Annotated in this window: 49 protein-coding genes and 1 pseudogene (1 of these 50 running past the window's edge); 34 read left to right on the top strand and 16 right to left on the bottom strand. The window is 34.7% G+C overall.

The window, feature by feature from the left end; all coding sequences use genetic code 11:
- The 13 genes from SD960_RS00245 to SD960_RS00190 all read left to right on the top strand — a co-directional run.
- Positions 1-505: the 3' portion of an AAA family ATPase gene (locus tag SD960_RS00245; protein ID WP_318800164.1), read on the top strand. 50 nt of this gene lie to the left of the window's left edge; only the last 505 of its 555 coding nucleotides appear in the window; the start codon falls outside the window, past its left edge; it ends in the stop codon at positions 503-505.
- A 112-nt stretch (positions 506-617) separates the two neighbouring features.
- Positions 618-989 (top strand): hypothetical protein, encoded by a 372-nt coding sequence (locus SD960_RS00240; RefSeq protein ID WP_318800163.1) that lies wholly within the window; start codon positions 618-620, stop codon positions 987-989.
- 18 nt (positions 990-1,007) lie between these two features.
- The gene (locus SD960_RS00235) at positions 1,008-1,364 is read left to right on the top strand and encodes a nuclear transport factor 2 family protein (RefSeq protein ID WP_318800162.1); all 357 of its coding nucleotides are present in this window, start codon (positions 1,008-1,010) and stop codon (positions 1,362-1,364) included.
- 190 nt (positions 1,365-1,554) lie between these two features.
- Entirely contained in the window at positions 1,555-2,151 is a 597-nt protein-coding gene (locus SD960_RS00230) for a hypothetical protein (RefSeq protein WP_318800161.1), read from the top strand.
- A 427-nt stretch (positions 2,152-2,578) separates the two neighbouring features.
- Positions 2,579-4,048: a glycoside hydrolase family 130 protein gene (locus SD960_RS00225; RefSeq protein WP_318800160.1), complete on the top strand. Its 1,470-nt coding sequence runs from the start codon at positions 2,579-2,581 to the stop codon at positions 4,046-4,048.
- 234 nt (positions 4,049-4,282) lie between these two features.
- A complete protein-coding gene (locus SD960_RS00220; protein WP_318800159.1) occupies positions 4,283-5,863 on the top strand; it encodes an FAD-dependent oxidoreductase in 1,581 nt (526 codons plus the stop codon).
- A 7-nt stretch (positions 5,864-5,870) separates the two neighbouring features.
- On the top strand, positions 5,871-6,449 hold the full coding sequence (locus SD960_RS00215) for a flavodoxin family protein (RefSeq protein WP_318800157.1): 579 nt from the start codon (positions 5,871-5,873) through the stop codon (positions 6,447-6,449).
- A 75-nt stretch (positions 6,450-6,524) separates the two neighbouring features.
- Positions 6,525-6,905, top strand: a complete 381-nt coding sequence (locus tag SD960_RS23665; protein ID WP_413230370.1) for a YidH family protein — start codon at positions 6,525-6,527, stop codon at positions 6,903-6,905.
- Between the two features lie 112 nt (positions 6,906-7,017).
- Positions 7,018-7,512, top strand: coding sequence for a hypothetical protein (locus SD960_RS00210; RefSeq protein WP_318800156.1), 495 nt, complete (start codon positions 7,018-7,020; stop codon positions 7,510-7,512).
- A gap of 91 nt (positions 7,513-7,603) precedes the next feature.
- A complete protein-coding gene (locus tag SD960_RS00205; RefSeq protein WP_318800154.1) occupies positions 7,604-7,741 on the top strand; it encodes a hypothetical protein in 138 nt (45 codons plus the stop codon).
- 121 nt (positions 7,742-7,862) lie between these two features.
- Positions 7,863-8,750, top strand: coding sequence for an SDR family oxidoreductase (locus tag SD960_RS00200; RefSeq protein ID WP_318800152.1), 888 nt, complete (start codon positions 7,863-7,865; stop codon positions 8,748-8,750).
- 173 nt (positions 8,751-8,923) lie between these two features.
- Positions 8,924-9,373: a hypothetical protein gene (locus SD960_RS00195; RefSeq protein ID WP_318800150.1), complete on the top strand. Its 450-nt coding sequence runs from the start codon at positions 8,924-8,926 to the stop codon at positions 9,371-9,373.
- A gap of 42 nt (positions 9,374-9,415) precedes the next feature.
- On the top strand, positions 9,416-10,090 hold the full coding sequence (locus tag SD960_RS00190) for an SRPBCC family protein (protein ID WP_318800148.1): 675 nt from the start codon (positions 9,416-9,418) through the stop codon (positions 10,088-10,090).
- Between the two features lie 103 nt (positions 10,091-10,193).
- Here the strand turns inward: SD960_RS00190 and SD960_RS00185 are convergent, their stop codons facing one another.
- On the bottom strand, positions 10,194-10,487 hold the full coding sequence (locus tag SD960_RS00185; protein WP_318800146.1) for a hypothetical protein: 294 nt from the start codon (positions 10,485-10,487) through the stop codon (positions 10,194-10,196).
- 225 nt (positions 10,488-10,712) lie between these two features.
- Here SD960_RS00185 and SD960_RS00180 point away from each other — a divergent pair, with 225 nt between their 5' ends.
- From SD960_RS00180 to SD960_RS00170, 3 genes are read left to right on the top strand one after another with little or no spacing between them, the layout of a single operon-like run.
- Positions 10,713-10,844 (top strand): hypothetical protein, encoded by a 132-nt coding sequence (locus SD960_RS00180; protein ID WP_318800145.1) that lies wholly within the window; start codon positions 10,713-10,715, stop codon positions 10,842-10,844.
- A 21-nt stretch (positions 10,845-10,865) separates the two neighbouring features.
- Entirely contained in the window at positions 10,866-11,171 is a 306-nt protein-coding gene (locus tag SD960_RS00175; protein WP_318800143.1) for a hypothetical protein, read from the top strand.
- 38 nt (positions 11,172-11,209) lie between these two features.
- A complete protein-coding gene (locus SD960_RS00170) occupies positions 11,210-11,461 on the top strand; it encodes a Rho termination factor (protein ID WP_318800142.1) in 252 nt (83 codons plus the stop codon).
- Between the two features lie 184 nt (positions 11,462-11,645).
- On the opposite strand, the gene SD960_RS00165 is transcribed toward SD960_RS00170, so the two are convergent.
- The 7 genes from SD960_RS00165 to SD960_RS00135 form a co-directional block, all read right to left on the bottom strand.
- On the bottom strand, positions 11,646-11,894 hold the full coding sequence (locus SD960_RS00165; RefSeq protein WP_042563437.1) for a hypothetical protein: 249 nt from the start codon (positions 11,892-11,894) through the stop codon (positions 11,646-11,648).
- Positions 11,895-12,219: 325 nt separating this feature from the next.
- A complete protein-coding gene (locus SD960_RS00160) occupies positions 12,220-13,917 on the bottom strand; it encodes a ribonucleoside-diphosphate reductase subunit alpha (protein WP_318800140.1) in 1,698 nt (565 codons plus the stop codon).
- Positions 13,918-13,928: 11 nt separating this feature from the next.
- Positions 13,929-14,903, bottom strand: coding sequence for a ribonucleotide-diphosphate reductase subunit beta (locus SD960_RS00155; RefSeq protein WP_042563435.1), 975 nt, complete (start codon positions 14,901-14,903; stop codon positions 13,929-13,931).
- A 580-nt stretch (positions 14,904-15,483) separates the two neighbouring features.
- Entirely contained in the window at positions 15,484-16,251 is a 768-nt protein-coding gene (locus tag SD960_RS00150; protein WP_318800136.1) for a methyltransferase domain-containing protein, read from the bottom strand.
- A 710-nt stretch (positions 16,252-16,961) separates the two neighbouring features.
- Entirely contained in the window at positions 16,962-18,116 is a 1,155-nt protein-coding gene (locus SD960_RS00145) for an alpha/beta hydrolase-fold protein (protein WP_318800135.1), read from the bottom strand.
- A 210-nt stretch (positions 18,117-18,326) separates the two neighbouring features.
- Positions 18,327-19,535 (bottom strand): MFS transporter, encoded by a 1,209-nt coding sequence (locus SD960_RS00140; RefSeq protein WP_318800134.1) that lies wholly within the window; start codon positions 19,533-19,535, stop codon positions 18,327-18,329.
- Between the two features lie 157 nt (positions 19,536-19,692).
- On the bottom strand, positions 19,693-20,274 hold the full coding sequence (locus SD960_RS00135; protein ID WP_318800133.1) for a TetR/AcrR family transcriptional regulator: 582 nt from the start codon (positions 20,272-20,274) through the stop codon (positions 19,693-19,695).
- A 390-nt stretch (positions 20,275-20,664) separates the two neighbouring features.
- Between SD960_RS00135 and SD960_RS00130 the strand changes: the two genes are divergently transcribed.
- From SD960_RS00130 to SD960_RS00110, 5 genes are all read left to right on the top strand, one after another.
- Positions 20,665-21,099, top strand: coding sequence for a DUF1810 domain-containing protein (locus SD960_RS00130; RefSeq protein WP_318800131.1), 435 nt, complete (start codon positions 20,665-20,667; stop codon positions 21,097-21,099).
- 343 nt (positions 21,100-21,442) lie between these two features.
- Positions 21,443-22,921 (top strand): ankyrin repeat domain-containing protein, encoded by a 1,479-nt coding sequence (locus SD960_RS00125; RefSeq protein WP_318800130.1) that lies wholly within the window; start codon positions 21,443-21,445, stop codon positions 22,919-22,921.
- A 10-nt stretch (positions 22,922-22,931) separates the two neighbouring features.
- Positions 22,932-23,411 carry a DUF2271 domain-containing protein gene (locus tag SD960_RS00120; protein WP_318800129.1) on the top strand — a complete coding sequence of 160 codons (480 nt, stop codon included), beginning with the start codon at positions 22,932-22,934 and terminating at the stop codon, positions 23,409-23,411.
- A gap of 6 nt (positions 23,412-23,417) precedes the next feature.
- On the top strand, positions 23,418-25,619 hold the full coding sequence (locus SD960_RS00115) for a PepSY domain-containing protein (RefSeq protein ID WP_318800127.1): 2,202 nt from the start codon (positions 23,418-23,420) through the stop codon (positions 25,617-25,619).
- A gap of 294 nt (positions 25,620-25,913) precedes the next feature.
- Positions 25,914-26,924, top strand: a complete 1,011-nt coding sequence (locus SD960_RS00110; RefSeq protein ID WP_318800126.1) for an FAD:protein FMN transferase — start codon at positions 25,914-25,916, stop codon at positions 26,922-26,924.
- A 527-nt stretch (positions 26,925-27,451) separates the two neighbouring features.
- On the opposite strand, the gene SD960_RS00105 is transcribed toward SD960_RS00110, so the two are convergent.
- The 8 genes and pseudogenes from SD960_RS00105 to SD960_RS00070 all read right to left on the bottom strand — a co-directional run bounded on the left by SD960_RS00105 (position 27,452) and on the right by SD960_RS00070 (position 40,512).
- Positions 27,452-28,684, bottom strand: coding sequence for a response regulator (locus SD960_RS00105; protein ID WP_318800125.1), 1,233 nt, complete (start codon positions 28,682-28,684; stop codon positions 27,452-27,454).
- 8 nt (positions 28,685-28,692) lie between these two features.
- Positions 28,693-34,977 carry a HAMP domain-containing protein gene (locus SD960_RS00100; RefSeq protein ID WP_318800124.1) on the bottom strand — a complete coding sequence of 2,095 codons (6,285 nt, stop codon included), beginning with the start codon at positions 34,975-34,977 and terminating at the stop codon, positions 28,693-28,695.
- 128 nt (positions 34,978-35,105) lie between these two features.
- A complete protein-coding gene (locus tag SD960_RS00095; protein WP_318800122.1) occupies positions 35,106-35,534 on the bottom strand; it encodes a response regulator in 429 nt (142 codons plus the stop codon).
- 4 nt (positions 35,535-35,538) lie between these two features.
- A complete protein-coding gene (locus tag SD960_RS00090) occupies positions 35,539-36,981 on the bottom strand; it encodes an ATP-binding protein (RefSeq protein ID WP_318800121.1) in 1,443 nt (480 codons plus the stop codon).
- 139 nt (positions 36,982-37,120) lie between these two features.
- Complete coding sequence (locus tag SD960_RS00085; protein ID WP_318800120.1) at positions 37,121-37,513, bottom strand: response regulator; 393 nt, start codon at positions 37,511-37,513, stop codon at positions 37,121-37,123.
- Positions 37,514-37,795: 282 nt separating this feature from the next.
- Positions 37,796-38,251, bottom strand: a pseudogene (locus SD960_RS00080) (transposase); the annotation flags it as partial.
- 186 nt (positions 38,252-38,437) lie between these two features.
- The gene (locus tag SD960_RS00075; RefSeq protein WP_318800118.1) at positions 38,438-38,815 is read right to left on the bottom strand and encodes a hypothetical protein; all 378 of its coding nucleotides are present in this window, start codon (positions 38,813-38,815) and stop codon (positions 38,438-38,440) included.
- A gap of 239 nt (positions 38,816-39,054) precedes the next feature.
- Positions 39,055-40,512 (bottom strand): glycosyltransferase, encoded by a 1,458-nt coding sequence (locus SD960_RS00070; protein ID WP_318800116.1) that lies wholly within the window; start codon positions 40,510-40,512, stop codon positions 39,055-39,057.
- A 643-nt stretch (positions 40,513-41,155) separates the two neighbouring features.
- Between SD960_RS00070 and SD960_RS00065 the strand changes: the two genes are divergently transcribed.
- The 13 genes from SD960_RS00065 to SD960_RS00005 all read left to right on the top strand — a co-directional run bounded on the left by SD960_RS00065 (position 41,156) and on the right by SD960_RS00005 (position 57,507).
- Positions 41,156-41,608: a carboxymuconolactone decarboxylase family protein gene (locus tag SD960_RS00065; protein WP_318800114.1), complete on the top strand. Its 453-nt coding sequence runs from the start codon at positions 41,156-41,158 to the stop codon at positions 41,606-41,608.
- Positions 41,609-41,949: 341 nt separating this feature from the next.
- Positions 41,950-42,297 carry a YciI family protein gene (locus SD960_RS00060; protein ID WP_318800113.1) on the top strand — a complete coding sequence of 116 codons (348 nt, stop codon included), beginning with the start codon at positions 41,950-41,952 and terminating at the stop codon, positions 42,295-42,297.
- 236 nt (positions 42,298-42,533) lie between these two features.
- Positions 42,534-43,769 carry an RNA polymerase sigma factor gene (locus SD960_RS00055; RefSeq protein WP_318800112.1) on the top strand — a complete coding sequence of 412 codons (1,236 nt, stop codon included), beginning with the start codon at positions 42,534-42,536 and terminating at the stop codon, positions 43,767-43,769.
- A gap of 188 nt (positions 43,770-43,957) precedes the next feature.
- A complete protein-coding gene (gene kaiC, locus SD960_RS00050; protein WP_318800111.1) occupies positions 43,958-45,631 on the top strand; it encodes a circadian clock protein KaiC in 1,674 nt (557 codons plus the stop codon).
- Between the two features lie 7 nt (positions 45,632-45,638).
- Positions 45,639-45,938: a circadian clock KaiB family protein gene (locus tag SD960_RS00045; RefSeq protein WP_318800110.1), complete on the top strand. Its 300-nt coding sequence runs from the start codon at positions 45,639-45,641 to the stop codon at positions 45,936-45,938.
- On the top strand, positions 45,938-46,243 hold the full coding sequence (locus SD960_RS00040; protein WP_318800109.1) for a circadian clock KaiB family protein: 306 nt from the start codon (positions 45,938-45,940) through the stop codon (positions 46,241-46,243). The genes SD960_RS00045 and SD960_RS00040 overlap by 1 nt, the downstream gene beginning before the upstream one ends.
- On the top strand, positions 46,240-47,481 hold the full coding sequence (locus tag SD960_RS00035) for a sensor histidine kinase (protein WP_318800108.1): 1,242 nt from the start codon (positions 46,240-46,242) through the stop codon (positions 47,479-47,481). Before SD960_RS00040 ends, SD960_RS00035 begins: the two co-directional genes overlap by 4 nt.
- Before the next feature lies 1 nt (position 47,482).
- Positions 47,483-47,890, top strand: coding sequence for a response regulator (locus tag SD960_RS00030; RefSeq protein ID WP_318800107.1), 408 nt, complete (start codon positions 47,483-47,485; stop codon positions 47,888-47,890).
- Between the two features lie 361 nt (positions 47,891-48,251).
- Positions 48,252-50,186: a tetratricopeptide repeat protein gene (locus SD960_RS00025; protein WP_318800105.1), complete on the top strand. Its 1,935-nt coding sequence runs from the start codon at positions 48,252-48,254 to the stop codon at positions 50,184-50,186.
- Between the two features lie 57 nt (positions 50,187-50,243).
- Complete coding sequence (locus SD960_RS00020; protein ID WP_042563725.1) at positions 50,244-51,005, top strand: LytR/AlgR family response regulator transcription factor; 762 nt, start codon at positions 50,244-50,246, stop codon at positions 51,003-51,005.
- A gap of 49 nt (positions 51,006-51,054) precedes the next feature.
- Positions 51,055-54,990: a leucine-rich repeat domain-containing protein gene (locus SD960_RS00015; RefSeq protein WP_318800102.1), complete on the top strand. Its 3,936-nt coding sequence runs from the start codon at positions 51,055-51,057 to the stop codon at positions 54,988-54,990.
- 357 nt (positions 54,991-55,347) lie between these two features.
- Positions 55,348-56,250: a LytR/AlgR family response regulator transcription factor gene (locus SD960_RS00010; protein ID WP_318800101.1), complete on the top strand. Its 903-nt coding sequence runs from the start codon at positions 55,348-55,350 to the stop codon at positions 56,248-56,250.
- A gap of 102 nt (positions 56,251-56,352) precedes the next feature.
- The gene (locus SD960_RS00005; RefSeq protein ID WP_318800099.1) at positions 56,353-57,507 is read left to right on the top strand and encodes an acyltransferase; all 1,155 of its coding nucleotides are present in this window, start codon (positions 56,353-56,355) and stop codon (positions 57,505-57,507) included.
- Positions 57,508-57,671: the final 164 nt, after the last annotated feature.

Below are 57,671 nucleotides of genomic sequence, written 5' to 3'. Positions count from 1 at the left end.
AAAAATATTGTCCGAAAAATTAAATCTGACTTATTTTGATAGTGATAATTATTTTTGGGAAACTACCGAACCGCCTTTTACAGTAAAACGAAATCCTGATGAAAGAAATGCAACCATAAAAACAGACCTGAATAATTTAAAAGGCTGGATTTTAGGCGGATCAATTTTTGAATGGGGAGAAAATGCATTTCCTGATTTTGACCTGATAGTTTTTCTTTGGATTCCTCCTACTATCAGAATTGAAAGATTAAAGAAAAGAGAATTTGAACGATACGGAAATATTATTTATACCGATCCGGCCAGAATTAAACAATTTGAAAACTTTATAGAATGGGCAACCGATTATGATAATCATACCGGTATTGCAGGCCGGAATTTTAATGCTCACGAAAAGTGGCTCAAAACCATTCCGTTTCCGATTTTAAAAATTTTCGGTGACTTAACTGTAGAAGAAAGAATTGCACTTATCCTTGAAAAGATAAAAAGCATAAACAATAAACAATGATAATTAAATAAATTTTTCTGTTAATGCTATAAGACAATTTGTTGCCTTTGAAGTTAATTTTGATTGAATGCTGAAATTCAGCAATAATAAATCAACTTTAAAAACCATTATTATGACAACAGATAGCAACAAATATTACGATCAAAACGATAATAATACAGAAGAAAACCAAAGTTATGTTGATCAATACCAACAACAACATATGGGTGACGAAAATACTTTTGAGCAGGAAATGCTTCTAAACGAAGATCAGAGTTATTTAGACAGTGAATTTTCGAATGCGCTTGAAAGAGACGATCAGGAAGATCTTGAACAAAATTATGACGACAGCGAATTAAATGAAGATGAGTTTGAAGAAGATGATCTGGAGGAAGACGAAGATGACTTAGACGCAGACGATCTCGATGATGATTTAGTGGAAGATTACGACGAAAACGATCGTGAACCGGAAACTTTTGCTGACGACGGTTATAAAATTGACTAATTCTGATTTTAGAATCGTATGAGCGCAATTGATAACAAAGAAATTCTAAAAAAGGCTAACAGAGCCATTACTCAGGGCGACAATGAAGGCTTTCTGGCCTTTTGCACCGATGATACCGAATGGACATTTACCGGCGAGCAAACTTTAAAAGGAAAAGAAGCCGTTAGAACGTGGATGAAAACAGCCTACAAAGAGCCGCCAAATTTTGAAGTTGCAAATTTAGTGGCCGAAGATGACTTTGTTATCGCAATTGGCAAAATCAAAATGAAAGATGAAAACGGAAGTATAAAAACTTACAATTACTGCGACGTCTGGAAATTTAGGGATGCAAAAATGGCTCAATTAAACGCTTTTGTTATTGAACCTAAATCCTGAAACTTATATTTAAATTGAAAGTCGTAATGGATCTAAAATTTCATGCTTTTAATTAAGGTTTAATGTTACGTAAATCTGGTAAAGTTTTTTAAAACCATCTTTTCCTTAATTATTAAAAAACCAATTCTCTTAAAGGCAATAAATGCCAGAATTAAATGTTTATATAAAGAGATTAAAATATTTAAAAAGTATGAAAAAAATATTGTTTTTGATTATCATCATTAGTGTTTCAATGCATGGATATGCACAGGACGAACTCAACAATAAAAATAAACCAATCCAATCTAAAAATTTAGACAATAAAGAAGCTGTTCCGCCAACGGAAGATGCACCAAAAGCAGACGATCCTACAATTCCAAAAGAACCGGTTACTTTAAAAATTAATCCGGATGAACTTTTTAATAATAATGTTTTATATAAAAGAGAAGCCAATGTACCGGGAATTTATTATCGTCGAAATGAATATTTAGGAGGATTTGTAACAAAATCGATTACATCGACAATACGTTACAGAGATGCCGCTTTTGTAGATGGTGATAAAATTAAAGTATATCTTAATGATAAAGTTATTGAACCGGAAGTTTCTCTTGATGGAGAATTTAAGGGTTTCAAAATAACTTTGGTAAAAGGTATCAACAAAATTGATTTTGAAGCTTTAAACGAAGGATCTGCTTCGCCAAATACAGCTGAATTTCAGGTCTATGATGATCAGGGAGTAGCTATTGAATCGAGCCAATGGAATGTTGGTACAGGCTACAAAGCGGTTATTATTTTGTATAAAGAATAAAGTTTAGAGTTATAGATTATTAATTCAATTAATTAACGGGAAAAAAAGAAAAACTTCTTTTATCCCGTTTTTTCTTTTTACACGTTTAGAATTAGTAGAAATAAAAAATATTTTACTGAAAATCAAACAATTATAAATATTTTATTTATTCTTTTTTGTAAATTTGATATTCCCTCTTTACATAAATTCAGGCTTTACAAATTGATTTTCCCTGAAAATATTTTGACAAGTAAGCATCGATATAAAGTTTTAATAAAAAATTAAGTTTTTTTTCGTTAACAAAATTACTAACTTAGAAATAGTAATAGAAAAATACTGTTCCTGTTTTATACGACTGTATTTCTATATTCATCTAAACGAAATAGGTAATCCTGAAAGCATTACTTAAAAAAAATATACTTATTTACTGTAATTAAAAAACAAAACTATGCGAGTACCAATCATTCGAAAAAATATAAAATTTACCCCAGATTCTAAAAGAGTTGTTGCACGATATTTTATGAATGGTGAAGAACGGACCCAACAAATGGTAAGCCGCATAATGTTGCTTGATGAAAAACAGGTTCTGCAAACCCTGGAGCAAACTCTTCGTGAATTTGCCAGGCGTCATCGAAATATCTCGAATATATTTTTCAAACATTGCGAAAAAATCAGACACATTATTGAGGGAATGCAAATAAACTATGATGCACTTTCTGTAGATAGAAAGATGCTTATAGGTTCTTTCTGTACAATGGAATACGCTATTGAATCGGCAGCGATTTTCAATCCGTCTATTATCGAAGATTTTGATCAGTCTGGTCTGGAAGCAGGGGCAAAACGCGTTATTATTTCCTTTCGTGCCACGGGCGAAGGTCATATTTCTTCTATTGTTTTTAGACGCGGAATTCTCGATAAGGACAATAATCTGCAGATAATGAAAAATGGTAATAACATTGATAAAGCAGAGATTGAACACAAAAGCTTATACAATAAAGAAAGATTTTTATTAAAGCTTTCAGAAATGCACACGCAGGACAAATACATTACCCAAATCATGCAGGATTTGCCGGATGAATTTGAGTATGCTGTCTTAAAAAGTATGGTAAAAGATGCTTTGCAGGATCCATCTATCCGTCAGGAAAGACGAACGGCACTTGAAGAAATCATCTGGCTGGCAAACTCCTTTTATGATTTACAATTTAAACACGATTCTGATATAACAGAACGTGTAATATTTCCAATCTCCGATTCTGAAAGCCGTGGTATCGAAGATGCCCGTTTTGTACGTTTCACCGATGATGACGGTTCTACCCGCGTTATGGCAACTTATACGGCGTATAATGGTCATGCAATTCTTCCAAAACTTATTTCGACCGAAGATTTTTATAATTTCAGGGTAATGCCTCTGCACGGGGTTGGTGCTCAAAACAAAAACCTGGCTTTATTTCCAAGAAAAATAAAAGGAAAATTTGCAATGCTCGCCAGAATCGATGGTGTTAATAATTACATCATGTATTCTGAAAGACAAACACAATGGAACAATCCTATTCTTTTGCAGGAACCAAGATATACCTGGGAACTCACCCAAATAGGAAATTGTGGATCGCCGCTTTGGACAGAAGAAGGCTGGCTTGTTATTACCCACGGTGTGGGTGCCATGAGATGTTATTGCATTGGGGCTTCTTTATTTGATCTTGATGATCCGTCTAAAGAAATTGGACGACTTAAAGAACCTTTACTTTCGCCTCTGGAAGATGAGCGAGAAGGTTACGTACCCAATGTTGTGTATTCCTGCGGGGCGATTATTCACAACGACAGTCTTATATTACCTTATGCAGTCTCTGATTATTCGTCGACTTATGCTGTGGTAAATATGGTAGAATTACTGGATGCTTTAAAAAACAGTAATAAATAAAATATTTTACAAACTATAAATAAGGCTGTCAATTGACAGCCTTATTTGTTTTTAGGCATTTGAGTAAGAGCTCTTGTTATCAAAAAACATAACTGAAAATCTTATAAAACTTCTCTTTAAAATTGTAAACGTTTTGCTTTTATAGCTAGTAGCTTTGATATCAACCTCTTAAAAAATGAATTTATACAGATTTTAAATTTCTCCTGTAAATTCTAAATTCTAAAAAATTACATTATGGATGAATCAAACAATACCTTAAAAAGTTCCAGCATCACTTCGGGTGAAAATGTTTCATTTTGGATTGACTCTGCTCCTATTATTTCCTTTGAAAAACCGGATCAGGATATTCAAACGGAAGTATTAATTATTGGTGGCGGAATTGCAGGACTAACAACTGCTTATAAATTATTAAAAGCAGGTAAAAAAGTAGTACTGGTTGAAGATGGTTTTATTGGCAGCGGCGAAACCGGACGCACAACGGCACATTTGACCTGCGCGCTCGATGATCGCTATTTTTTTCTTGAAGAGACCTTTGGCGAAGAAAAAGCAAAGCTCGCTGCCGAAAGTCATGCAGCCGCTATAGACGAAATTGAAAATATTGTTACGTCCTTAAATATCGATTGCGCTTTTAAAAGAGTCAACGGTTACTTATTTCTGCATCCTACAGACAAGGAAGAAAATCTGGATAAAGAATTTCAGGCAACGCAAAAAGCGGGATTGCAGACTTCTGTTTTAGAAGAAATTCCTGCTTTGGTCAATGCCGAAAAACAAAGATGTATCGTCTTTAACAATCAGGCACAATTTCATATACTGCAATATCTTCAGGGACTAGCCGATGCCATTGTTTCGCTTGGCGGAATTATTTATACCGAAGCTCATGCGGAAGATATTAACAAAAAAGGCGCGAAAGTAAATGGTTATACTTTTTCTGCAGATTATATCGTGGTGGCAACCAATACGCCTGTAAATGATGTTTTAACTATGCACACTAAACAACACGCCTACAGAACTTATGTTATTGGGGCCAAAATTCCGAAAGGACAGCTTCCCTACTCGCTTTGGTGGGACACAGGCGATCAGGAATCAAAATGGGTTTCTCAGCCGTATCATTATGTTCGTTTGGAAAATTATGATGATGAATACGATTTACTAATTTCCGGAGGTGAAGATCACAAAACAGGTCAGGCCGATGAAGAAGGGATTTCTGAATTTGAAAGATATGCCAGACTTGAGGCCTGGACAAGAAATTATTTCCCAATGCCGGATGACATTTCGTATCGTTGGTCTGGTCAGGTGATGGAACCTGTAGATTCTTTAGGTTTTATGGGGAAAAATCCCGGCGATGACAATATTTATATCATTACCGGAGATTCCGGAAACGGAATGACACACACTACAATTGGTGCCATGATTATTTGTGACAGCATTATGGGCATTAAAAACAAATGGGAAGATTTGTATAGTCCGTCGAGAATTACCTTAAAAACGACCGGCGATTTTATTAAAGAAGCAAGCAACATGGCTTCACAATATCTGGACTGGATAAAAGGCTCTGATTTAAAAAACACAGCCGATTTACCAGCCGGAGAAGGTGCTGTACTTTCTTCAGGCTTAAATAAAATTGCAGTTTATCGCGATTACGACAATGCCTTAAAAGCATTTTCTGCCGTTTGTCCGCATTTAGGCTGTATCGTACAATGGAATAATGATGAAAAATCTTTTGATTGTCCTTGTCACGGTTCACGATTTGACGCAGAAGGTATCGTAATCAATGGTCCTGCAGAAACTGATTTATCTAAAATCAATATCAAATAAAAAACATATGAAAGCGATTATACTACTTGCAACCTTAAAAAATAAAGGCAGATCTAACACCGAAATTCTTGTCGAGTTTTTTGCTAAATATCTGACACAGCAAAAAATTGAATTCGAAATAATAAAACTTGTTGATCACAATATTATTCCGGGAACTTATACGCAAATGGACATAAAAGATGACTGGCCGGATATTTACAATAAAATTCTGCAAGCCGAAATTTTACTATTTGCAACACCTATTTGGTGGAACAATCACTCCTCTGAACTGCAAAGATGTATTGAACGGCTTGACGAGGTTTACGACATTATTTTGAGTGGAAAAGATTCTCCGCTTGACGGAAAAATCGGCGGTGTAATTGTAACAGGCGATTCAGATGGTGTAGAACATATTACGGGAAATATTGCCAATTTCTTTTGTAGTATTGGTGTCACCGTTCCGCCTTATACTTCGCTTGGCGTTATTTGGGAAGGCCATGCCAAAGATGCAAAAAAGACCAAAGCCGAGCTTCTGGCTTATTACAAAAGCACCTACGAAAAAGATGCCCAGGCAATGGCAGAATCTTTAAAAAAAGCAGCAGAATAAGGCTGATAATACTTTAAATAAAAGCAAATATTAAAATTAATAAATGAGAATATCGTGGATAACAAAAATAAAAATATGATTAATGAGCACATGTCAAACGAACGAACGTTTTTGTCGTGGATTCGTACTGGCATCGGAATTATGGTATTTGGTTTCGTGATTGTAAAGTTTTCATTATTTGTCAATCAATTACCGTCCACGTTTTTTAAAGATTCCACTATTCCAAAAAATGGACTAACTATATTTATTGGCATTTCATTAGTGCTTACAGGCGCTATTACCATCTTGTTATCCTATTGGAAATACAGACAAGTACACAGACTTTTACAGCGTGGCGAATATTTATATTCTACAATGCTTTTAACAATCCTTACCGTCGTTATTTTTCTCATGAGTATTATTATCATTACCTATTTGATAGTGGCTGCCTATCCCTTTACATTTCTTGAAATCTAACAAAACAAACTGATATACTGTAAATTATGTAATTACCAGCTATCTGTTTTGTAAATTTTTGATTTTCTGTACCTGTACATTTACATTATACAAAAACTTAAAATTGACTATTATGAACTTAACCGAAAAAGAAAATTACGGTCAGCCTGACACGGATTTTCAAGACAATACAAATCCATCTAAAGATAATGATAAGATCCCTTTTGATAATTCGGTTACCAATGATGTAGAGCAGAATTTAAACCGGGGTTTTAGTAGTCAACAGGATCGCGATGATGAGCTCGACGATGAAAATGACAATGATTTACAAACAAATCCTTATGAGGATTATGACAATGATTTGAATGAGGATTATTTGAGTGAGGATGAAAAACTACAAAATGAAAGAGATGCCAGAAATGATGATGGTTTTGGAAAAAGTGATACTGAAGATAATGATGAATCTGTAGAAAACGAAGATGAAAGTGATGAAGATGACGAAAATCCCGATACTGAAAAAAGACAGGATTATGTTTCCGGAGATGCTTCGTTGACCGAAGATATTGATCAGGATCTTGAAGAAATTGATCCGGTAAATCATCCGCGTCAATTCTCGAAAAAGTACTGATAATTATATAACTGGAAATTTTAATTCTATAAAAACAAACTACCTCATGATGGATAAATTTGATTCTACTAAACTATCAAATACTCTTATTATGAACACAAAAAATTCAAATTCATCTGCCAAAAAAAATGATGACAGTGATAAAAAAGCAGCCAACTCTAAAAGTACTGAAAACAAATCTGGTGATAATGGAAAAACAGCGATTAAAAAAAGTCCTGCCAAAAAATAATTTTTATTCTGCTGAATTTTATTTCACAGAGTTTGGTTTTTCAGTTTACTAGAAATTCTATAAAGCCTCAAAAAGGGGTTTTATAGAATTTTATATAATTGATTTTTAATAATGACGGACCATGAAAAAGAAAAACGTATTAATTACAGGCGCAACAAGTGGCATAGGATATGAATTTGCAAAACTGTTTGCAGAGAAAAAATACAATCTTGTTCTAATTGCCCGAAATCGTGAAAACTTACGAAAAACGGCAGACGAAATGAAACAAATTGCAAAAGATCCGCTGGTGAAAATAACAGAAATTGCAATTGATTTATTTGAAAGAGAAGCTGCACGCGAAGTATACAAGATTACCCAAAAGAAAAAAATATTTATCGATATATTAATCAACAATGCCGGTCAGGGCGAATGGGGAAAATTTAATGAAACAGACCTTGAGCGGGAATTAAGTCTTATTGATCTTAATATTAATTCGGTATTAGGATTAACAAAATACTATTTAAAAGATATGCTGAAAAAAGATAAAGGAAAGATTCTCTTTCTGGCCTCTTCCGTATCAAAAGCGCCATCGCCATATATGGCCGTTTATGCTGCAACAAAAGCGTTTATCCTTTCATTTGCAGAAGCTATTTCAAATGAAACAAAAGATACTAATATAACGATTACCGCTCTTCAACCCGATGCTACCGACACCGATTTTTTTCATAAAGCAAAAGCAGAAAACTCAATCACCTATAAAGAGAAAAAACTAGCCAGTCCCGAAAAAATTGCCAAAGATGGTATGGAAGCTCTGGAAAAAGGAAAAAATGTTGTCTTGCCCGGCTTTCAGAACAAATTTCAAAGTGTAATGAATAATATTATCTCAGATGATATTATTGCAAAAAATATGGAAAAACAAATGAAGCCAAGCGACAAAGAAAATGGCCGCACAATGCCGCTTCATATGGCATCGTTACGGGAAAGAAAAGCGATAAATTCATATAAAAACACCAGCAATGGAGATTATTAAAAGCTATAATTCAAAATTATTACCTGATTATAAATATCAAAAAAATAATAAAACCTAATAAAGATATTGTACTTCCTTGTCTCAACGTTGTTTTTTTCATGCTGATACTTTAATAAGGTTGATGACCTGGAAGTACATTTTTTTTAAGTAACCTAATTCCAAAAAGTACTACTATGAACTTTGATATATTTTTACAAATCCTCATTTCTTCCATCGCAGCAACAAGCGTAATGACACTTTTTAGTTATGTTGTTTCTGCAAGCGTAAGAGAATTATACAAAGAACCGGTTCTGCTTACATACATCCTGACAAGATTTCACATCGAAGTATCTCTCCCAACAAAAAGGGTTTTAGCGTGGCTTTTACATTATATTATCGGAGCTTTTTTTGTTATCATATATCACTATTTGTGGCACTATAATGTGGCAGAATTTTCGTGGCGAATTGCATTACTTTTTGGTGCAATAAGCGGTATTGTGGGTATTTTGGGTTGGATGGTTTTATTTAAAATTATTCCGCAAAAACCCAATATCGATTTTAAGGGATATTATACACAGCTATTTGTAGCGCATGTTATTTTTGGTTTGGTTGCTTTTTTGGTTTACAAAACTTTCTTAGAATAAATACTATTACTAAATAAATAATAAAATTAAAAATCAGAAATTATGGAAACAAATACATCAGCCTCAACTTTGACACAAAAAAAATCAAAACTTAAAACAAATGTATCTACTCTCGAAAGAGTTTTAATGGTTACAAGCGGAGCCTATCTTTTATACTCCGGTTTATCTAAAGAAAATAAAAATGCCGGCAAAATTGGTGTTGGCGGGTCAATGCTTTTACGAGGAATTTCCGGATATTGCCCTGTTTACGATGCCGTGGATCATTTAAAAAACGAAAAAGCATCAAACGTAAACATCCGAGTTAATAGCGTGATCAAAAAACCTATTAGCGAAGTTTATGCTTTTTGGCGTGATTTCGAAAATTTACCAAAATTCATGAATCACCTTGAATCGGTAAAACCTATAAACTACACGACCTCTGAATGGACGGCCAAAGGACCAATGGGAATTGGAAAAATAAAGTGGAAAGCAGAAATCGTAAAAGATGAAAAAGAAAAATTTATCAGCTGGAATTCCCTACCCGATTCTACAATTAAAAATGTTGGAAAAGTTACTTTTAAACCAAAAGGAAACGCTACAGAAATTGATGTGACTATTTCATATCACGCACCATTGGGCGTTGCAGGAGAAAGTGCCGCAAAACTTCTTAATCCTTATTTTGAAAAACTTGTAAAAGATGATATTTTAAATTTTAAAGCTTATTTGGAGTCTGTGTAATATATAATTTTCTCAAGTAAAAGCCTGTAATTGATTATTACAGGCTTTTTAAATAAATCAAGTTGAGGAAATTTGAATTAGTAATCAATAAAAAAGTAATAACTTATTTACCTTTTGCAGTCCCTGTAGAATCTGTACTCATCGAACTATTTCCTTTTTGTGTAGTTCCTGCAGATCCTGAGCCGGTCGATCCTTCACCGGTTGCACCGGTTGTACCATTTGTGGCAGAATTAATAGTTGTACTGTCTGATGCAGAACTTACTGTATCAATTGTTTCTGTAGCAATTGTATCATTTGCGTAATCATTTGTATTGTTTCCATCGGCCTTTTTACAAGAAACTAAAAGTCCTCCAAAAAGTAAAAACAAGACAATTTTTGATTTAAATAAAGTCTTCATAGTATTAAAATTTTTCTGTTTGTATGATTCCAAATATAAAATTCAGCAAAAGCAAATTTTTATACAATTACTCCTAAATTTTATAGAATTATCAAATGTAATTTCACTAATACCCAGATTTACAACCACTTATTCAGTAAATAATATAAACATTTACCAGAATAGTATACGTATTTGATATTCACGGTTTTTAGATTTGTAATGTAAACTTTAAACTTCTTTATCATGAATACTTCAAAAAACAGTTATGCTGAAAGTTCCAGAACTTCAGATAAAAAACACGAGTCAAAAACGACTTCGTCGAGAAGTAATGAAAAACCTCATACCGACTATAAAAAATCGACCTTAAAAAAATAATTAACTCTAAAAATTTAAATTATGATACAAGAACCAAACGAAAATTTTGATCTGGAAGGTCACACTTTTCAATTAGCAGGCGATGAAATTAATTCTGAAACTATGGAAAACCAGGATCCTGCAATCAATCAGCACGAAATAGACAATTCTGATTCTGTTTATGAAGAATCAGATTTGGATACCGAAACCAGAAATGACTACGATCCCTATCAGGATGATCTGGACGATGAAGATATGAATCAGAACATCGATGAAGATCTGGATGACGACGGTGATGGTGACGGTTTTGAAGAGGATTTTGACGAAAATGACCGATCTGATTACTAGATAGAAAAACTATTATTATAACTTTAAAATTTACTATTATGCCAGGAAGAGATCCGGGTCCGTCAATTAAAGATAAGGACCAATACGAAGCACTGCGCGATAAAGGTTACAGCAAACAAAAATCTGCGCGTATATCAAATAGTCAGGGAGCCGAAAAACGAGGCGGAAAAAGTGGAGACTATGAAGAAAGAAGCAAACAGGACTTATATGCCGAAGCTAAAAAAGCGGACATAAAAGGAAGATCGAAAATGTCAAAAAAAGAATTAATGCACGCATTACGCAATAATTAATTCTCGATCCAAAATGTCTTACAGCACAATTAAAAGCAATTAAAAAGCCTTCATGATTTGAAGGCTTTTGATTTTTTCTATTGATTTAGATTTGATTTGGTTACTTTGTCATTTTGTGAACGATAAAGGTTTGAATATAATTCTTTTGGTTTATTAATGGCTTTTGGTTTTAAATAGCGATCTGTTATCTGAAAACAGTTATAGTGTCTGCTAAATTTTCTCTGTTAATGAAAGCCGCAATAAATTCCTGAACTTCGGTAGTACTTTCTTTTGGGGTTTCGAAAGAATTAATATGAAATTCATCGTCTTGATCAAGAATATGAATGATCTCCGTATAGCCCTTAGAAATTAAACTACCTTTTAATTTAATTATATTCAACTGCTGTTGGCTGTCCAGCTCTTTGCGAACTTTTAGTTTTATAGCTCTTTCCATAGTTAATATTTTAAATTATTAGACGTATAATTATATTCAAATATAGCTATTAATTGTTTTGGCTCATCACTAAAAATTATTTATAAGTCATTATTTATCAACATATTAATAAACAATATGTTAAAATCCGAAGTTATTTTTATTTTAACAGATTATAAGTTATTTCTTCAAATTGAGACATAAAAAATCCCACTTCATTGCGAAATGGGATTGTTTTTATTTAAAGTTTAAACAAAGTTATAAACTTTTATTGTCCGAAATTGACATTATCTTTCAACAAATGTTTTTGCAAAGACAAAAATTTGTCATGTTTGGCTTTCTATTTTTACGATTCACAGCTGCTGCACGAAACAAGACTTGTAACAAGTTCTTTAGAAACACTTTGGCTTCGTTGGTAATACAAACTTTTAATTCCAAGCTGCCACGCTTCAATAATCAAACGATTCACCTCTTTAATAGCTAATTCTGCCGGAATGTTCAGGTTGATACTTTGCCCCTGATCTACAAATTTTTGTCGGATAGCAGCTTGCTGTACAATCTCTAACTGACTAATTTCTTTGAAGGTTTTAAACACGTCTTTTTCCGTTTGTGTAAGCTGTTCCATATGCTGAACGCTTCCGCCGTTTAACATAATTCCTCTCCAAACCTCTTCATTATCAAGACCTTTTTCTTCAAGCAATTTGGTTAGGTATTTATTTTTTCTCATAAAATTACCCTTGCTTAAACCTGCTTTGTAATAATTACTGCTAAAAGGCTCAATTCCCGGAGAAGTTTGTCCTAATATTGCAGATGATGAGGTAGTTGGTGCAATCGCCATTGTCGTAGTATTGCGTCTTCCATAGCCTTTTAAGAGTTCCGGTTCACCATAAATACGAGCTAATTCCTGAGAGGCTTTATCGGCTTTCTCGCTAATATGTTTGAAGATTTCTGTGGTTTTCATTTTAGCTTCCAAACCTTCAAACGGAATCATATTTTTTTGCAGAAAAGAATGCCATCCCAAAACTCCAAGTCCAAGTGCGCGGTGTCTTTTTGCAAAACGATTTGCTGCAGAAAGATAATAGTTTCCTTCGGTTTTTTCTATAAATTCCTGCAATACAGCATCAAGAAAAAAGATGGCCAGTTTTACAGCTTCGGTATCTTTCCATTCATCGTAAAGCTCGAGATTCATAGACGAAAGACAGCAAATAAACGATTCGTCGTTTCCAGACGGAAGCATAATTTCACTGCATAAATTACTGGCATTAATAGGCAAGTTTTTATCTTTATAAACCTGTGGCTTGTTTTTATTTACATTATCAGTAAAAAAGATATAAGGCAATCCTTTTTGCTGACGGCTTTCTAATACTTTTGCCCAAACCTGACGTTTTTCGATATCACCATCAATCATTTCCTGCATCCAGTAATCTGGCACACAAATTCCTGTAAACAAGTTCTGAATCGGGTTTCCGATGCTTTTTATCTTTAAAAATTCTTCGATATCCGGGTGATCTACATCAAGATAAGCAGCAAATGCACCTCGGCGAACGCCACCTTGCGAAATCGTATCCATCGTAGTATCAAAAAGTTTCATAAAGCTCACCGCTCCACTACTTTTTCCATTATCCGTTACAGCGCTTCCGCGTCCGCGTAATTCCCCAAAATAACCGGATGTTCCACCACCAATTTTGGTCTGCATGATCACTTCGCCCAATTTATGGGTAATTCCTTCAATTTTATCCGGAACGTGAACATTAAAACACGAAATTGGCAAACCGCGTTCAGTTCCCATATTCGCCCAAACCGGCGAACTAATACTCATCCATCCGCGCTCGATCATTTCTACAAAAGAATCTTTCAATTCGGGTTTGTAAAGTCTTTTTGCTGCAGCAGTACAAATTCTGTCAATCGCACCTTCTACGGTTTCCCCTTTTAAAAGATAACCACGATTTAATATTTGTTCACTTTCAGAGTTTTTCCACCACATTTTGTTATCGGCATAACTTAATGGCGGAATATTTGTTTCGGTTGTATGTAATGTACTCATAATATATTCCGTTAAAAAAGATCGTTTGCAGTAATACTTTTATCGTGTTTGGTATATTCTACCGGTCTTTTTGCAAAAAAATCATCCAGACTGTTTGCAAATACTTCTTCTTCAAACCAAGCCATGTTTTTATAGTCTTCTGCAGGAACGTTAAATATGGTTGGAATCCCTATTTGTCCTAAACTTTCATCAATTCTAAATTTCATGAAGTTCACCAAATCTGCCTTTTTGATGGTTTCAATTTCACCTTCCTCAAATATCCAGTCTAGAATATCAGACTCTACGCCTATCGAATGTTTTACTGTTTCTCTGATCATTTCTAAAGTATCGGCATCAAAATAATCGGGGAATTCTTCCCGTATTTTATTGATGATATAAATTCCGCCATTGGCATGAATTTGCTCGTCGATAGAAGTCCAGGCAATAATGTTGCTTACATTTTTCATGTAACCTTTAAATCTTGTAAACGATAAAAGAATCGCAAACTGACTAAAAAGTGACACATTTTCGATTAAAATACTGAATAATATCAGCGATACCATATATTTTCGGTTGTCTTGCGAACGTGTATCTTTAAGAACATCCGAAAGATAATCTACACGTTTACGAACTACCTCAATGTCCATTAATTTTTCGAATTCATCATTATATCCCAAAACTTCCAAAAGACGTGAATAAGCCTCAGAATGCCTGAACTCACATTCGGCAAAAGTGCTTCCTAAACCATTAAATTCAGGTTTTGGAAAATGCTCGTAAATGTTGCCCCAAAAACTTTTTACCGCCACCTCAATTTGTGCAATTGCCAGTAAACTATTTTTGATTGCCGTTTTTTCGGCTACATTTAAATGAGAGTGAAAATCCTGTGTGTCAGCAGTAAAATCGACTTCGGTATGCACCCAATATGCTTTGTTGATGGCTTCTGTAAATTGTAGTACCTCTGGATATTCAAAGGGTTTATAGTTGATTCTCTTATCGAAAATAGACATAATATATAGTATTTAATGGTGACTAAGCGAGAATAAAAAAGCGGTTACGAAGTGGGAATAACAGCATTTCTATACTTACAAAATTAAGCCACTGTTGCTTTTTTGTTATCCTTTTGATGTTAAAAAACCAGCCAATTATCAACAGCTATAATCCTATTGAAACAGACCCAAAAATTAGTTTTTATGAACAGGAAGATGAGTCTGGCTAACGCCCAAATTATCAGTTATTTATAAAGGATCTAAATAAAGTTATCAACAGGAAAATGGACATCAAATTGGACTTTTTTAAAAACACTTATCAACAGCAATTTTCAAAAAACTGACTTTTTCTTGCCAAAATCCTTTCTTTCAAAAGAAAAAAAAGAGCAGGATTTTGTTTTTAAATCAACTGAAAAATTAAATCCTTTCAATCTAAATCATTTTAGAAAAACAAATATAAATATCTTATTTACAGCTATTTAAAACTAAAGTTTAACCACAAAGGCCGCAAAGATTTTACGCAAAGTTCGCAAAGCAGAATCGATACAAAGCTTTGCGAACTTTGCGTAAAATCTTTGCGGCCTTTGCGGTTTAAAAATAATTATGCTTTTTTACCGTAAAGCAAAATCCTTTTAAAAGAATATATAGCAGGAAGTTTAGGAAATTCAGCCGCTATTCTCTCTTTGTAAGTTTTAATAAAAAGCGCGCTCTCATCTCCGTCAAGTCTTTCTATATAAGGAATTAATGCCGATCCCGAAATAAAATTATAAAGCGTGTCGTGATCGTTGGCAATAATTGGATACACTTTTTGCATGATCTGAATATCTTCGAGTCCGCCATCAAAAAGGAGTTGCGCATAATCATCAATACTCAAAACAGGAGAATCTCTTTTAAAACCGTTTAGATAGGATTTAAACGGTTCTTCGTCAACCAATTCAGAAAGGATTTTATTGAGTTTATTTTCAGGCTGCACTGGCATTTGCACCGCAAATTGTCCTTTCGGATTAACTAATTCTATCAGTTTAGGAAACAATATTTCGTGATCGTTTGACCATTGCAAAGCGGCATTACTAAAAATCAAATCCCATTTTTCTCCCGATTCAATTGTTTCTTCTGTAGTTGCTTTTTTAAAATGTACATTATCTGTTTCTAATGATTTGGATTTTTCCAGCATTTCATCAGAAGAATCAACGCCCAGGAAATTGGCATTTGGAAATTTATCAGCCAGAATCGCCGTTTGTTCACCTGTTCCGCACCCCAAATCAATGGCTTTCATAGCTTCCGTCGGTTTAATAAAATCGATTAAATCATAAAACGGCTGATAACGAATGTTTTTGAATTTATTGTAGATTTCCGGATTCCAAGGCATTTTGTAGTGGTTTAAATGTGATGTTTGTTAAAGATACAAAATTATTCACTCTTTAATTTCTTAATCATTTTCTGTTTTCAATTTGTGAATTTAATGCAACAGTTTTGATATTGATGCAAATGTGTAGTCCCTAAGGGACAATCTTGTGGTGAAAATATTTTTTTTTCTACCAATATGTAACCTCTCCGAGGTATTATTTTAATAGTGCTTTGGGAGTCATGTATTGGTAGAAATATTTTTTACCAACATGTAACCTCGCCGAGGTATTATTTTAATAGTGCTTTAGGAGTTATATATTGGTGGATTTTTTTTTACCAACATGTAACTCTCCGAAGTGTTATTTTTATATTCCTTTAGGAATCATATATTGGTGGATTTTTTTTACCAACATGTAACCTCGCCGAGATATTATTTTAATAGTGCTTTAGGAGTCATATATTGGTAGAAATATTTTTTACCAACATGTAACCTCGCCGAGGTGTTATTTTTATACTCCTTTAGGAATCATATATTGGTAGAAATATTTTTACCAATATGTAACCTCGCCGAGGTATTATTTTTAATACTCCTTTAGGAGTTATATATTGGTAGAAATATTAATTTCCGTTTTTAAAATTGTCCCGTAGGGACTACATATAATTACCCATCTCTCCAAATTCTTACGACTTCCCACAACGTCATGCAAATGATTTTTTCGCTTAAAAGCAAAATCATTCACTCTTTAATTTCTTAATCATTTCCTTCCCATTTTCATTCTGCGGGTTGATTGCAATTGATTTTTCATAATTTTCAATGGCCAAAGATTTCTGTCCGTTTATCATATACGCTTCCCCCATACTATCATAAACATTAAATGAGTTTGGATGCAATTTGATATTCTGCTTAAAAAATTCGATGGCTTCATCAATATGTTTAAAGCGAAGTTGTTGATAACCAAGTTGATTTATAAAATCCTCCGTTGGATTAATGTTATAGCCAAATTCACTGGATAATTTTTTAAAATGCTCTTCCATATCTTTAAACAAAATTTTATTTGAGTTCAAAAAAGCTTCTGTATGCCAATTTTTATAAATAAACCGAAGTCCGTCATACATACTTTTATAAGGTACAGAAAAATGATTTTCTTCCTTGTATTCTTTATAATTCCACTGAAAAGATTTTGAAGCAAACATTTGTAATTGTTTCGTTAGTAAGTCAACCGCCTGTTTATCTTCATTGGCAATCGATACAAAAATCTTTCTCGAAAGCTGCTTGTTTTTCTTAAGATACAAAGCGTACTCTCCCATTACTTTATCTCTGTTTTGATCACCTGTCAAAGCCGGACTAATAAAAATCGATGCCTGAAATAATTCCGGCGCTTTTTCATTGGTATAAATTCCAAAGAGTCCACCAAGTGAGTGTGCTTCTAGAATTCGATAAGGCTGTGTTCTGTAGTTTTTGTCTATGTACGGAACAAGTTCATCTTTTATAAAACTTAGAAAATTATCTGCTCCATTTTCTTTTGAATCAAATCGTGGTGTAAAATCCCTTCCGCGTTCTGTATTGGGAATTGCCACAATAATCATCTTTGAAATAAAATTAGTCTCAAAATCAGAAAGAAAATCGACCATTTCGGAAACGTACTTAAAATGACTTCCGCCGTCAAGCAAATACAAAACCGGATAAGAATCTGTTGAAGAATTGTATTCCGGAGGAGTATGAATCCAGATTGTCCTGTCCTCGTTAATTGTTTTAGAATGAATTAAAAATTGCTGGTGATTAACCGGAGGAATGGAATCTATTGCTTGTGCCACGGCATTTTTCGAAGAGAAAATTAAAAAAAGTCCGCAAATGCAAACACTAAATCTTTGAATTTGAGTTTTCATACTTTATATGTTTGTTACACTGAATTTATCTTGTTTTGAATAACTTCAACAACAATAGTTTTCTTAAACATAAAGACTTAGGATATTACAGATTGTTACACCTGATTTATCTGATGTAAAAACGCTAGTAAACCTGACAGGTTTTAAAAACCTGTCAGGTTTGTTGCTCAATACTTAGGAAATATTTACATTGAATCTTTTATTTGAAATTTAACTTTTAACAGTCGCAAGATGCACCGCTCTATATTTATTAAAAACAATGAAAATAATTCCGATAATAAAAATCAAAGAAATATTGGTTAACCCCAATAAAAACTGACTTTTAACGGCATATAAATTAACAAATCCGTAGCTAAATATCGAACTTACCATATACGTTGCACCGCCTGTAAGTCCGCTGGCAACTCCGGCATTTTTAGAGAAACGGCTTAAACAATAGCCATAGATAATATTAAAGATAAAGCCGCCACACATATTAATTCCCATTGTAAAAGCGATTAAAGTATAAATATTACTTGCAATTGAAGAGGTAAAAATCATAAGTAAAACCAAAGTAAGCTGTATGGAAACCGCAATAGTTATTTTTTTAGCCAAAGGTTTATGAATAAGAGATTTAGCCGTGATTCCGCCCATCATAACAGCCAAACCTGATAATAAAGAACTGTAACCCGTAGTAACGGCAGAATACCCAAACACGCGTTCTACAATAAACGGACTCGATAAGCTGTAAACTACAACAAGACCAAAACAAATACCAAGAATTATAATTCCCAAGGTAAAATCGGGTGATTTCAAGATGTTTGTGTACGTTTGTGCGATAGATTTTAGCTTAAATTCATGATAGTATTTTAGAGATTCTCCACTATACAAAAGTTCCAGAATTAAGAACAATAAAGACAATCCGCCAAGAAAATAAAAGTTAGATTTCCATCCAAAAATATTCTCCAAATATCCTCCTAAAAATGGCGCCATAATGGGCGCGCAAGCCCAAATAATGGAAAATAAACTAATGTAGCTTTTTAGTTTTTCGCCAGAATAAAGATCGACAAAATAGGCACGTTTTGCTATTACAATAAAAGCAATTGCGATACCCTGAATAATTCGCATGGCATAAATAACATAGATATCCGGCACCAATGCAATTACAAAACTGGTAATTGAAAAAACGGCAAGCGAGGCAATGCTAATTTTAAAACGCCCAAAACTATCGAGTATGCTTCCTATAAAAACCTGGCTAATTCCGAGGCTAAACATAAAAAAAACCAGCGAAAGCTGAATGGCTCCTGCCGAAACGTGTAAATCTTTTGCCATAGCCGGCAGCGATGGTAAATAAATATCTGTTGCAAATCCGGATAACGGAATTAAAGCAAATGCTAATTTGGTGCTAAAACCCTGATGGTTTTCTGGTAAATTTCTCATTTTATTAAATTAATTGGTAATATAATTAGACCGATCGGTCTTTTACTGGATAAAAATAAACACGAATTTCACTAATTTGCACGAATCTAAATGGTTAACTTAGTTTGTGTAATTAATTTGCAAAAACTAATTCGTGTAAATTAGTGAAATCCGTGTTTTATAATACATACTTTTCAAATTCGTTTTTTAGGCTGTCTAAAACAATCTTCATCTGATCATTATTTCCTAATACTTTTCGACATAAAATACCGCCTTCAATCATGGCAAAAGCTTTAATACTAAAATGTTCGGGGTTTATTTCTGCTGATAATTCTTTATTATTAATTCCGTTTTCAACAATGTTATAGAATCTTTTCTGGGCCGCCAGAATCGCTTTTTTTACCTGCTCTTTTATAACAGGATTTGTATCATCGGCTTCGATCCCGAAATTTAATATCGGGCAGCCTTCTGTCATGTTTTTATCATTTTCATATACAGCTAATAAATTGAAGAATTTGGCTTTCGCCGATGTGCCCTGAGCGACAGCTGTATCCAATTTACCGGCCAATTGCGATCTTAGATATAAAAATGATTCTCTGCAAATTTCATCCTTACTTTCAAAATTGCCATAGATTCCGCCTTTTGCAAGCTTGGTAACTTCCATAATATCGGTTAGCGAAGTTCCCGCCATTCCTTTTTTATTGATCAAAGGAGCCGATGTTTCGATAATAAATTGTCTGGTTCGCTCTGCTTTACTCATAATTTCTAAATTTTACATTGCAAACATAGACCGATCGGTCTTAAATACAAAACATTTTAACTTTTTATTTTAGAAGACAGAAACTTATTGATATGAATAATAAACATGTCGGGTAAATCTTTGTCAAAGTTTAAAATTTTGACAAAGATTATATGCAACTTATTTTTCGATAATAATTCACCATCATGACATTGAATTTTTATGATATAGACTAAAAATCAGGTGTTAAATTTTAAAAACGCTAAACATTAATCGCAACCCATAAGATTTTTTTTACAGCCCAGCAATTCCGCGGAAAAAAAGCAAATTATAAAGATTTGGTAATGTGAATCAAGACATATTTTGATTAGATTTACCACCAAATTGACCCCAATAATATTCAAATACAGAATGGCTTACAACAAAAATGATCTGATGCGCTTTTTAGACGCTCAAAATAAATTGTACTTAGTTGCACTTGCAGAAATTAAAAAAGGGAAAAAAGAATCTCCCTGGATGTGGTTTATTTTTCCGCAGATAAAAGGTTTAGGTTCAAGTGACACTTCAAAATTCTACGAGATTAAAAATGCCGACGAGGCAATGGCTTATCTGGAGCACCCTATTCTTGGAAAACATCTTCTTGAAATTACCAAAGAACTGATCAATACAAACGAAAAAAGCGCCCTGGAAATTCTTGGAGATAGTGATGCCGAAAAATTAAAATCGAGTATGACATTATTTGCTAATATTCAAAATACAGAACCAGTATTTGAACAGGTTATTAATAAATACTTTGGCGGATCGTATGATTTTCATACTATTCAATTATTATATAGTAATTTATAAAATTTAACCGCATCCCGAAACCTAGGAACGCAAAGGTTTTTAATTAAGCTTTTCGTATTTCAAATATAGCCCAAGGTTTCAACCTTGGGAGACTGATTGTAATAATGCATTGCGCTCCAATGGTTGAAACCATTGGCTATGATTTTGATAAAGCTTTGCGAAATTTGCGTATCCCGATAGCTATCGGGATTGCTAACTTTACGGTTAAAACCTTCACCGTATAAAATTAATTATATCTTACTCTTTATTATTTGGAGATATTCTAAATAAGCAATAACTTTCGCCCTCGAAATCCCGAAGTGGAAATTTCATTACATAAATACCATTTGCTTATATCTTCAATATGAAAAAAACAATCTTTGCAGTCCTATTATTTGCGTCGCTTTTTGTTAATGCACAGCAAAACAAGCTTCTGGATGCTAATTTCTGGAAAACTTCTCCAGATTTAGCCACTTTAAAATCTACAATTGAAAAAGGAAATAACCCAACAGAATTAAATCAATTTGCATTTGATCCAACTGTTTTGGCCATTAATAATGGTGCTTCAAACGAAGTTGCGAAGTATTTAATCGATCTTCCGGGTAATGGAGTAAGCAAACTTACACACGACGGACGTATCTATTTACATTGGGCGGCCTATAAAGGAAATGCAGAATTGGTCGAATATCTTATCAAAAAAGGTTCTGATATTAATCTTGAAGACAGCCACGCCACTACACCAATTGTCTTTGCTTCTGGTACCGGAGTGGTAAATCCTGCTACTTATGATGCTTTTTTTAAAGCAGGAATTGATCCTAAAAAGAAATACGACGGAGCAAGTTTATTATTATTGGCTATCCCGAACGATAAGGATCTTGCCACAACAAATTACCTGGTATCACAAGGTTTATCGCTAAAAGACGTTGATAAAAACGGTTACACGGCTTTTGATTATGCAGCAAGAGCAGGAAACATTGCACAGCTAAAAGCCCTTGTAGAAAAAGGAGTAAAATATACAGACTATGCCTTAATTACAGCCGCTCAGGGAATGCGTCGCAACGCAAATCCTATTGAGGTTTATAAATATCTGGTAGATGATTTAAAATTAAAACCAACTGTTACGGCCGCAAACGGGCAAACGGTGCTTCATATTTTGGCCCGCAAAGAAAAACAGTCTGAAATTGTAAAGTACTTTATTGACAAAGGTGTTGATGTAAACAAAACCGATAAGGACGGAAATACTCCTTTTATAGTAGCATCAGAAGGAAAAGATCTTGAATTACTGCAAACCTTACTGCCAAAAATTAAAAATATTAATGCCGTAAATACTAAAGGAGAATCTGCGTTAACGCAAGCTGTAAAAGGCAGTTCGGCAGAAATTGTTTCGTTTCTTTTGAGTAAAGGAGCCGATATTAATGTGAAAGATACCAAAGGAAATGATCTGGCTTTTTATCTTGTAGATTCTTTTAGAAGTTCTGGTGAAGCATCGCAAAAAGATGATTTTGGTGATAAACTGGCTGTTTTAAAAAGCAAAGGAATAAATTTTGCAACACCGCAAAAAGACGGAAACACCATACTTCATACAGCGGTAATCAAGAACAATATTAACCTGCTAAAAAAACTGGAAGGACTTAATATTGATCTCAATGCCAAAAATAAAGAAGGCTTAACTGCCTTACATAAAGCGGCTATGGTAGCAAAAGACGATGTTATTTTAAAATATTTGGTAGCATTGGGCGCAAAAAAAGAAATCAAAACCGAGTTTGACGAAACTGCCTACGATTTGGCAAAAGAGAATGAAATTTTGAAGAAAAATAATATATCGGTTGAGTTTTTAAAGTAAATAATTATACATGAAATCATTATCTAAAATCTGCCTTTTGGTAGTATTCGCGTGCCTTTTCTCCTTTAAGGCAGCTGCACAAACTGACAAATATAAATGCCTTTTGCAAATGTCTAATTATGTAGGCGAAGGAGCTTATATCGTAGTATCGCTTATTGATGCTAAAGGCGAATACGAAAAAACATTGTACGTAATGGGCGATGACAAAAAATGGTACAAAAGCATCAAGGAATGGTATAAATTTTATGCTAAAAAACCAGATATCAGTGCAAAAACAGGCGCTTCTGTAACGGGAGGAGACCGCAGTGTAACCACATTTGAAATCGAAGCTTCAAAATTTAATAAAGGCTATAAAATTCGTTTTGAAACTGCTGTAGAAGATCAAAAATATCATGTAACCGATGCAGAAATTCCGTTTACAACAGAAGGAATTGCTGAAAAAACAGAAGGAAAAGGATACATCAGATATGTAAAATTAAATAAGATATAAGGCATAATGACATTATCCGTTTGGAGATACGCGCATTTAACTCTCGCTGTATTTTCTTCTCTATTTCTAATTCTGGCATCAGTTACAGGAACTGTACTTGCCGTAGACGCTGCACAGGAGAAAATACAGCCTTATGGCGTGACAAATTTTGATGATTTGACTCTTGCTCAAACGCTTCCAACATTGCGTAAAAACTATATGGAAGTAACTGAAATCAGTATCGATCACAATAAATTTACAACACTAAAAGGCCTTGATGATGATGGTAATGATATTGATGCCTGCATAAATCCTCAAACGGGAAAAATTATTGGCAAAACCCAAAAGAAAAGTGAGTTCATTCAATGGGTGACGTCACTTCATCGTTCGCTTTTTTTGCATGAAACCGGGCGTTTTTTCATTGGTGTCAATTCTTTTTTGCTTTTTCTTATTGCCATTTCCGGTATTGCATTAGTTGTACAAAGACAAAAAGGCTTTCGCCGATTTTTTTCTAAAATAGTCAAAGATAATTTCAGCCAGTATTATCACGTGGTTTTAGGAAGGTTAATGTTGGTTCCTATTTTTATTATTGCACTTTCAGGAACGTATCTTTCATTGTTACGATTTAAGGTTTTCACCGAAAAACCAATCCAGCCGAAAGAAATTAAAGTTGCTGCAAAAATTTCTGAACAAAAGAATATTGCCGATTTTGATATTTTCAAAAAAACAAAACTTTCTCAGGTTCAAAAAATAGAATTTCCTTTTGATACCGAAGATCCTGAAGAAGTTTTTATTCTAAAACTCAACGATCGCGAACTAAAAGTGAACCAGTTTACAGGTCAAATTGTAAGCGATACGCCCTACCCGACTACCGTTTTACTTGAAAATTTAAGTCTTGATCTCCACACAGGCCGGGCGAATATAGTTTGGGCAATTGTTCTGGCTTTGGCTTCATTAAATATTCTGTTCTTTATATATTCCGGGTTTTCGATGACCTTAAAACGCAGGGAAACCAAAATTAAAAACAAACATAAAGCCAAAGACAGCCGTTTTATTTTGCTTGCAGGATCAGAAAACGGAAGTACTTTTCGCTTTGCCAATGCCATTCATACACAATTGATTGCCAACGGATATTCTTCTTATTTAGGAGGATTAAACCAATATACGGCATTTCCTGAAGCAGAACATATTATCATTTTTTCTTCGACACATGGTTTGGGCGATGCACCTTCAAACGGAGGGAAATTTTTGACGTTGCTAAATCAACATCCGCAGAAAAAAAAGATCAATGTTTCTGTTGTTGGATTTGGTTCTAAATCATACGCAGATTTTTGTGGCTTTGCCAAAGAAATAGACAATTGTCTAAGCAAACAAAATTGGGCAAACAGAATTTTAGACTTGCATACTATCGACGACAAATCGCCCGCACAATTTACAGATTGGGTAAAAAACTGGAATGCACAAACAGGAATAAACCTCGCGACAGCTCCCGCTACTTATGCCCAAAAACCAACCGGGTTGCAAAAAATGATGGTGGTAGAAAAAACAGCATTATCTGAAACGGATCATATTCTTAGGCTGACGTTGAAACCGAGAAAAAAAATCAAATTTACATCGGGAGATTTGCTTGCTATTTATCCTGACGGAGACGGCAGGGACCGTTTTTATTCGATTAGCAAAAGCAACGGCAATATACAATTGGTTGTAAAATTGCATCAACATGGTTTTGGTTCGGGATATTTGTATAATCTTGAAGCTGATTTTGTTATAAAAGCCAGAATTGTGCATAACGAAGGATTTCATTTTCCTAAAAAGGCTCAAAAAGTTGCCTTGATTGCCAACGGAACGGGAATTGCCCCATTTCTGGGAATGATTGAAGGCAACAAGAACAAAACAGAAACGCATTTATACTGTGGTTTTAGAAATGAAACTGAGAATGTGGCCAAATACAAACAGTTTGCAGAAAGTCAAATTCAAAGCCAAAACCTGAAAAGTTTTCACATTGCTTTTTCGCGTGAGCAAAACCAATGTTATGTTATGGATTTGATTCGGAAAGATGCTGATTTCTTTGCCGATTTATTGAAAACCGGTGGAAAAATCATGATTTGTGGTTCGCTTGCGATGCAACAGGATGTCGAAAAAGTTTTGGAAACCATTTGCATGGATAAAAACAAAACCGATCTTGCGCATTATAAAGCTTATAAACAGATTCTTTCTGATTGTTATTAAATTTTAGCCACAGATTAAAGGATTAAAAGGATTTTTTTCACGCAGATTTTGCAGATTGAGCAGATTTTATTCTCATTTTATGTCATTGCGAGGAACGAAGCAACCTCACTAAAACTAAACAAAGATTGGATTCTCATTGCGGAGTTACTTACGAAGATTTCTCCTCCGTCGAAATGACAAAAAATCGGAATAAAATCTGCTTAAATCTTTTTTAAATCTGCGTGAAAAAATATTTTGCCACAGATTAAAATAAATCTGCTCAATCTGCAAAACCTGCGTGAAAAATAAATAATTATGAAAACTATATCATACCTAAAATATTTCGCAACTCTTTTATTAGTGCTTTGTAGTTTTACATCAAATGCACAAATCCTGCGTAAAAGAACGACACTGCTTATGGGCGGTCGTTTTGATATCAGCATTGTTGCCAAAGATTCTCTCACAGCAGAAAATTCAATTGATACGGTTATTGCAGAAATTACAAGAATAGAAAACCTGATTTCTGACTGGAAACCAACTTCTCAGGTTTCTGAAGTAAACAGAAATGCCGGAATTGAGCCCGTAAAAGTAGACCGCGAGGTTTTTGAATTAACGCAAAGAGCGCTTCAGTTTTCGAAAATTACAAATGGTGGTTTTGATGTGAGTTTTGCCGCAATGGACAGAATCTGGAAATTCGACGGTTCGATGTCTACTATGCCTACAGAAGAAGCTATTAAACAATCTGTTGCAAAAGTTGGGTATCAAAATATTATTCTCGATAGTGTTCAATCGACTATCTTTTTAAAACTAAAGGGAATGAAAATTGGCTTTGGTGCTTTAGGCGAAGGTTACGCAACCGATAAATGCCGCGATATGATGCTAAGCAAAGGAATAACGGCAGGAATTGTAAACGGCTCTGGCGATATGACGGCCTGGGGAAAACAGCCAAATGGAAAAGACTGGAATATCGGGATGACAAATCCTTTTGATACTAATAAACTTTTTGCCGTGGTGCCTTTAAATAATGGCGCGGTAACAACATCTGGAAGTTATGAGAAGTTTGTTGTTTTAAACGGAAAACGATATTCGCATATTATCAACCCTGCAACCGGATATCCGTCTACAGGACTTTGCAGCGTTACTGTTTTTGGTCCAAATGCCGAAATGGCAAACGGTTTCAGCACATCGTTAATGGTTTTAGGAAAAGATGCGGGATTACAATTAATCAATCAATATCCGGAATATTCTTGTGTTATGATTACGGATAACGGGAAAATTATCAAATCGAAGAATTTTAAGATCGCTAAGTTTCATCCTAAAATTTAAGTGTAATCCCTACGGGATATTTGTTTGGGCATTTATTTTTTTTCTACCGAGATGTAAATCCTAGCGGATTATTTTTATTTATGATATTATTTTACTGATATCAATCATTATTTTATCATAATCAAATTAATATCAAAAGACAACTAAAGCGGTCGGTTTGTCATTTCGACGGAGGAAAAATCTTCGCGAGAAGCTCGACAAAGATTGGCGATTTTGATTGCGGAGTTTCTAGTGTGATTTCTCGTTCCTCGAAATGACAACTGCACCGAATATTCTGAATGACAAAGATTGGCGATTTTGATTGCGGGAGCTTCTAGTGTGATTTCTCGTTCCTCGAAATGACAAACTTTGTAGACTATTGTTAATGAGGTTGCTTCGTTCCTCGAAATGACAAACCGCACAAAAATATTCTTATGAAAACTAATGCCCTAGCCCCGATAGAAGTGGAAATCCTTTTGTGGCGGGGTTCGCCACAAAAGATTGGAACGTATAGCGGGATTAGCTCCTGAAAAAAAAAGTTTTTATAATCAATGCGGTATATAAATATTAAACGTCGCCCCTTTCATTGGTTGTCCACTTGCGCTGATAAAACCATTGTGATTCTCAACTATTTTCTTTACAATGGCAAGACCAATTCCGGTTCCTTCGTAAACATCTTTGCTGTGTAATTTTTGGAAAACACCAAATATTTTTTCATTGTGCTGAGGATCAAAACCAATGCCGTTGTCAGCAAAACGAATATGACAGTATTTTTTATTTGGAACTAATTTTTCGTCCAACTCTGCCCCGTCTGCTACACGACTGCTAATTTTTATAACTAAAGGTTCGTCTTCTTTGGCAAATTTAATCGAATTGTAAATTAAATTTTCTAATAGCTGCATAAACTGAAACGGAATAATACACGCCAATCCGTGCAAATCGGTTTCGATTACAGCATTTTTTTCTGAAATATTTTCCTGTAAAGCTTCGTGAATATCTGCAATAATTTTATTGAGATCAATGGTTTCAAAACTACGGTCGACAATAGTGGTGCGGGAAAAAGTAAGCAAACTATTGATTAATTCTCGCATTCTGTTTGTTGAATAGAGAATTCGGTTGAACTTTACTTTTCCGTCTTCAGATAAATTCGGAAACTCATTTGAAAGTATCAAATTCGTAAAAGTCTGTATTTTTCTTAAAGGCTCCTGAAGATCATGACTTGAAATATAGGTGAAAGCATCCAGTTCTGCATTTTTCTTTTTGAGTTCTTCGGCATGTTTTTCTATTGCCGCATACTGAGCCTCAAGTTTGGTATTGGCTTTTAAAATGATTTCGTTTAAAGCTCTGGTTTCTTCTTCCTTGGCACGCAGTTCCTGATTTTTTCTGAATAATTCTGTAAAAACCATTACTTTGGCCTGCAAAATTTCCGGAGATAACGGTTTAATCATATAATCTACCGCGCCAGATTGATATCCTTTAAAAATATACTCGTTTGTATTCATGTTGGCGGTCAGGAATATAATTGGTACATGCTTTAATTTATCGCTTTGGCGGATGAGCTCAGCGGTTTCAAAACCATCCATCAAGGGCATCTGCACGTCCATTAATATAATTGCAAAATCCTGATTTTTCAATAGAATTCTCAAGGCATCTTTTCCGGAAGATGCCTCGACAAATTTGTAACCTCTGTCGGCGAGAATTACCTGTAATGAAAGCAGATTTTCTTTTTTGTCATCTACAATCAAAATTTTGATTGGATTATCTGCAATGTTACTTTTCATTGAATATCTTATTTAAGCCACACACGCATCAACGTGGATAATTGTTCAACATTTACAGGTTTTGTCATATAATCTGAAGCTCCGGACTCGATACATCTTTGTCTATCGCCTTTCATTGCTTTTGCTGTTACCGCAATAATGGTCAAATCTTTATGTTTTTCATCTTTTCTAATGCGTTTCATGGTTTCGTAACCGTCCATTTCCGGCATCATGATATCCATTAAAACAATATCAATAGAATCATCTTCATTTAACATATCAATCGCTTCCTGACCGCTTTCTGCACTTATTACATCAAGTCCGTAACGTTCTAAAGCCGTGGTTAATGCAAATAAGTTTCGAACGTCGTCATCCACCAAAAGTACTTTTTTACCTTGTAATACATCTTCTTTCAAATAGAAAGACTCAATTCTTTCGCGCATTTGTTCCGGAAGTTCCTTATGTACACGATGCATAAATAATGCCGTTTGATCTACAAGTTCATCCAGAGAATCTAAGCTTTTTAAAATAATACTATGCGCAAATCGGTTTAATCTGGCCCTTTGTTTATTATTTACATCTCCTGCAGAGTGTATAATAATTGCGGTTTCCTGCCCTGCAATATTATTCTCCAGATCTGTAATAAGTTCTAAACCGTCTGCATCTGGTAAAACCAAATCTAAGATAATACAATCAAATGATTTTTTGCTAATTAAAGTAACCGCTTCTTTGGCTGTTTTTGCACTTAAAACCTGAATATCGTTTCCACGTACAGCGTCGAGTATTCTTTGAAGATCGGTTTCATTATCATCTACAACCAGCAGATTTTTTGTTTTCTTGTTTTTAAAGTCATGAATATCATTAAAAAGATTCGTTAAAGATTCATTTTTAACGGGTTTAAGAAGAAAGTTTCTTGCGCCACGTTTAAGGCCTTTGTTTCTTTCATCTTCACCGGAAATAATATAAACCGGAATATGACGCAGATTAAAATCGGTTTTTAATCTGTCCAGAATTTTCCAGCCGCTCGTATCCGGCATGTTCAAATCCATCGTAATCGCATGCGGATGAAACTGATTGATAAAGTCTATAACATCGTTTCCTTTTGTAGTAACAATAGCTTTGATGCCATTATTATGCGCTTGTTCGAGCATGATTTTGGCAAAAGTCAAGTTATCTTCTGCAATCAGCAACACTTTATCATCAGGTTTTATATCGGTTCTGTCATCGCCAACTTCATCAACAAAGAACAAATCAATATCAGATCGATTAAATCTTTCTGACGGCAACGATTTAATTCGGCCTTTTACATCTTTTACATCTTTATCTTCATTTACATCAATATTCTCTATTTCAGCAATATGAACATATTTTAAAGGAAGGAATAAGGTAAATTTACTACCAATATTGGTTTCACTTTCCAGTTCGATACTTCCGCCTAATAAATCAGAAAGTCCGCGGCTAATCGATAATCCTAAACCTGTACCACCATATTTACGGCTTGTAGAACCTTCTGCCTGTTGGAAAGCTTCAAAAATTATGTTTTGTTTTTCTTTAGAAATACCAATTCCCGTATCAGAAATTTCGAAAGCAACCACCGCTTCTGCATTTTCAAGACTTATATTGCTTGTTTTCCAGTTGTTATCGGCTTTGTAAATTTTCAGTTTTACTTCTCCTTTTTCGGTGAATTTGAATGAGTTTGAAAGTAAGTTTTTCAAAATCTGATTCAATCGCTGCGAATCTGTTTCAATCAATTCAGGAAGGTTTTCATCCATAATAATATTGAAACGCAAATGTTTTGCTTCTGAAATCGGGTTGAAAGTCGACGCCACAAACTGGCTGATTTCATCAAAACTAATTGGGTTATAATCAACAGAAATATAACCTGATTCGATTTTTGAAAGATCCAGAATGTCGTTGATTAACTGAATAAGGTCATCTCCGCAAGAGTTGATCGTTTTGGCAAACTGAATTTGTTTTTCGGATAAATTTCCGTCGCGATTCGCAATTAATTCATTCGCCAAAATCTGCAAACTGTTCAGCGGTGTTCTTAACTCGTGCGACATATTTGCAAGGAATTCAGACTTATATTTGGATGTCAAAGTCAGCTGATCGGCTTTTTCTTCCAATGCTTTTCTCGCCACTTCGACCTCCTGGTTTTTAAGCTCTACTTCTTCTTTTTGATTCGCTAATAAGAATGCTTTTTCTTCCAGCTCCTCATTTGTATTTTTCAATACTTCCTGCTGACTTTTAAGCTCGCTTGCCAACGATTGTGATTGTACCAATAATTCTTCGGTTCTTGAATTTGATTCAATCGTATTCAATACAATACCAATACTTTCTGTTAATCCTTCAAGGAAATCTAAGTGGGTTTCGCTAAAAGTATCAAGCGAAGCCAACTCAATAACCGCTTTTAATTGTCCTTCAAACAATACAGGTAGAATAATAACATCTTTTGGTTTTGCGTCTCCAAGTCCGGAGTTTATTCTGATGTAATCTTTAGGAACATTACTCAGAATAATTCTCTCTTTTTCGACTGCGACCTGACCAATTAATCCTTCGCCCATTGCATATTGCGTTGGCGAATTTTTTCGTTTGATGTAAGCGTAAGATGCAATCAAATTCAGTTTAGAATCCATGAATTCCTCATCTTCCTGCAGAATATAGAAAAGTCCGTGCTGAGCAGTTACAACCGTTGCCAGCTCCGAAAGGATTTTTTTTGTAACCGAATTCAATTCTTTCTGTCCCTGAAGCATTTGCGTAAATTTCGCCAAATTCGATTTCAGCCAGTCTTGTTCCTGATTACGCAATGTTGTCGCTTTCAGGTTCGAAATCATCTGGTTGATCGTATCTTTCAAGGCTTCCACTTCCCCTTTGGCTTCAACACCAATGGTTCGTGTTAAATCTCCTTGCGTTACCGCCGATGCTACCTCAGAAATCGCACGTACCTGCGTTGTTAAATTCGCCGCAAGCTGATTTACGTTTTCTGTTAAGTTTTTCCACGTTCCCGATGCTCCCGGTACATTCGCCTGACCTCCCAGTTTTCCTTCTGCTCCAACCTCACGGGCCACAGTTGTTACCTGATCTGAGAAAGTTGCCAGCGTATCAATCATTTCGTTGATTGTATCTGTTAATTGTGCCACCTCACCTTTGGCATCAATGGATAATTTTTGTTTTAAGTTTCCTTTTGCTACAGAAGTTACAACTTTCGCGATTCCACGTACTTGCGACGTTAAATTCGAAGCCATCAAGTTCACCGAATCTGTCAAATCTTTCCAGGTTCCCGCAACCCCTTTTACTTCAGATTGTCCTCCCAGTTTTCCTTCGGTACCTACCTCACGCGCCACACGGGTTACCTCAGATGAAAACGAGTTCAGCTGTTCCACCATCGTATTGAAAGTGTTTTTCAAATCGAGAATTTCTCCTTTTACGTCAACCGTAATTTGTTTAGAAAGGTCACCATTTGCTACGGCTTTGGTTACATCGGCAATATTACGCACCTGACCTGTTAAGTTAGAAGCCATCTGGTTCACCGAATCTGTTAAATCCTTCCAGGTTCCCGCAACTCCAGGTACGAACGCTTGCCCTCCCAGTTTACCTTCTGTTCCTACCTCTCTTGATACACGGGTTACCTCCGAAGCAAAACTTCGCAGCTGATCCACCATTGTATTTACGGTTTCTTTTAGTTGCAGGATTTCTCCACGAACGTCGGCAGTAATTTTCTTAGACATATCCCCGTTTGCTACGGCAATTGTAACCTCTGCAATATTACGTACCTGAGTGGTTAAGTTACCCGCCATTTGATTAACAGAATCTGTTAAATCTTTCCACGTTCCGGCAACTCCCGGTACATTTGCCTGACCTCCCAGTTTTCCTTCGGTTCCTACCTCACGCGCCACACGAGTTACCTCTGATGCAAACTCACGAAGCTGATCTACCATCGTATTCAGGGTTTCTTTTAACTGAAGAATCTCCCCACGAACGTCAACGGTAATTTTTCGAGACATATCCCCATTTGCCACGGCAATCGCCACATCGGCAATATTACGTACCTGAGCAGTTAAGTTACCCGCCATTTGGTTAACGGAATCTGTTAAATCTTTCCACGTTCCGGCAACTCCGGGTACATTCGCCTGACCTCCAAGTTTTCCTTCGGTTCCTACCTCACGCGATACACGGGTTACCTCAGATGCAAATCCTCGCAGCTGATCCACCATGGTATTAATTGTATTTTTAAGTTCAAGGATTTCTCCTTTTACGTCTACGGTAATCTGGAGCGATAAATCTCCTTTTGCTACCGCCGTTGTTACTTCGGCAATATTACGCACCTGACCTGTTAAGTTGGATGCCATTTGGTTAACCGAATCTGTTAAATCTTTCCAGGTTCCACCAACACCTTCCACCTGCGCCTGTCCTCCCAGTTTTCCTTCGGTACCAACTTCACGCGCCACACGGGTTACCTCTGATGCAAACGAGTTCAGCTGGCCTACCATCGTATTAATGGTGTTTTTCAACTCCAGAATTTCTCCTTTTGTATCTACGGTAATCTGGCGTGATAAATCTCCTTTTGCTACCGCGGTTGTTACCTCGGCGATATTACGAACCTGACCCGTTAAGTTGGATGCCATTTGGTTCACGGAATCTGTTAAATCTTTCCAGGTTCCGCCGACACCTTTTACTTTTGCCTGACCTCCCAGTTTTCCTTCAGTTCCTACCTCAAGTGCCACACGAGTTACCTCTGATGAGAATGAGTTTAGCTGATCCACCATTGTATTGATGGTTTTCTTCAGCTCCAGAATTTCCCCTTCGGCAACGGCTGTAATTTTTTTGGATAAATCTCCATTTGCCACGGCAGTTGTTACCTCGGCAATATTACGCACCTGACCCGTTAAGTTCGATGCCATTTGGTTTACAGAATCGGTTAAATCTTTCCAGGTTCCACCAACCCCTTTTACTTTTGCCTGACCTCCCAGTTTTCCTTCTGAACCTACCTCACGTGCCACACGAGTTACCTCGGCACCAAAAGAGTTCAGCTGATCCACCATCGTGTTAATCGTATTTTTAAGCTCCAGAATTTCTCCCGCAACGTTTACTGTAATTTTTTTAGATAAATCGCCTTTTGCCACAGCTGTTGTTACCTCGGCAATATTACGCACCTGACCTGTTAAATTCGATGCCATTTGGTTCACCGAATCGGTCAAATCTTTCCAAACTCCCCCGACACCTCGCACTCTTGCCTGACCTCCCAGTTTTCCTTCAGATCCTACCTCTACCGCCACACGGGTTACCTCAGAAGAAAATGAATTCAGCTGATCCACCATCGTGTTGATCGTATTTTTCAGCTCCAGGATTTCTCCTTTTACGTCTACGGTAATTTTTTTCGAAAGATCTCCTTTTGCCACCGCCGTGGTTACATCGGCAATATTACGCACCTGACCTGTTAAGTTCGATGCCATTTGGTTCACGGAGTCGGTCAAATCTTTCCAGGTTCCTCCAACTCCTTTTACCTGCGCCTGTCCACCCAGTTTTCCTTCGGTTCCTACCTCTCTTGCTACACGGGTTACCTCAGATGAAAATGAATTCAGCTGATCCACCATCGTGTTGATCGTATTTTTTAGCTCCAGGATTTCTCCTTTTACGTCTACGGTAATTTTTTTAGATAAATCTCCTTTTGCTACCGCGGTTGTTACATCGGCAATATTACGTACCTGACCGGTTAAGTTACTTGCCATTTTATTTACAGAGTCGGTCAAATCTTTCCAAACTCCACCTACACCTCGCACTTTTGCCTGACCTCCCAGTTTTCCTTCTGTACCTACCTCACGCGCCACACGGGTCACCTCCATCGAGAATAAGTTCAGCTGTTTTACCATTCCGTTTACCTCTTTTGCAATTCTGAGGAACTCTCCCTGAAGCGGATTTCCTTCAATAGAAAGCGGCATTTCCTGAGATAAATTTCCTTTTGCAACCGATGTAATTACGTGTGCAATTTCAATAGTTGGATGCACAAGATCTGAAATCAAAGTATTTACAGAATCTACACAAGAACTCCACGAACCTCTGGCGCCATCAAGGGCTACACGATTGGTTAGTTTTCCTTGTTTACCAATGCTTTTTCCCACTTTTTGAAACTCAAAAACCATTCGTTCGTTAAGATCAATAATTTCATTTAAAGTATCACAAATCGAACGTTTTACACCGCTTTGATCTGTTGGAAAACGCTGGGTAAAATTTCCGTTTTTAACTTTAATTAAAATCTTTAAAAATTCAGCATCTGTTAAAACAGATTCTTCGAACTCTTCAGTTGCTTTTTTCATAATTCTTTATAAAATGAATTAAAATTTATCTTTTGGGTATCGGTTTCAGTTTTCAGTTCTCAGTCTCAATCTTTCGTCTAACCTCTTTCTTCTTTCTTCTAACTTCTTTCTTCTAACTTCTAACTTTCTCACATGCTTTCAATCAAAATCTTTCTTAAATGAAATTGCACAAAGGCATCCATAGAATCAGATCTTTTGGTATTGTCATTATAATTTAGAGGTTTTATGATATAACCCGAAATTCCAAGTTTTTCTGCAGCAAACCGATCTTCTCCTTCAGAAGAAGTGGTCATTATAAAAACTTTCATTTTTTTCAGTTTTTCATCTTCCCGAAGCACTTTCAAAAACTCTATTCCGTTCATTCTGGGCATGTTAATATCCAAAAGAATCACTTGCGGATTCAGGTTTAAGTCGGGATCGCGCAACAGTTTTAAGGCCTCGATACCGTTGTAAGCGGAATGAAGTTCATATTCGATTTCTAATTTTTTTAATGATCTTTCTACACTAATAATGTCGAGTTCATCATCTTCTACTAATAAAATGGTCGGTTTTTTCATAATTCTAACTATTTCTCCAGGTAAAAATAAATTCTGTACCTTCTCCAACTTTAGAGATCACAATAATATGTTCTTGTTGATCGTCTATAATTTTTTTTACAATTGCAAGTCCAACGCCTGTGCTTTCCTGCTCGTTTTGTTCGCGAAGTGTCTGGAATATTTCAAATATTTTTTGGTGATACTCTATTGCAATACCAATTCCGTTATCTTTTACCGAAAACTCGTAAAAATGAGAATATTTTCTACAGCTAATTTCAATAAGGGCATCTTCACGACTGGTATATTTTACGGCATTACTAATTAAATTAGCAAAAACCTGTTCGAGTTTTATTCGTTCTGTAAATAATTCGGGCAAATGGCTTATTTCTAATTTAAAGTTTCTTGGCACAATCGAATCGGCAATTTCATGCACCAGATTGTTGGTATCAATGTGTTCTGGCGGAACTTTAATATTTAATCGTGCATAATCTAGCAAACCATTAATCAGGGCTTCCATTCTTCTGGTTTTCTGCGGAATAATAGCTAAATATCTTTTTAGTTCAGGAGAAAGTTCTTCATCCAAATCTTCTTCAATCCAGGTTATTACGTTATGAATTCCACGTATAGGCGCTTTTAAATCGTGAGAAACGACATAAGCAAACTTATTAAGTTCGGCGTTTCTGTTTTTTAATTCGTGGATATTTTTATCGAGTTTGCCGGACATGCTGTTTAATGATGATGCCAAAGCGGTTAATTCATCATTTCTGGTATCTTCAATACTTGTGAATTTTCCTTTAGAAATATTTTCGGCGAGACTCACCATCGAAGAAATTCGTTTGGTCGTAATTTCCATGATATAAAACGTACTGGAAACCCCTACTATAATAGTCAAAGTAAGGAAAATGAGAGAAAAAATTCGCGTGTGCCTGAGAGAAATAAGCAGCTCTTCACTGTGATGTTTTCTTCTTTTATATTCTATTCGGTCGAATCTTGTGAACTTTTTGGATATATCGTCGTTGATTTTTTTGCCAATGTGTTTTTTTAGTGAATTTTCGAAGAAATTATTAAAAGAACTTGAGCCTTCTTTTCTGGCCCGAATGAGTTTTTCAGAATAATGAAGCCAATTATTATGAAGTGTATTAATCGAATCAAAAATAACGCGCTGCGAGTTATCATTGCCAATACGCAAATTTTGCTCGTTTACTAAAAGCGGAACAATTTTAAGACCTTTAAAATATGAATCTAAAAAAACATGATCATCTGTAAGCAAATAACCTCTAAAGGCACTTTGCATTTCGATAATCGCTTTATGGGTTTTGTTTGAAGTACGGATTATTTCTTCTGACCTGGCTAGAAAATGGGAGTTTAACTGCACTTTTTTTGACATCATATAATTGGTATATGAGTCTGCAACAGAGAGCAAAATTATCAGTGTAAATGCTAAAAGGATTTGGGTGGATAATTTCATTTTCGAAAATTAAACATATATATGATTACTCTGTACTTATTTCTGTAAATAAAAATAGTAAAAAAAAACAGATAGCTATACTTAGTTTTTTAAGTTATCTGTTTTGAGTAAAATTATATAATTCGAAGAAACTAAAAATTTACGCAAGCTTTGATTCGTAAGCATACTTTCTTAAAATTTGTTTTAAGTCGTTAAAATTATTTGGTTTCGAAATATAATCGTGAGCCCCAAGCTGTTTTGCTTCTCGTTTAATATCTTCAAGCTGTGAAGTCGAAAAAATAATAATTGGAATTTGCTGTAGTACTTCCTGTTTTTTTATTTCGGTCAAAAGTTCTAAACCGGACATAACAGGCATATTGAGATCAAGAAAAATTACGTCTGGTTTTATTTCCATCATTAAAAGCTTATGGTAAGCTTCGACAGGATCATTTATTCCTGTGTATGAAGAATGAGAAACCGCATTAAGTGCTTCCATAAACAATTCGCAATCATCTAAATCGTCATCGATTTGAAGAAACTTTTTATAGGCCATTGGTTTTATTAAATTTTTGGAATCTTATTAGACATTATATTAATATCTTTTCCTGCTATTTGTGGTATTAATTAAGCCTCACTTTATAAAAAAATCATGATGCCAATAAATAACGTTTATGCTTATTGCTCCTTATCAAATGTAATAATTTAATTATTAATATAACTATTAACGGGCAAAATAAATATCACAATAGAACATTTGGTTGTAAATAATTCCTGATTTTACTAAAAGAATAAATTTTACAGTTTTTTTTGGTTTTTTATTAAATAACTATTTCAATTTCTCTTTTTGAAAGCTAAATTTTTCTATTTCTTTCAAAAATTCGCTGTCAAAATTAGTATATGCTTTTAGTCTGTATTTTTTATCTCTTGCACGCATGACAAAATGAATTTTTTGAACCATAAGCCAGATTGGTTCGTAGCGTTTGTGTCCTAATAAATACTGAATTTGCAGGGTAGAAAATTTTCGTTTGGAAAGCGTCATTAATTCAATACAAATCATCCAGTGCCTAAAGGGTAAATTGGAATTCTCCATTACGGTTCCTGAACGAAGTCCTATTCGGCTGCCACATTTTTTACATTGAAATTTCAAATCTGTTTTTCGAAAAGAGTGCTGGTCGTGTCCGCATTTTTTACAATCCAGACCGTTTTCAAAACGTTTGTTTTTAAACTCTTCGATACAGGTTTCTTCGTCTGGATATTTTTCGAAAAACTCACGTAATTCCATTCTTACAATTTATATTTTACGATTTAAATATAAATCATCAAACACGAATTTTACTAATTATCACTATTTTTTGTTCGTGCAATTAATTTCACAAACTACGCTATCTATTAAAATTTGTGCAAATTCGTGCAATTATTCAAATAAAAAAGGGAATAAACCAACTGATATTCCCCTCTTCAATACTAAAAAATAGTATTACAATTTTTCTTGTATTTCCTTTTTGTATTTATTAAGAATTGATTTTGTCATTCCTAAATTTGCTTTTGTAGAATCTACAGCCAGATAGATAAAATAATCTCCATTATCAGAAACATCAATAATATGAATTTGAGATGTTAAAGTAATCATTACATTATCAATTGTTTGTCCATCCAGACTTAGTGCTTTTATGGCATTCATTTTTGCTTTTACTACTTCAAGATTATAAGCAGATGCTAATTCAGGATCAAAATTAGCCACTACAGATTGTGAGTGATATGAGATTCCGCTTTTAATTTCAGCAACGGAAACTGCAATAAAACCTGGTACATTTTTTTGAAGATCTTCTCCAAATTGTTTTAAAAAATCAGACATGGTATTTTTTTTAGATTGGGTATTTGAAACTTTTTTCTTTAGGATTTGGTGCAAAATTATAGATCCATTCCTATATAATTATCCGCTTTGCGTACCTTGCTTTAATTTTTTTATCTGATAATTCATAATTCTGTTATAATAGTTTAAATCCATAAAAAAACTCCTACTTTATCAGCAGGAGTCTTTCAAACAAATAATCTATTCTAATTTTAATGCAGTTTTATTTTAGAGTTTTATTTTTATTTTTTGTCGGTTAAACCACGTGTTAACCAGCCTCTTTTATTTGCCGTTGCAATTGCATATGGCGTTATCCAGAATAAACTGAAAGTATAAAAAAGACTATATGAATAGGCCCAAAGTGATTCTCTTAAATTATATCTTTTTGCATAAAATAACACCGGGAAACTAGATACGATTAGTATGCTCAATAATGTAGAGCTTAAAAACAATACCGGGTGAATGGCAATAAAAAAGAACATGAAAGCTAAAAATGGATAAGACATTAACATTTTTAAAGATTGATTAATAAGCAACAATCTTGAACCAAATTTAGATCCTTCTCTGAAATTTTTAAAAACAAATTTAGACATCGCAATATTTTCACGAACATTACTTCTCGCCCATCTAATGAACATTTTGTACAGACCAGTATATTCTTCAGGAACGTTTGTTAATACAGTAGCATTTCTTTGAAACAATACGTGATTTCCTTGTTTTAAAATCATGTTTGTCATAGCGCGGTCTTCGCCAATATCCGATGGCTGTCCCATAAAAGTTTGGTTGATCCATTCTTCAAGGCACCCAAAAACAGCTGTTTTACGATAAGCAGCAGCAGCACCCGGAGTACAAAGTACAGATCCTAACATACTTTCTGCAGAACGCATGAATTCAAAACTCATTACGAAACTTACGTTTAACATTTTAGGAAGAATTGCTTTTTTGTTATTCAAAACCTGAACGTTTCCTGCAACTGCCCCACATTTTTCATTTACAACAAACGGACTAACTAAATTTCGTAAAGTATCTGCTTTTACAATAGAATCGCTGTCTACCGTTACAAAAATTTCTCCTGTTCCTAATTCAAAACCACGATAAAGTGCGTGACGTTTTCCTCTGTTTTCAGGTTGTTGAAAAATCGTTAAACGATCTCCTAATTTTATTTTTGCCTGTTGCATCCAGTACCATGTATCATCTTTACTACCATCATCGACAGCCAATAACTGCATTTTCTCTGCTGGATAATCGCTGTTTGCTAAACTTAATAAAGTATCCCAAACTAATTTTCCTTCGTTGTATGCAGGAACAATTATAGTAGTGGTTGGCAATAATTCATCACTAACTGATTCGATCGGTTTGTACTTGAAAAATAAATATACATTATAAAGAAAAGCTCCTGTCTGGAAGAAAAACAATAATATGGTTACGATTAAAAAAGGATAACCCCATGTTGAATTGATTCTGTCTAATTGAAACTGATCAAAGTCGTCTTGTAATAGGTAAACCACAAAAGCACCAGCAAACATTAAAAGAAATGTTCCTGCCAATACAAACAAGTTGAGCTTATTTGAAGTGCGTGCAATTTTTTTTGCGGTTGTGTCGTTATTAATACGAAATATGGAACTTGTTATATTTTGTTCGTCGTTGCGTGTATCGCTTGTAGTATAAAATTGTTTTGAGATAATTGTTTCACTTTCCATGTTGTGTCCTGATTTGTTTTTTTATCTAACGGCTTTTAAAATTCGGGTGTTTCTTCTTTTTGATTAGAAAATGTTTACTGAAACACATTATCTCAATTAGCAACCTGTGTGCCATTATCTTTTTTCACTGAAATTGAGCGGTTTACCTCATATCCTTAAAAAACAATGTGTATACTTTTTATACATTTTGGTATACAGTACACACATTGTACCTCAATAAAATCAAGTGTTTCTGCTGGAAATACTGGATCGATTTACCGCAAAGACCGCTAAGATTTTTTTATTCCTGAGTTTTTATAAAAAGATAAGTTCGCAAAGCTTTGTGTTGATTTAGGTTGCGAGGTTATGTTTTCTGAAGATCAGGTAAAACATAGCCAACGGTTTCAACCGTTGGAGCAAAATACATTTCCATTATACATGTCCCAACGGCGTCCCTATGGTTGAAACCGTAGCCTATGTTTAAACACAGAATCGATAAAACTTTGTGTTGATTTAGCTTTGCGGACTTGTGTTGTGTTAACACACTTTAAAAAAAACCTTAGCGCACTTCGCGGTTAAATCTTTTTTTTATTTTTATTTCTAAAATTTGTCCAATTCTGAAAGTTCGGTTGTCATTAGGGTATAACATTTAAAACTATACACAATGGAAACTAGAATTAATTTATTCGAAAAAGGTCAAAAAGCATTAACTCCTTTATTTGGAATTACTGTTTATTTAAAAAAATCAGGTCTTGAAAAATCACTTGTAGATTTAGTAGATTTTAGAGTATCACAAATTAATAGTTGTGCTTATTGTCTCGATATGCATTCAAAAGAAGCTTTGGCGGCAGGCGAAACTCCACAACGTTTGTTTGGTTTAAGTGCCTGGAGAGAAACTCCTTTTTACACAGATAAAGAAAGAGCCGCTCTTGCCTATGCAGAAGCCGTAACTGCTTGCCATGTACCTGATGATGTTTATACTGATGCAAAAGCACACTTTTCTGATGAAGAGTTGATTGATCTTACTTTGGCTATTACAACGATCAATACCTGGAACCGTTTAAATCTTGCTTTTCCAAACAATGTAGGATCTTACAGAGTTGGGCAATTTGGATAAATAAATCAGCTGTTTTTTATTTGAGGTAAAAGAGTAAATTTATGTCTTCAATAAAAACAGCTTTTTTTCTAGCCACAGATTGGATTTTTATTTCACGCAGATTGGGCATATTGAGCAGATTTTTTTATAATATTCAAGTCTTGTTTGTCATTTCGGAGGAGAAATCTTCGCAAGTAACTCAAAGTATTTCAAATCTATGGGGAAATTATTGCGGAGTTTCTAGTGTGATCCTTCGTTCCTCAGGATGACAAAAATGAGCATAAATCTGCGTGAAAAATTAGCCAAGATTAAAAAGATTTTTAATTTTTAATTCTAAATTTTTAATTTAAAAAATATAACCAATGAACGAGTTTTTATTAATTTTCAGAAGAGATTTTACAACTAAAGAAATACAGCCTTCGCCGGAAGAAATGCAGCAGCATTTTCAGCAATGGCAAAATTGGTTTGGGAGTCTGGCTGCTCAAGATAAACTGGCAAGACCATTACAACGCTGGGACGGACAAGGAAAAATTGTTGCCAATAACAAAAACGTAACAAACGGTCCGTATGTAGAAATCAAGGAATCTATTGGCGGAATGATTACCGTAAAAGCCAAAGATTATGACGAAGCTGCCGAAATCGCACAAAATTGCCCAATTTTGAATTTAGGTGGAAATGTGGAGATTAGAATGGCGGTTTCTGAATTTTAGATTGTTGATTTTAGATTGTAAATTAGGCGTGTCTTTGCGAGGAACGAAGCAATCTCACTCGCAGAATCGACAAAGATTTACGACAAAGATTTACGACAAGATTGCGTCAAACCCGACATGTTGTAAAACCTGTCGGGTTTAAAACGTAAGGTAATCTAAGTGGTTAAATCGACATAAGTCTATATTAGTGAGGTTGCTTCGTTCCTCGCAATGACAAAAATTGGAATTTTGCAACTATGGAAAAAGAACTCATACCCAACCTATTCAGAACAGAATACCAAAAAATAGTTTCGGTACTTAGTAATCTGTTTGGTATTCATCATATTGAGATTGCTGAGGATATTGTAAGCGATACATTTTTGGCTGCAGCCGAAACCTGGGCAATAAAAGGAATTCCGGATAATCCGACTGCCTGGCTTTATACGGTTGCAAAGAATAAAACCAAGAATTATTTTAAGCGAAATGATATTTTTGAAAAGAAAATTGCAACCGAAATAAAATACAACGCACCGCTTCATAATCCGGAAACGGAAATTGATTTATCGGAACAAAATATTGCCGATAGTCAATTGGCCATGATTTTTACGGTTTGTAATCCCTGTAATTCAAACGAAGCTCAGATTGCATTGGCGCTAAACTTATTATGCGGTTTTGGAATCAATGAAATCGCAGACGCTTTTTTATCTAATAAAGAAGTAATTTACAAAAGAATCAATCGCGCCAAGGAAAAACTCAAAGAAGAAAACATTAAAATTCAGCATCCTAATTCGGCAGAAATTAACGACCGCATTGAGACGGTCTTAAAAACGATTTATCTGCTGTATTCTGAAGGTTATTATTCTACATCGCAAAATACGACTTTGCGCAAAGATCTTTGTGCCGAAGCGATGCGCCTCACCTACTTATTGATTCAGAATGAAAGTACCAATTTACCAGCAACAAACGCTTTAATGGCTTTGATGTGTTTTCACTCTTCAAGATTTGAAGCGCGAACTTCAGAAAATGGAGAAATTATTTTGTATCAGGATCAGGACGAATTACTTTGGAATCAGGAACTGATCGATAAAGGAACTTATTTTTTAAGCAAATCATCGTCAGGAAATAAACTTTCTAAATACCATTTAGAAGCCGGAATTGCTTACTGGCATACACAGAAAAAAGATTCTCCCGAAAAATGGCAGCATATTCTGGAATTGTACAATAATCTGATTATTCTGGAATATTCGCCAATTGTGGCTTTAAACCGCACTTTTGCCTTATCAAAAGTAAATGGCAAAAAAGAAGCAATTATCGAAGCTGAAAAACTCCATTTAACCGATAATCATTTCTATTATTCTTTACTCGGAAATTTATATACTGATGTGGATAATAAAAAAGCACATCAGCATTTTGTAACCGCTCTTGGTTTAGCCAAAACAATTGCTGACAAAAATATCATCAATAAAAATATTCTTCAGCTTTCTTTTTTTTGATTTAAAAAATTCTTAATTTCAATAGTAATTCGAGTGTATTTGCATTATCATTTATTATTCGCATAATAAGGCAGTTTTTTCCAAATAATGACTTCAAAATTATTTAAACAGCTGTTAAATCTTTAATAAATATTAATGTTAAATATTGTAGGAAAACGTATATTTGAGTAAACAGAATTTTTTATATCGTGCAAAAACAAACAAAATCACATAGTTTTACTTTTCCTAAAACTCCTACAGGAGTAGACGGCCTTGATGAGATTACTGATGGTGGATTTCCTAAAGGACGACCAACTTTAATCTGCGGTGGTGCGGGCTGCGGAAAAACATTGTTATCTATGCAATTTCTTATTAAAGGGATTACAGAATATAACGAACCCGGAGTTTTCATGTCTTTTGAAGAGCCTTCGGATGATCTTACATTAAATGTCAAATCACTTGGTTTTGACCTCGAAAAACTAAAAGCAGATAAAAAGCTTGTAGTAGATCATGTAAGAGTTGAAAGATCGGAAATTGAAGAAGCGGGAGAATATGATCTCGACGGTTTATTTATAAGATTAGGACATGCCATCGATTCGATAAAAGCAACCCGAGTGGTGCTCGATACGATCGAATCTTTATTTGCAGGTCTTGACAATCAGGCTATTCTTAGAGCTGAGTTACGAAGATTATTTCATTGGCTTAAAACCAAAGGCGTAACAGCGATTATTACAGGCGAACGCGGAGAAGCAACGCTTACACGTCAGGGATTAGAAGAATATGTCTCGGACTGTGTTATCGTTCTGGACCATCGTGTTATCGAACAGGTTTCGACCAGAAGAATGCGAATTGTAAAATACCGCGGATCGACTCATGGTACAAACGAATATCCTTTTTTAATTGATGAGGACGGAATTTCGGTATTGCCTATTACCTCTTTAAAATTAAATAATGAGGTTTCTTCAGATGTAATTTCTACAGGAGTTCCCGGTTTAGACGAAATGTTTGACGACGGCGGATTTTATCGCGGAAGCAATATATTGATTTCCGGAACTGCGGGGACTGCCAAAACTACCGTTGCCAGTTACTTTGCCGACGAACAATGCAAAAAAAATGAAAGAGTAATCTATTTTGCCTTTGAAGAATCGCCGCAACAATTGGTGCGAAATATGAAATCGATTGGCATTGACCTGGAAAGACATATTAAAAAAGGTAATCTACAAATTCATTCTTCACGTCCTTCATTAAACGGACTTGAACTGCATTTGCTTACGCTAAGAAAACTTATCAAAGAATACCAACCTACTACTATTGTTATTGATCCTATCAGTAATCTTATTACAGTTGGAAGCCAGCAGGAGGTTCGTTCGATGCTGGTGAGGCTCATAGATATGCTAAAAGCGAATAATATTACGGCACTTTTTACTTCTTTAAATAAACAGACGGATAATTTTAGGCCAGATCTTGCAGAAGAATCCGTATCATCCTTGGTTGATACCTGGATAACGGTACGTGATATGGAAGGAATTGGCGAAAGAAACCGTGGAATTTTTATCATAAAAGCCCGCGGAATGGGCCATTCTAATCAGGTTAGGGAATTTGTCATTACAAGTAAAGGAATTGAACTGCTTGATGTGGAATTAGGCCCGCAGGGAATATTGACGGGATCTGCAAGAAGAACGCATCAGTTCAGGAAAACTATTTCTGATATTAAACTGCAAAATGAAATTAGCAGAAAAGACCGTGAAATTGAGCGCAAACGCAAAGTACTTCAGGCTAATATAGAAGCGCTCCGAAACGAATTTGAATCGGCAGAAGAAGAATTAAGCATCTTAAAAGCAACAGAACTGTTGAATGAGAAACTGAATCCTAAAAAAAAATAGCAATAAAATGAAAAAAGAAGCTGTAGCCGAATGGCAATTGTTGCTATATATCGCAGGTCAGACACCAAAGTCGATTAAAGCACTCGAAAATATAAAAAAATACGCCGAAGAATATTTGGCAGGTAAATATAGTATCGAAATTATAGACTTACTTAAAAGTCCGCAGTTGGCCGAAGGAGATCAAATCCTGGCCGTTCCTACGTTGGTCAGAAAATTTCCTGAACCAATTCGTAAAATAATCGGGGATCTTTCTAATGAAGAAAGAGTTTTGGTGGGACTCAATATTAAACCTTTAAAAGTGTTATAATGAGCAACTCATCTGATGTTACAAAACCGGAAAAACATAAGTTCATGCTTTTTGTTTCGGGTATGTCTGTAAAATCAGGGCATGCAATAGAAAATTTACGAATAATATGTGACAAATATCTCGCCGATAATTTTGAACTGGAAATTATAGATATAAGCCGGGATACAGAACAGGCCGTAATACATCAAATTGTAGCCATACCAACATTGATTAAGATAGGTCCTGCACCAAGAAGAATCATTTTAGGTGATTTGTCAGACAGGGAAAAAGTATTACAAATACTAAATTTAAGGGAACAAATTTGAGCGATAACAACAAACATATCGAATCTTTATTAAAAGAGATAGCAGCATTAAAAGAAGAACTTCATGAGTCTAATAGTATTGTTGAGGCCATTAAAACAGGTGATGTAGATGCATTGGTAGTAACCAATAACGGAACTCCACAGCTTTATTCTCTTGAAACTGCAGATTATACTTTCAGGCTTTTAATTGAAAAATTCAGGCAGGGTGCTTTGAGTATTTCAAGGAATGGTTTAATCCTGTACTGCAACGATTACTTTTCTGAGCTTTTGGGTGTACCATCAGAAAAAATTATTGGGAACTATTTACAGGAATATTTTAATAATCCGGATCATTTTACGGCTCTTATCGAAGCACTGAAATACGGTATAACGGCACACGAAATCATATTTAAAACCAATTACAGTACTAGAACTTTTTTGGCATCAATATCTGTAACTGATCTTGAACCATCTGTACAGGGATTAGGAATTGTCGTAACTGATTTAACCGAAAAGAAAAAACACGAAAATGCGTTAATCCAGCATCAAAAAGAGCTTGAGCAAAAAATAAACGAACTAAACCGCATAAACTCTAATCTGGAAGAGTTTATTCATGTCATATCTCATGATCTTAAAGAACCGCTTAGAAAAATAGTAATGTATAATGAAAGAATCAACAAAACAGATCTTTCAGAAACAGACACTAAATATCTGAGCGTAATGAAATTATCTGCTTTAAGATTAAATTCTCTCGTGGATGATTTGGTAAATTATTCCTCGCATACTAAACAGGAAGAGCGTACACAAGTAAATCTGGTTGAAATAATTGCTGAAGTTAATGATGATTTAGAACTTATTATTAATGATAAAAAAGCTAATTTTGAGATAGGAAAACTGCCTGTATTACAAGCATCAAAAGTACAAATGCGACAACTTTTTTCTAATTTAATCTCAAACGCTATTAAATACAGTAAAGCAGATATTCCTCCTGTTATACAAATTTTTCAAATTGATGATTTTGAATCTGCTGATAAATTTGTAAAAATTCAAATAAAAGACAACGGTATTGGAATGGAAAAAAATCATCTGCTTAAAATTTTTACTATATTTCAGCGTTTACATGCTAAGAATGAATATTCCGGAAATGGTATTGGCCTTGCTATTTGCAAAAAAATCATGGAAAATCACTCCGGAAATATTACTGTAGAAAGTAATCTCAACGAAGGCACCACATTTAATCTTTATTTTCCAATAGTATAAAATGACAAAATTGAACAATCTGCATATTATTATTGCTGAAGATGACGAAGATGACGCCGACGTAATCTCTGAAATCTTTAATAAAAATCCTGATTTTGATAAAGTTAGCTTAGTATCAAATGGCGAAGAACTTTTAAATTATTTAAAAAACACCGCCAACGAAACTCCTGACGTTATTCTTACCGATATCAACATGCCCATAATTGATGGTATTGAAGCGCTACAGCAAATTTTAAATACGGATACGCTAAAAACTATTCCGTGTTTTATCTATTCGACGAGTATAAATCCTGCTTATAAGGAAAAATGCGATTCGCTCGGTGTAAAAGGTTACCTCATTAAACCCTATTCTATTGAAGGTTTCGAAGAAATTCCTAAACAAATCATTAAAATCATCGAACAGCAATAAAATTATAGTAAAGCCACAGATTAAAAGATTAAAAAGATTTTTTTTAGGCAGATTCTACAGATTTAGCAGATTTAATTTTTAAAATTATCTTCTTGAATCTGTACAATCTGCTTTATCTTTTTAAATCTGCGTGAAATAAATAAACCTTTGCGGACTTTGCGTAAATCCTTGCGCACTTTGCGGTAAAATCTATGTTCAATTTCTGTAGCTAAATAGACTTTTAAACATTTCTCCTCTTACTCAAACATTCAAATAACCCAAAACAATCAAATAATAATCAAAACGGTGTAAATAATAATTGGTGTTATGATAGTTGAAAACAAATTATACATTTGTCTCACAACAACCAAAACACAACCACGTGAATCTAAAATTACGTTTAACCGTTTTCTTATTATTTAGTTTTGTATGCAACAGGACAAATGCGCAAAATTCTCAGATTGATAGTTTGCAGCGTATTTTGCGTGTTACTAAAATAGATACTTCAAAGGTTAACCACTACAATACAATTGCCGATTTATATAAAGAAATCGATCCTGATTCAACTTTATTTTATGCTCAAAAAGCAGCTGTTTTAAGCACCAAAAAGGGATACCATTTTGGTTTGGCAACTGCTTATACAAACAAAGGAAATGCTTCTATTATTCTTGGAAATTATTCTATTGCGCTAAAACACTTCAAAAATGCCCAAACGGAATTCGAAATTGCGCTGAAACAAAACCCTGATAATAATCAATTTAAAAAAGGTTTGGCCCGCACTTATGCTAGTTCTGGCGTTGCATATTATGAACAAAACAATTATACTTTAGCCTTAAACAATGACGAACAAGCCTTAAAATTATATCAGGAAATTCACGAACAACAAGGTATTTCTAAAGTATTAAATAACATTGGTACAATATATAGATCACAACAAATTTATCTTAAAGCCCTTCATTATTTAAAAGAGGCTTATAAAATACAATTAAGTCTGGGAGAAGAAAATGCTCCAATAACGCTAACCAATATTGGTGCTATTTATTTTGAATTGGGCGAATATGAAAATGCAATTCAATATTATAATAAAGCAAAAAAAGGCTTTGAAAAATACAATAACAAACGTGGTTTTGCACTCTTAAACAATTATTTGGGAGATTATTATAAAAAACAAAACAATCAATCACTTGCTCTGGAGTATTACCAAAAATCTTTGAATTTATACGAAGAAATTCAAAATAAATTTGGCGCTTCTCTGGCCTTATATAGCATTGGAATGTTACTACAAGAGCAACAAAAGTATACTGAGGCACTTCCGTATGCTACAAAATCATTAATGTATGCACAGGAAATTGGCATTCAGGATCAAACATTTCATACAGAAAAGTTATTAAGCGAATTGTATGAATCTTTGAATCAGCCAAAATTAGCTTTGGCACATTTTAAAAATTACATTACTGCCTGGGACAGCATCAACAATCAGGAAACAAATAAAAAGTTTGCAAGAGCTGAAATGAGCTATGAGTTAAAGAAAAAAGAAGCCCTGCTTTCTGAAAAACACAAAAGAGAAATTCAGCTGGTTATTTTCTCTATTCTTGGCGGATTATTATTGATCGTTTTAGGTTTGGTAATTTACAACCGAATGCAGGTAAAACGCCAGCTCACACTTAAAAAAGAAGTGGCTGAATATGAACAAAAAGCACTGCATTTACAAATGAATCCACATTTTGTTTTTAATTGCCTAAGTTCTATTTCGAGTTTTATTGTTCAGAACGGAACAGATTCGGCATTGAAATATCTTTCTAAATTTTCAAAATTAATGCGCCTGACACTCGAATATTCAAAAGGTTCACTAATTCCGATTGATAAAGAAATAGAAAGTCTGCAGAATTATCTCGAACTCGAACAGCTTCGTTTTCAGGATAAGTTTGAATTCGAAATTCAATCAACTGAAAATGTTGAATTTAATATGGGATTGCCACCATTATTGATTCAGCCTTTTGTAGAAAATGCGATTCTTCACGGCATGGTTCCCAAAGAAGGAAAAGGAAAAATCAGTGTTAATTTTGATGTCCAAAACAAGCAATTAATCTGTACAATTACCGATGACGGAATTGGTTTATCAGAATCTAAACTTTTAAAAGAAAATTCTGTTACGGCGCACAAATCCATGGCGTTGGAAATCACAAAAAAACGTTTGAAGATTATGGAATCCATCACTTCCAAATCGGCAAAAATAGAGATTATAGAACTCAATTCGGCACAACAAAAAACAGGTACAAAAGTTACGCTGTTCCTGCCAATACAATACATTTCATAAAATCAATATCAATTTCAAAATACAATAGCAATACCAAAAATACCAAATACCAAAACCATGATAACAGCATTATTAATCGACGATGACAAACATTTAAGAACCGGTCTAAAAGCGCTTTTAGAACGATATACAAATGATATTTTTATTGTGGGCGAAGCCGAAAGCGTTAAAACCGGAATCGCTGCGATAGAAAAATTGAATCCGCAGGTTATTTTTCTGGATATTCATCTAACAGACGGAACCGGTTTTGATATTCTGGAACGTCTTTCTAAAGCAAACGGAAAACTAAAATCGCATGTTGTTTTTATTACCGCACACGAACAATATGCTTTGAAAGCTTTTAAATTTAGTGCTTTAGATTTTATTCTGAAGCCCGTTGATCCCGAAGAACTGCAGCTTACAATGGCCAAAATAAAAGAAGCAGTCGGGAAAAATAATTCGTTTGAAAACATCGATTTGCTGCTCGAAAATATTCGCAAGAAAGTCGACAACTTCAAAAGAATTGCTTTATCAACCAGCGACGGAATTCATTTATTTGAGGTTTCGGATATTATCCGATGCGAAGCCAAAATAAATTACACTCAGTTCTTCATCAAAAACCATAAGCCTGTTTTGATATCAAAAACACTTAAGGAATATGAAGAATTACTTGCAGAACACGGTTTTGAACGCATTCATCAATCGCATTTAATTAATTTATCATATCTCAAATCGTACATCAAAACAGATGGCGGATATGTGATTATGGCCGATAATGCTAATATTCCGATTGCGCAGAGCAAAAAAGAAAAATTGCAGGAATTAATCAATTCACTTTAAAAAATCATCCCCAAAATTTTCTAACGAACCACTCAAACTATAATCAATTATGAGAAAAAAATTACTCTTTTTGGCATTACTATTTTCAGTAATAGTAAATGCCCAGACCGTCTCTATTCCGGACGCAGCCTTTAAAGCCAAATTGCTGGAAGCCAGCGCTACAAATCTTACAGCGTTTAACGAAGCCGGAACTGCTATAAAAATTGACACTAACAATGATGGAGAAATCCAAAATAGTGAAGCATTGGCGGTTTACAGACTACGCGTTTGGAACTCTTCTATTATGGATTTAACCGGAATTTTGAGTTTTACTAATCTTAAAAATTTAGATTGTACCAACAATTTTCTATTCAATCTGGATGTTAGCAGTTTAACAAATCTGACTGTTTTAAACATTTCAGGAAATTTTATTGGGACATTAGATCTTAGTGCATTGTCAAATCTTACACAATTATTTTGTGACCAGAACAGACTTAGTAATCTAAATTTAAATGGTTTAACAAAAATTAGTACTTTGCTTTGCAGTAACAATCAATTGACAAACCTTGATTTATCAGGGATGACAGATTTAACTGCCTTAATTTGTGAAAACAATAAGCTGACCAGCTTAAATGTAAGCGGATTGCAGAATCTTAAAACAATAATTTGCAACAGCAATAATCTGGCAAATTTAGATGTAAGTGCTACACCAAATTTAGAACAATTGCAATGTGGTCATAACCTGCTTACAAGCCTTAATGTTACGGCTTTAACCAAACTAACTAATTTGTCTTGTTTTTACAATCAAATTACCAGTTTAGATTTAAGCAATTCGACAAAACTGACCAATTTAAGCTGTGGCGAAAACAGTATTGCTACTTTAAATTTAAATAATTTAACGCAACTTACCACTTTAGAATGTTCTTATCTGCCAAATAATTTAATCATTAACGGAACGAATTTAAATTCACTTATAAGCTTTCAGTACACGGGCCCAAATTCAGTTTTAACCTTAAACGGATTTCCCGCAATCCAGGATCTGAACCTGATTTTAGCCCAGCCCACCGTAACACTAAATGTATCAGGATTAAGCACTCTTACCAATTTATACATGTTTGGAAATCCAACAACGACTTTAACCATAAACGGTTCCGGCATGACGTATCTTAAATCAATAAATTGTTCTAACAGTCAGCTTACTTCTCTAAGCTTAAACGGATTAAACAATCTTAATTCCTTAAATTGCAGTAACAATAAATTAACCGCTTTAAGCTTAACAAATTTAGCTAATCTAGAATATCTGGATTTTGGCCGAAATAAAATTTCAACCCTAAATTTAAGTTTAATTCCCAACTTAAAACATTTGGATGTTAACAATAACAAACTTACCGGTTTAGATGTAAGCGGCTTAGCAAACCTTGAATATCTAGATTGTTCGAATAATGCTTCGACAGATATTGTTGGTAATCAAATTACAACATTGGCTATTTCCGGACTAACCAAACTTAAATATCTGGATTGTTCGAATTACTTATTTGATGGCGTTTTGGGCGCAGCAGGAAACATCATTACTTCTTTAGACGTTAATAATTTGGTTGAGTTAGAAAAATTAAAATTGTCAAAAAACCGTCTTCCCTCTTTAATTGTAAACGGATTAACCAATCTTACCACACTAGATTGTTCGTATAATTTATTGACAAGCTTAGATTTGATAGGGTTAACAAACATTACCAATTTAAATTATTCTCATAATTTATTGGCTAATTTAAACATGACGGGCTTAGTTAACATTACAGAACTGGATTGTTCTCATAACAAAATAACGACGCTAAATGTCGAGAGCATGCCCAATTTAACCAAATTAAATTGCAGCAATAATTTGCTTGTAAACTTAAATATCAATGGTTTAAGCCAGTTAGCTTATTTATATCTTGATAATAATAAAATCTCGGCACTTGATGTAAGTTCGTTTTCAAACCTAATTCAATTAAGCTGCAGCAGCAATCAATTAACGGCTATTGATGTCAGCAACTTAAACAGCCTTGCCTATCTTCATTGCAGCGGTAATAAATTAACCAATCTTAATGTGAGTTCATTAAACAGTTTGATCGATTTATCCTGTGGTTTTAATGAATTAACAAGTCTTGATGTATTGCCTCTTACTAATCTTATTTATTTTCAATGCGAACACAATCAGCTTACAAGTCTTGATTTATATACTTTAACCAATCTTGTAGAACTAAATTGTGGTTATAATCAGTTAAGTACGCTTGATGTTATAGCTTCACCACAGTTAAGAAGTTTAGCCTGTAATTCTAATCAGCTTACAAGCCTTGATTTGCGTAATGCGCCAAATTTGCAAGGATTATATTGCAATGATAATCAAATTACAACGCTCGATGTAAGCCTTCAAAACAAACTGACCTATTTGTGGTGTCATGATAATGCATTAAATACTTTGTTTATCAAAAACGGAAGCAATGAACCCGATTTAAGATTTTCCGGGAATCCGGCCTTAACGTACATTTGTGCCGATGATGCCCAGTTGGCCACTATTCAAACCGAACTTAATAATTCTGGCATGACAGCAACAGTATCAAATTCCTACTGTAGTATAAGCCCTGGCGGACCTCATAACACATTAATCGGAACAACTATTTTTGACGGTAATAATAACGGTTGTAATATAAATGATCCCTTGCATCCAAACATTAGAATCGACATTAACGATGGTACCACTACCGGAAGTGCTTTTACAAATACCGAAGGAATTTCGACATTTTACACCCAGGCCGGAAACTATAATATTTATCCAAATATAGAAAATGCGACGGCGTTTAATATCTCACCGGCAACAGCTTCGGTTACTTTTCCTGATAATAATTACACCATAAGCAATCAGAGTTTTTGTCTTTCTGCAAACGGAATTCGTCCTGATATAGAAATCGTAATAAGCCCGATTACACCCGCAAGGCCAGGTTTTGATGCCAAATATAAAATTGTCTATAAAAACAAAGGAAACCAGATACTTTCGGGTACTATTAAATTAGTTTTTGATGATTCCAGAATAGACTTATTAACTTCATTACCAGAAACTACTACGCAAACCACTAACAATTTAAGTTGGGATTACAACGCACTTTTGCCATTTGAAAGCCGTGTTATAGAACTTGAGTTTAATGTGAATTCTCCGGTAGAAACTCCTGCCGTAAATAATGGCGATGTATTGAGTTTTGTAACTTCAATAACGCCTGTTGCGGGAGATGAATTTCCGACAGACAATAGCTTTACCTTCAACCAAATTGTGGTCGGTGCTTTTGACCCGAATGATATAACGTGTTTAGAAGGAAAAAGCGTTTCTCCGAGTACAATTGGCGATTACCTGCACTACATTGTAAATTTTGAAAATACAGGAACTGCAGCAGCTGAAACTGTAATCGTAAAAATAGTGGTTGATCAAAGTAAATACGACATCAATTCTTTGCAATTAATGGACACTTCACATGCAGCTCAAACTTTTATTCACGGAAACGTAGTTGAATTTGTCTTTTCAAATATTAATCTGGGCGCGCCTGTGACGACTAACGTTACGGCAAAAGATCCTCCTGTTGGCGGTCACGGAAGTATTTTATTCAAAATTAAAACTGCAGATGATCTTCTTACCAATGATCAGGTTGAAAAACAGGCTGATATTTTCTTTGATTATAACGCACCAATCGAAACCAACAAAGCCGAAACAATCTTTAAATCATTAGGAACCAAAGATTTTGAAACAGATAAAAGTGTAGCATTATATCCAAATCCAACCAAAGGAAATGTGACTATTAATTGCGACAATACCATCAAAAAAATTGAATTATTCGACGTTCAGGGAAGAATCCTGCAAACTAAAATTGAAAACAATAATAGTGCACAACTGAATATTTCAAACAAAGCAAACGGACTTTATTTCATCAGAATTACAACTGAAAACGGCCTATCGGTCGAAAAAGTAATTAAGGAATAAATTTAGGTAATTAGTATTCCGCATTCAAAAAGCCTTCTAAGATCAATCGATTTTGGGAGGCTTTTTTGTGTATAATATTTCTTTGAGGCGCTATTTCCTGCTATCCGAACGTGAAAAGCATGAACTGGCGAAGCAATGCGTACCAATTTAAACACAAATTGCACGAATTTGTACAAATTTTAATAGTTAACTTATTTTGTGAAATTAATTTCACGAACGAGAATTAGTGGCAATTAGTGAAATTTGTGTTTGTTTTATATGATGGCCAAACAGTGGTGTACTATCACGGCTAGGACACCCGTTTTTCATAACAACTATTTTTGTACTTTTAATCCCGAACAAAGCCACATTTATTCCATGACGTTTTACATCAATACGGAACATTTAAAAAAAGAAATTGAATATCCTAACCGATATCAGCCTGAAAATCTTCTGAATAGCGCTGGAATTGTCTTTGCTTCCATTTTTGTATTTCTATTATTATTTGCGCCATTTGGCGTTTATGAGCCTGAATTCAAGCTCAATTATTTCCTCATTTGTTTCTTTCATGCTTTTTCGCCTGCGCTAATTTTATTTCTCTATTTCGGAACATACAATTATATAGAACGTGAACAACTTAAAAACTGGACATTACTAAAAGAATACATTCATGTTGGCATATTTTTGCTTTTGTCCGGAATTGCCAGTTTTTTAATGCGTGATCTAATTTATAACAACCCAACTAACTGGTCGTGGCGTTATTTATATGAAGAAATTCGAAACTGTTTTCTCGCCGGAATCCTTTTTTATTTTTTTCTGCGAATGGCTGGTTTTTATTTCAAATCAAAAAAAGATTCGCCTTTTGTGGTTCAGTTTGAGCCTTTAAAAAACAAAACCGAAAAAACGGCCATCTCTCCCACCCTTTTTATCAATACCCAAGTCAAACAAGACGATTTTACTTTAAACCCCGAAGATTTACTATTTGTAAAAGCCGATGGCAATTATATCGAACTCACCCAATCAAACCACGACGAAGCGACTGTAGAACTCAAACGAATTTCGCTCACCCAATTCGAAAAACAAATCACCGATTATCCGCATTTTTTCAGATGCCACAGAACCTATTTGGTCAACATGTTTAAGATCGAAAAAGTAAGCGGAAATTCTCAGGGTTACACCTTATCTTTTCATAATACCGATGCCAAAGTTCCCGTTTCCCGAAACCAGATTGAGAGTTTCAACCTTTGTTACAACCAACTCCGCAGCCTGCAGATAGCCTAAGCTTGTCGTTCGTCACAAAAGCTTGTTAGTGATAACAAGGCCGCTTACAACACTATTTTCTTGTTGTAGGTTTGCCCTCAGAAACACTAATCAAAACTTATTATGACAACCCAAAACACAGCTTTAGCACCAGATGCAAAACAGCCAAATCAGCTTGTTTACATCGGCAATATCAAAATACTATTGACCATTTTGGTTATTTTGCACCATACTTTTATCGCCTACAGCTCTTCAGACGGATGGTATTATACAGAACCTACTACCATTTTTGGCGTACTAATTCCTGTAAAAATGTTTATCAGCGTCAATCAATCGTTTTTTATGGGCTTTTTCTTTATGCTTGCCGCCTATTTTACCGATTCGTCTTTTACCAAAAAAGGCACCTTCAAATTCATCACAGACCGTTTAATCCGATTAGGAATTCCGTTAATATTTTATTCTCTTGTGATTTCGCCTTTTACAAGCTATCTCGTGTATTATTTTGCTAAAGGACACCATATTAGCTTTTTGCAGTATTTAAGCGGTTACGATACCTGGATCGATGTTGGCGTAATGTGGTTTGTATTGGCTTTGCTTGTTTTTACTTTTATTTATGTAATCGCAAAAACGGTTTTCAAAATCAGTTTTGAAAACACATTGCCTGTTCCTACCTCAAGAAACATACTTCTATTTGCATTGGCATTAGGACTCGTAACTTTCGCCGTTAGAATCATATTTCCTGTAGGCTGGGTTCTAGAGCCTTTCGGATTCCAATTAGGACATTTCCCGCAATACATCGCCTTTTTCACTATCGGATTATTGGCTTCTAAAAACAATTGGTTCCAACAACTTTCAGATAAAACCAGAAAACGTCTTACCCTTTCTTCATGGTTGTGTTTAGCCTTTTTCCTAGTCTTTTTCGTGATCAGACTCACCGTAAAAATGCCTGTAGAATGGTATTCAGGAGGTTTTCACTGGCAACAACTACTCTACGCCATCTGGGAACAATGGATCGGACTTTCCATCTTAACCGTCCTTCTCACCAAAGGAAGAACAAAATGGAACCAATCAACGCCATTGCTTGCCAAATTATCCCGTTACAGTTTTGCTACTTATATTTTTCATCCGGTAGTTATTGTTGCATTCACCTTAGCTGCAAGAAACTGGGCTGTAGATCCTGCTGTAAAACTTCTGGTAGTCTCGCCGTTGATAGTTGTGGGGAGTTTTGCTTTTGGGGGATTGTTGGTAGCGATTCCTGGGGTGAAGAAGATTATTTAATCATCAATCAAAAAACGGATTTGTTTGTGGAGATGTTTTGGATTATTTTCAGGAGCTATTCCTGCTGTCCTTCCAAATCTTTTGTGCCGAACCCCGGCACAAAAGGATTTTCCCTCCCATCAGGGCTCATATCTTTACATTATTATATCAAAATCTTATCTTTG

Origin of the sequence: Flavobacterium sp. MMLR14_040 (assembly GCF_033657265.1) — a bacterium.
GTDB lineage: Bacteria > Bacteroidota > Bacteroidia > Flavobacteriales > Flavobacteriaceae > Flavobacterium.
The sequence above is the reverse complement of the archived record's forward strand: the minus strand, read 5'-3'. Positions and strand labels throughout refer to the sequence as shown.

Excerpts from the sequence above, each read along its gene's own strand:
- SD960_RS00240 (WP_318800163.1), top strand. The coding sequence starts at position 618 with ATGACAACAGATAGCAACAAATATTACGATCAAAACGATAATAATACA.
- SD960_RS00235 (WP_318800162.1), top strand. The coding sequence starts at position 1,008 with ATGAGCGCAATTGATAACAAAGAAATTCTAAAAAAGGCTAACAGAGCC.
- SD960_RS00230 (WP_318800161.1), top strand. The coding sequence starts at position 1,555 with ATGAAAAAAATATTGTTTTTGATTATCATCATTAGTGTTTCAATGCAT.
- SD960_RS00225 (WP_318800160.1), top strand. The coding sequence starts at position 2,579 with ATGCGAGTACCAATCATTCGAAAAAATATAAAATTTACCCCAGATTCT.
- SD960_RS00220 (WP_318800159.1), top strand. The coding sequence starts at position 4,283 with ATGGATGAATCAAACAATACCTTAAAAAGTTCCAGCATCACTTCGGGT.
- SD960_RS00215 (WP_318800157.1), top strand. The coding sequence starts at position 5,871 with ATGAAAGCGATTATACTACTTGCAACCTTAAAAAATAAAGGCAGATCT.
- SD960_RS23665 (WP_413230370.1), top strand. The coding sequence starts at position 6,525 with ATGATTAATGAGCACATGTCAAACGAACGAACGTTTTTGTCGTGGATT.
- SD960_RS00210 (WP_318800156.1), top strand. The coding sequence starts at position 7,018 with ATGAACTTAACCGAAAAAGAAAATTACGGTCAGCCTGACACGGATTTT.
- SD960_RS00205 (WP_318800154.1), top strand. The coding sequence starts at position 7,604 with ATGAACACAAAAAATTCAAATTCATCTGCCAAAAAAAATGATGACAGT.
- SD960_RS00200 (WP_318800152.1), top strand. The coding sequence starts at position 7,863 with ATGAAAAAGAAAAACGTATTAATTACAGGCGCAACAAGTGGCATAGGA.
- SD960_RS00195 (WP_318800150.1), top strand. The coding sequence starts at position 8,924 with ATGAACTTTGATATATTTTTACAAATCCTCATTTCTTCCATCGCAGCA.
- SD960_RS00190 (WP_318800148.1), top strand. The coding sequence starts at position 9,416 with ATGGAAACAAATACATCAGCCTCAACTTTGACACAAAAAAAATCAAAA.
- SD960_RS00185 (WP_318800146.1), bottom strand. The coding sequence starts at position 10,487 with ATGAAGACTTTATTTAAATCAAAAATTGTCTTGTTTTTACTTTTTGGA.
- SD960_RS00180 (WP_318800145.1), top strand. The coding sequence starts at position 10,713 with ATGAATACTTCAAAAAACAGTTATGCTGAAAGTTCCAGAACTTCAGAT.
- SD960_RS00175 (WP_318800143.1), top strand. The coding sequence starts at position 10,866 with ATGATACAAGAACCAAACGAAAATTTTGATCTGGAAGGTCACACTTTT.
- SD960_RS00170 (WP_318800142.1), top strand. The coding sequence starts at position 11,210 with ATGCCAGGAAGAGATCCGGGTCCGTCAATTAAAGATAAGGACCAATAC.
- SD960_RS00165 (WP_042563437.1), bottom strand. The coding sequence starts at position 11,894 with ATGGAAAGAGCTATAAAACTAAAAGTTCGCAAAGAGCTGGACAGCCAA.
- SD960_RS00160 (WP_318800140.1), bottom strand. The coding sequence starts at position 13,917 with ATGAGTACATTACATACAACCGAAACAAATATTCCGCCATTAAGTTAT.
- SD960_RS00155 (WP_042563435.1), bottom strand. The coding sequence starts at position 14,903 with ATGTCTATTTTCGATAAGAGAATCAACTATAAACCCTTTGAATATCCA.
- SD960_RS00150 (WP_318800136.1), bottom strand. The coding sequence starts at position 16,251 with ATGCCTTGGAATCCGGAAATCTACAATAAATTCAAAAACATTCGTTAT.
- SD960_RS00145 (WP_318800135.1), bottom strand. The coding sequence starts at position 18,116 with ATGAAAACTCAAATTCAAAGATTTAGTGTTTGCATTTGCGGACTTTTT.
- SD960_RS00140 (WP_318800134.1), bottom strand. The coding sequence starts at position 19,535 with ATGAGAAATTTACCAGAAAACCATCAGGGTTTTAGCACCAAATTAGCA.
- SD960_RS00135 (WP_318800133.1), bottom strand. The coding sequence starts at position 20,274 with ATGAGTAAAGCAGAGCGAACCAGACAATTTATTATCGAAACATCGGCT.
- SD960_RS00130 (WP_318800131.1), top strand. The coding sequence starts at position 20,665 with ATGGCTTACAACAAAAATGATCTGATGCGCTTTTTAGACGCTCAAAAT.
- SD960_RS00125 (WP_318800130.1), top strand. The coding sequence starts at position 21,443 with ATGAAAAAAACAATCTTTGCAGTCCTATTATTTGCGTCGCTTTTTGTT.
- SD960_RS00120 (WP_318800129.1), top strand. The coding sequence starts at position 22,932 with ATGAAATCATTATCTAAAATCTGCCTTTTGGTAGTATTCGCGTGCCTT.
- SD960_RS00115 (WP_318800127.1), top strand. The coding sequence starts at position 23,418 with ATGACATTATCCGTTTGGAGATACGCGCATTTAACTCTCGCTGTATTT.
- SD960_RS00110 (WP_318800126.1), top strand. The coding sequence starts at position 25,914 with ATGAAAACTATATCATACCTAAAATATTTCGCAACTCTTTTATTAGTG.
- SD960_RS00105 (WP_318800125.1), bottom strand. The coding sequence starts at position 28,684 with ATGAAAAGTAACATTGCAGATAATCCAATCAAAATTTTGATTGTAGAT.
- SD960_RS00100 (WP_318800124.1), bottom strand. The coding sequence starts at position 34,977 with ATGAAAAAAGCAACTGAAGAGTTCGAAGAATCTGTTTTAACAGATGCT.
- SD960_RS00095 (WP_318800122.1), bottom strand. The coding sequence starts at position 35,534 with ATGAAAAAACCGACCATTTTATTAGTAGAAGATGATGAACTCGACATT.
- SD960_RS00090 (WP_318800121.1), bottom strand. The coding sequence starts at position 36,981 with ATGAAATTATCCACCCAAATCCTTTTAGCATTTACACTGATAATTTTG.
- SD960_RS00085 (WP_318800120.1), bottom strand. The coding sequence starts at position 37,513 with ATGGCCTATAAAAAGTTTCTTCAAATCGATGACGATTTAGATGATTGC.
- SD960_RS00075 (WP_318800118.1), bottom strand. The coding sequence starts at position 38,815 with ATGTCTGATTTTTTAAAACAATTTGGAGAAGATCTTCAAAAAAATGTA.
- SD960_RS00070 (WP_318800116.1), bottom strand. The coding sequence starts at position 40,512 with ATGGAAAGTGAAACAATTATCTCAAAACAATTTTATACTACAAGCGAT.
- SD960_RS00065 (WP_318800114.1), top strand. The coding sequence starts at position 41,156 with ATGGAAACTAGAATTAATTTATTCGAAAAAGGTCAAAAAGCATTAACT.
- SD960_RS00060 (WP_318800113.1), top strand. The coding sequence starts at position 41,950 with ATGAACGAGTTTTTATTAATTTTCAGAAGAGATTTTACAACTAAAGAA.
- SD960_RS00055 (WP_318800112.1), top strand. The coding sequence starts at position 42,534 with ATGGAAAAAGAACTCATACCCAACCTATTCAGAACAGAATACCAAAAA.
- SD960_RS00045 (WP_318800110.1), top strand. The coding sequence starts at position 45,639 with ATGAAAAAAGAAGCTGTAGCCGAATGGCAATTGTTGCTATATATCGCA.
- SD960_RS00040 (WP_318800109.1), top strand. The coding sequence starts at position 45,938 with ATGAGCAACTCATCTGATGTTACAAAACCGGAAAAACATAAGTTCATG.
- SD960_RS00030 (WP_318800107.1), top strand. The coding sequence starts at position 47,483 with ATGACAAAATTGAACAATCTGCATATTATTATTGCTGAAGATGACGAA.
- SD960_RS00020 (WP_042563725.1), top strand. The coding sequence starts at position 50,244 with ATGATAACAGCATTATTAATCGACGATGACAAACATTTAAGAACCGGT.
- SD960_RS00015 (WP_318800102.1), top strand. The coding sequence starts at position 51,055 with ATGAGAAAAAAATTACTCTTTTTGGCATTACTATTTTCAGTAATAGTA.
- SD960_RS00010 (WP_318800101.1), top strand. The coding sequence starts at position 55,348 with ATGACGTTTTACATCAATACGGAACATTTAAAAAAAGAAATTGAATAT.
- SD960_RS00005 (WP_318800099.1), top strand. The coding sequence starts at position 56,353 with ATGACAACCCAAAACACAGCTTTAGCACCAGATGCAAAACAGCCAAAT.